We start from the raw sequence: 55,792 nt of genomic DNA on the forward strand, positions 1-55,792 counted from the left end.
CATCCAGGGCTCCGGCTGGTCCATCCTCGCCTGGGACTCCATCGGCCAGCGACTGATCATCGTCCAGCTCTACGACCAGCAGGGCAACATCTCCATCGGCCTCACCCCCCTACTCATGCTCGACATGTGGGAGCACGCCTTCTACCTCGACTACCAGAACGTCAAGGGCGACTACGTCAACGCCTTCTGGAACATCGTCAACTGGAACGACGTCGCCGCCCGCTTCGACCGCGCCCGCACCCAGACCGCAGGCCTCATCGTCTAAGCAGCTCCGCCGCCCGTGCGTGAGTCGTACCCCGATCGGGGTGCACATCACGCACAGCTCGACCCCCTCCGCCGCGCCCGACCTCCGGGCGCGGCGGAGTCGTTTCCGGCAAACGGTCGTATCGTTGAGGGATGGACACCCTCGTCGAGGGGCTGACCTTTCCCGATGGGGCACGCTGGCACGACCGGCACCTGTGGTTCTCGGACACGCACGCCGGTGAGGTGTTGGCGTACGACCCCGTGACGGGCGCGCTCAACACCATGGCCGAGGTTCCCGGCCGACCCGCAGGCCTGGGCTTTCTCCCCGACGGGCGGCTGCTGATCGCCTCCACCCGCGACCTGCTCGTGCTGCGCAGGGAATCGGACGGCACCCTGGTCGTGCACGCCGACCTCTCCGGCATCGCCACCTGGCACCTGAACGAGATGTGCGTCGACCGGTTCGGACGCGCGTACGTCGGCAACGTCGGTGACGGCAGCGATCCCCCGCGCCCGCCGCGGCCCGCCGACCTGGCGATGATCGAACCCGACGGCACCGTCCACGACGTCGCGACCGCGATGGTGCTGGCCGGCGGCATGGTCGTGACCTCCGACGGCACCACCCTCATCGTCGCCGAGAGCCGATCCACCCCCGGCCGGCTGACCGGCTTCACCATCGAACCCGACGGCGGCCTCGAACAGCGCCGGGTGATCGCCGAGTTCGACGCCACGGTGCAACCCGACGGCCTCGCGATCGACGCCGAGGACGGCGTCTGGGTCGCCTCCCCGTTCGGCGACGAGATCTTCCGCGTCGACGCCGACGGCGCCATCACGGACCGCCTGCCCGCGCCCCACCCCTACTCGCTCGCGCTGGGCGGGCCCGACGGTCGCGACCTGTTCGTCTGCACCGCCGAAACGTGGGTTCCCGAGGAGGCGGAACGAGACAGGGGCGGCGCCGTACGGCGGGTCCGGGTCCGGGTTCCCGCCCCGCAGGAGTAGGACGTGCCACGGTCGGGCTGGCACTCCATCCCGCTTGTCTGCCAGCCGAGTTCGGCGCATCCTGGAGGTGTCACGGGGCGCGCTCCCGGGGCACCGTCGCGCGGAAGGGGGACGGACGTGAACCAGCACGGACACATCGGCGTCTCGCCGTTCCATGCCGCCGGGGCGCTTCGCGGGTTCATCATCTCCGGCCGGTGGCCGGACACCACCAAGGAGTGGGCTCAGCTCCTGGTGTTCGCCGTCCGGGTCGCCTGCGTACCCGGATTACTCTCCACCTCAACGGTTTTCGGCGCTCACGAAGACGTTCCCGAGGACCCGGAACCGGGCACCGTCGGTCTCGTGGTCGCGGAGGGCCCGGTGATCGGCGAATCTGCCCTCACGCCAGGATGTTTCGCGGATCATCAACCGCCCGCCCTCCTGGTGCTACACCCGCCGTCGGAGACCATGCCATCCCTGCCCGAGTGCGTGGGCGCGGCCTCGGGCTGCCTGTTGCTGCCGGGCGTGCCGCACCTCGGGCTGGACCACAGGGCGGCCTGGGTGGAGGCGGACGCCGACGGCACCGTCACGTCCCTGGTCAGCCGGATGAGCCTCGATCCCAACACCGACCCCGACACCGCTGTTTTGGCCATGCTGCTCGCCTCCTGACGCGGACCGGAAGAACAAAGTTCGGTCTCCCAAACTTGTTGTGCGCTTTGCGATCTCGTTGATCTGGGGTAGGCTTACGCCTAGCGAAGGGGAGTAGCCCCCAATCGAGCAGTCGACATACTGGTCAGCATCGCGAAATCCGATGCGCCCGGCTGCCCGAACCGGCGCCGTCGTTTCACGCGACAGGCACGGTGGGCGAGACCTTCGGCTGTCGACGTCCACACGTCGGCGGCCGGAGGAACAGTTCCCAACATCCTCCGAACCAGATAACGGAGGAGGTCCGCATGCTTGCCGCGCTGCTGCTCAGCTTCGGCGTCATCTTCGTCGCCGAACTCGGCGACAAATCCCAGCTCATGGCGATGACGTTCGCGCTGCGCTACAAGTGGTGGGTCGTGATCGGCGGCATCACCGTCGCCACCACCGTCGTGCACCTGGTCTCCGTCGGCGTCGGCCACTACCTCGGCGTGGCCATCCCCACGAACCTGATCAGCACCCTCGGCGGCATCGCCTTCGTGATCTTCGCCCTGTGGACCCTGCGCGGCGACAGCCTCAGCGACGACGAGCAGAACAAGGCCTCCCGGGTCGGCGCCTCGGCGTTCCTCGCGGTCGCCTCGGCCTTCTTCCTGGCCGAGCTCGGCGACAAGACCATGCTCGCCACCATCACCCTGGCCGCGGACAACGACTGGGTCGGCGTGTGGATCGGCTCGACGGTCGGCATGGTCGCGGCCGACGCCCTCGCGATCGTCGTCGGCGCCGTGCTCGGCAAGCACCTGCCCGAGCGGTTCATCCAGCTCGCCGCCGCGACCCTGTTCTTCGTCTTCGGCGTGATGCTGCTGCTCCAGGGCCTGTTCCCGGGCAGCGCGGCCGGCCCGATCGCCGGCGGCGCGATCCTCGCGGTCGCGATCACCGCAAGTGTCGTGCACTACGTGCGGTCGCGGCGGGCCGCCGCCCTACCTGCCGAGGAAAGCCCCACCTCCCTCGACCGCCGGGCGGGATAACGGCAGCGAACCCACCGCCACGTCACCGCGTGGGTGACGTGGCGGTTGGGCTATCGCTAGGGAGAGCTGCTGCCGAGATCCATGAGGGTCGCGCGCGGGGTCACGAACCGGAACTTCCGCTGGTCCCGAGGCCCCAGGACGCGGGGAGGACGCGGGTGTTCCCGGTCGCCACCCATCCCTGCGACGCCGGCACGCCGGTTCCGGTGAAGGTGAATCCGCAGGCGCCGTCGAGGGCCTCGTCGGGTGCCGTGTATTCGAAGGCGAGTGTCACCGTGCCGGTGGCGAACCTGCCGCCGTTCCAGCCCGGCCGGATCGGCCAGCCGCCCTCGGGCGCGGTGACCGTGACGTCACCGGTGGCGGGATCCACCACCGTGGTCGCGTCGAAGGTCACGATGGGCCAGGGTGAGATCGGCTGGGGCGTCTGGCCGAGGACCTTGACCCCGACAAAGGTGAAGCCCTTCGGCGCGTGGTGGGTGACACTCCTAACGTCCACGTTCGCCTCCGGATCGGCAACCTGGAATGCGGCCTCCGTCGCACCGACCACAGCGCGGAACGTCGCCTTGGCACCCGCATCGACTTCCTTGACGCCGCCGTACCAGCCGGGGTAGTTGCCGAGCGTCCCCGAGTCCGAGAAGGAGTTGCGGTAGCAGGGTCGTTGATCCGGGAACTGCGGGCTGTAGTCCTCGCAGACCGGCAGCAGGTTCTGCAGGATCTCGTCCGGCAACCACGACTGTCCGTCCGCGCTTCCCGTCGACGAGGCGCTCGCGCCTCCCGCACCCGCCAGCGCACCACCGGTGAGAATGGCGAGCGCCGCGAGCGCCGCCCCGCCCCGGCGCACAAGTTTTCCGTCCATTGAGAGTCTTCCCTTCGAAATTGCCGAGCCCACGGCTCTGATCGGTCCGCGGCGAAAGCACACGGACGCCAGGGTGGGCATCGGGAAACAAATTGGCGGCGTCGGTCCCGCCGGTTGACGGATCCCCGCGCGGCGACGGATCGCACGGCGGCGAGGATCGCGCGATCAGCTACCCGAGCTGCCGAACCCCCCGAGACCCTGCGGGCCCGCGTCGACCCGCGTGGTCCCCGTCGTGACCCAGCCGTCCGAGGCCGGGACATCGGTACCTGTGAAGGTGAGGTTGCTGACGCCGTCGCTCACCGACTTGGTCGCTCTGTACCGCAATTTCGCGATCACGCTGCCCGTTCGTGTGGTGCCGGGTTCGTCGGCGTCCGCGATTCCAGGGATTGCCCAACCCCCGGCCGGCGCGGTGAGCGTGAGGTATCCCGTGACCGGGTCGACGGTGACAGACGCGTCCAACGGGGTCATCGGGTACTTGCCGGGAGTCCAGTCGTAGGCGGTCACCTCCGCCCCCACGAACTCGAATCCCTCCGGTGCCCGGTGCGTGACCGTGGCGACCTTCACGTCCGGCATCGGGCCCGGGCCGAAGTGCCGAGCCACGAACTCGGCGGTGAACGCGGCCTCCTGACCCACGGCGACCGAGCCGGGCCCCCGGTAGTCCACCAGAATGTCGCCGCGGTACTGGTAGTCGCGGAAGCTATTGTCAAAACAGGTCTCACACGCTGACCCAGAACCTCCCATCCCCGCCGCGCCCGCACTTCCCACACCCGTCACCACACCACCCGTGACGATGGCCAGCGCCGCGAGCAACGACCCGCCGGCACGCACCAGACGACCAACCATTGACATTGTCTCCTTCTGTACGGGAAGGACCGGCCCGTCACCCGCCCCCGAGAACTCGCCAAGAGTAAGGGGTGGAACGGCGGGCCGCGGCGGAATCACCTACATACCTTTGCCCAGGTCAAAGCGTTAAACACTGGCGCGAACGGTCCCCCGTCCGCGCCAGAGCTCCTGAGCCGAACCCGCTCCCTGCACACCCACGATTCGACGGATACTGGAAGGGTCTCGCAGGCACCCACAGGAGGGGTGACATGACCGACCAGATTCCCCCGAAACCGATCGCGGACGCCAAGGTGGTGTTGCTGCAGACCCGCAAGCGGGACGGCAGCTGGGTCGACACCCCCGTGAACATCGCGGTCGATGGGACCCACGCGTATTTCCGGACACCCGGCAGGGCCTCGAAGAACAAGCGGCTGCGGAACTTCCCCGATGTGCGGATCTGGCCCTGCACCTGGTCCGGCAAGCCGACCGGCGAGGAGGCGGATGCGACCGCGCGGCTGCTCACCGGTGCCGAGGCCGACGCCGCCGCCCGGGCCATCGACCACCGCTTCCCCATCCTGCAGCGCGTCATGGTGCGGGCCGCACACAAGGTCATGCGCACCCCCACCCTCCACTACGAGCTGACGAGCTTCCACGCGCCATGACCAAGCCCGGGTCGGGCCGACGGAAGCATCCGCTGCGCTGCGGCGTTGTACCGGACATGACCGAGTCCGCTGCCGCCACCGCCCGCGACCGGATCGCGGCGGAGCACACCGCGACCGTGCATCGGATCGAGTCGCTGACCGCGCGGCTGGCCGACATCCTGGACGGGTCGGAACTCACCACCAATGACGACGAGCACGATCCCGAGGGCTCCACGATCGCGTTCGAACGCGCCCAGGTCGCCTCGCTGCTCGACGACGCTCGGCAGGAACTGGAGGATCTCGACGCCGCCCGGCGCCGGGTCGAGGACGGCAGCTACGGGGTGTGCGTGAAGTGCGGGCGGCCGATCGGCGTCGAACGGCTCGACGTGCTGCCCGCGGTGTTGCGCTGCATCGACTGTTCCTGACCCGGCGAGAAGATCGAGGTGGTGGTCGCGGCTGGTCCGGCCGCGACCACCACCGGTCGTCAGGAGCCGTAGCCGATGATGGCGCCTCCGATCGGTGCCACCGTCGTCCTTCCCGTCGCCAGCCAGTCCGGGGTTTCCGGGACACCGGTCGCCTCGAACGTGACCCCGCTGGTGCCAACGCCGATGATCTGCCTGACCTCGTAGGTGAAGGACAATGACAATCCGTCCAGAATGTCCAGGGGTCGTCCAGACGGGTCCCTCAGGGTGACAGCCCCGGTGGCCGGATCGACCTCCGAGGTGAGCCCGACGGGCTCAAAGTAGTAGCGGTTCTCCGCAGGCACATGCCGGATCCGGCTGCTGCTCACGCTCTTCAGCACGAAACCCGCCGGTGGATGATGAACCGCCTTCGTGATTCCGCGGCTTGGATCTCCGGTGTTGCTGATGGTGCTGTAGAACGTCACCTCCTCCCCCGTGTCGGCTCCCTTCGGGCCACTGTGGGCGACGGTGAAGCCCGCAGCCGTCGCCCCCGACGACCAGTGGGTGTAGTTCAGGCAACCGGCAATCGACCTCGGCCTGAGCTGTGTCAGGTCACCACTCGCTTGGCAATCGGAACCACTCGCTGTTCCCATACCGACAGCGAGGCACCCGGCGGTCACCGCGGCTGCAGCAATGATCGACGCACCGCGGCGGAACATATTGTTGGACAATGCGTTTCTCCATCTCGATGTGAGTGATTCGGTGGTCGCCACCGAACATCCGGCAGCGACCACCGCAAGGTCCATCAGGACCCGGAACTGCCGAAGCCGGGTAGCTTCTGAGGCGCCGTCCATCCCTTCGCCACCCAGTCGCGCGTTTCGGGAAGATCAGTGGCCTCGAACGTGACACCGCTGGCGCCGACGATGAAGTCCTCGACCTGGTATTTCGCATCCACATACAGTCTGTCCGCAACACTCAGCGGCTGCCCGGGCGGGGCCTTCAGGGTGACGGCCCCGGTAGCAGGATCGACCTCGGACGTGAGGGCGACAGGAACCGTCTCGTAGCGGTTCTCAGCCGCTATCAACCTGAGCGTGTAGCTGTTTACGCTCTTCAGCACGAAGCCCTCGGGTGGATGGTGGACCACCTTCGTAACGCCGCGAGCCGGATCGCCCGAGTTATTGATTCCGATGAAGAACCACACCTCGTCCCCCGGGGCGGCCGAGATCGGAACATCGTGGCCGACACGGAAGCCCGCCACGGTTTCCTCCACGTACCGGTTCCTCGCGTTCTGGCAGGTGGGTTGAGAAATCGACTTGAGCTGCGCCAGGCCACCGCTCTGGATGCAGAACGCACTCGCGGTACCTGCACCGACCGTGAGCCCGCCGGCGACCACCGCGGCGGCGGCAAGGATCGATGCGCCGCGGCGCATCATGTTGTTGGACAAGGCATTTCTCCATTTCGACGTGCGAGGACCGGGCGCCACAGTCATCGGACGCCCCCCGACCGCGCCAGCATAGGGCGGATCAGCCGGGCCGGCGGCAGTATGGGACCTCGAGTTTCCGCAGGTCATAGCGTTAAACGAGCTCCGTCGGATTCGAATCCGCCCGGCGAACCGTCGTCAGTTCGGCCGGGACTTCAGAGTCGGTCATTCACCACGCCACCGGTGGTGGTCACGCGGGTCCGGCCGCGACCACCACCGGTCGGTCAGGAGCCGGAACTACCGAAGCCGGGGAGTTCCCGAGGCGCCGACCATCCTTCCCAGTCTCAGCTGAGTGGGCCTCGCAGGTCGCCGCCTGTCACCGTGCCCACAGGGGGCGAAACAACCGGAGTGAAGCCGGGCCCCTCGAGGGTGAAACTGCTGACGCCGGCGCCTTCTTCCAACCGCGGCGAGTAGGCCGCCATGTAGGTGAGATCGAACTGGAGTCCGTCGCCGACAGACACCGGGTCTCCGGAAGGATCGGTGAAGGTAACGGTGCGAGCCTCCGGATCGTGCACGTGATCGAGCACGATCGGGTCGAGACCGTCCTGATTGCCAGCAGTCACATGACTGATCTGTTTGGTGGTGACACCGGTCAGCGCAGAATTGAGTGGCTTGTTGTGAACCAGCTTGGTGATTCCTCGGTCGAGATCGCCCATATTCTTGATGGTGATTCGGAAGGCACGACCGCAGGGACTCGACGATCAACACATGACACCGCCCGCCCAGGAACCTGAGCGGGCGGCGACACGTCGAGAGTAGCGGCTACAGCGTGTGGGGATCGCGACCCTGCAACAGGGCGAGCAAGATCTCGGACGGGGTGGGGAAGTCGCAGTCCGCACCCTGTTTGGGGTTACACCCAAAGGTGAGGTCGCCGATCGAACCACCCGCCTGCCCCACGGCGAGCACTCCCACCGCCGCCCAATCGAGGGGGCTGCCAAACGTCTCAACGGAGCCGCTCATACTGCCGGAGCCAAACGGGAGTGGGAAGTCGCAGTCCGCACCCTGTTTGGGGTTACACCCAGTCGTTTCAACGGAGCCGTTCATGCTGCCGGAGGCTTCCTCGGCCGACGCAGCGCCCGCACCGAGGGCCAGACCGCCACCGAGCAGGGCCCCGGCGACAAGGACAGACGCGGCGCGGCGCGCCAGATTTCGAAACATGCAGATTCCTTCGTTCGAGTGTGATGGTCGGGGGGCCACGCCCAACAAAACGCCCCCTCCGACCGGCCAGAGTAGGGCGAATCAATAAGACCGGTAACCGATTTGAGCCTCGACCCTCCGCAGGCCAAAGCGTTAAACATGGCGACAACTCACCTCGCGTAGCGACGAGTACGACCGCGAGGCGTGACACTCAGTGCGCGACACCGCCCGAACGGGAATCCTGGGCAGGCGGCTTCGCGGTCGACTGGATACGGCTCTTCCACGCCGTGACAAGCAGGAACCGATTGCGCGCCCGTGCAACCATGAGAGAAGCGCCTTGCCTAGTTCGGAATCGGGCCGCAAACCGGGTCCTGGTCAGTTGTGCACCCGTACCACCCGACGCTGTCGGAGTCTGACGAGCCGATGGCCAACTTCATCCCCTCGTTGAACAGCCCGAAGGGGATGTTGACGAACGCGTTTCCGAAATCGACTGAGCCGTTGACGAGATCGTTCACGCCGCCTGGTGCTTCCTCGGCCGACGCCGTGCCCCCACCGAGGGCCAGGCCGCCACCGAGCAGAGCCGAGGCGACAAGGACGGACGCGCCGCGGCGCGCCAGATTTCGAGACATGCAGATTCCTTCGTTCGAAGTGTGATGACCGGGGCGACCACACCCAACAGAACGCCCCCCGACCGAGCCCAGAATACGGCGAATTAAGAAGGCCGGGAACCGAATTGAGCCTCGATTTCCAATGGTCAAAGCGCTGAACACGGCGACAATTCAACGCGCGTAGCGAGGAGCATGACCGTAAAGGCTCGGCGATCAACCACAACGCCGCCCGCTCCGGAACCCAGGGCGGGCGGCGCCGCGGCAACTACGCGAGAAGCGCCTCGCCTAGAAAGACGGGCACCCCGTCGCGTCCTGGTCGGTGTTACACCCACTGGTGACGCTGTCGGAGTCTGACGAGCCGCCGACCAACCTCCCCACCTCCAACAACATCACCACGGGGGCGCTGGTGACTGCGTTCACGATGTCGACGGAGCCGCTGACGAGATCGTTCACGCCGCCTGGTGCTTCCTCGGCCGACGCCGTGCCCCCACCGAGGGCCAGGCCGCCACCGAGCAGAGCCGAGGCGACAAGGACGGACGCGCCGCGGCGCGCGAGAGTTCGCAACATTCAAATTCCTTCGTTCGAAGCAGGATAACGGGACGGCCACACCCATCAGGGGCGCTCGGCCGCACCGGAATAGGAGGACCTGTGCTGGGCCGGCGGCGCCGGCTCGGTTGTTTCGACTGTTCGACCTCCGGGCCGAACGACTCGACGCGCTACGGGCGAGTTGCGCTGTGTCGCGGCGCCTCACTCGGCGGCCGCCGCTAGCTGGACCGTGCTAGATGGGAGCGGGAACTATGGAGGTCCCGGGCGGGTTGCCCATCAACCAGTCGAACAAAGACAGGATTCCGACGGGTGTTCCGGGCGGAGGGCAGCTCTTCGCACATCCCCTCCACATGTATGCGCGATCGGCGGAGCCGCCCTCAACCAACACACCCAGCGTCAGCATCGAAATGACGTCGGCGGGGCCCAGCTCCTCAGAGCCGACCGAGCCGCTCACGCTCCCGGGGGCGGCTTCCACGGCCGAGGCCGTGCCCCCGCCGAGGGCCAGACCGCCGCCGAGCAGAGCCCCGGCGACAAGGACGGACGCGCCGCGGCGCCCCAGATTTCGCAACATGCAGATTCCTTCGTTCGAAGTGTGATGACCGGGGCAGCACACCTATCGAACGCCCCCCAACGGGCCAGACTAGAGCCGTCCGCCCGCCCCGGCTGCCGAATCCGAGAATCGACGTCTGCACAGGTCAAGGCGTTAAACACGACCGCGCGACAGCTCACCAACGATGAGACGACCACGACCGCAGGGGCTCGACGATCGAGACCGAAACCGCCCGCCCAGGAACCTGAGCGGGCGGCAAGCGCGGCGGGTGGTCGCGGCTACAGAGCGTGGGGATCGCGACCCTGCAACAGCGCGAGCAATATCTCCGAGGGGCTGGGGATGTTGCAGGGCTTGCCCTGTTGCAGTGAACACCCGTAGAAGGTGAGGTCGCCCGGGTCGACCGAGCCACCCACGGCCCCGGCAGCCAGCACCGCAGCCGCTGCCCAGTCGACCGGGCTGCCGAGCAATTCGGCGGAGCCGTTCGAGCCGGGAGGGATTTCCACGGCCGACGCCGTGCCCCCGCCGAGGGCCAGACCGCCGCCGAGCAGAACCCCGGCGACAAGGACGGACGCGCCACGACGGGCCAGATTTCGAGACATGCGGATTCCTTCGTTCGAAGTGTGATGACCGGGCGACCACCCAACGGAATGCCCCCCGACCGAGCCAGAATAGGGCGAATCGAGAAGGCCGCTAACCGAATTGAGCCTCGCCTTCCACAAGTCAAGGCGTTGAACACGATGGGATCGAAACTGGACCCCGGGTGGCCGGCCGACTGGACTCAGGTGACGGACCGACTACTGGTTTCCAGTGGGTGGCCGGCATATGGCGGGCCCCTCGACGATTTCGAAAGCGGCCCCATCCATCGCCGGCCAGTCCTGTGGTACGAGACCGGCGGCGGTGAAGCCGACGCCGCTTTCCTGGACCGATCCGATCTTCGCCGTCAACGGAACGTCGTACTGGAAGTCGAAATACGTGTTGCCCGGACGAGATGCGTCCCCCCTGACTGCCCAGTTCCCCGTGATCGTCACCGCTCCGGTCTGCTTGTCGATGGACGTCGGGGGCTCGGTCTCCGTCCTGAGTTCATCTGTCTCCAGATCCCGCCACTGGATCCGGATAGACCTGAGCTTGTACGCGGCCGAGGGCGGGTAGTCGGTGAGACGCTGAACATACTTGGTTTCATTGCCCGCGACCTCAAACCAGTCATGGCTCCAGAACCAGGATCCGGGAACTGCCGGGGTGGTTACGGTCCTCCGCGCCGTGACATCCCCCGCCTGCTTCGGCACGGCGTACCTGTTGAATCCGCCCGGACAAACGGGTAGATCAACCGAGCCGGACACGAGCGGCAGGAAATACCCGAGGTCGGCGGACCCGGACGCCGTTGCCGTCCCGACGCCCGCCGTCAGCCCGCCGGCAACGACCGCGATCGCGGCGAGCATTGATGCACCACGGTGGACAGGACTGTTCGACCGCATCGAGCCTTTTCGCACAGGAGAACTCCATTCGACAAACGACGGGCAGACGTTCGACCGCCCCGACCGAGCCAGACTAGGGCCGCCCGCCCGACGCGGCGGCCAAATCCGAGAATCGGCATCGTCGCAGGTCAACCGTTATACGCAACAACTACCGCCGACCGGAGCAGCACAGCTGGCACACTGTTCGGTGAACCGTCGTTAACCAGACTCACGACCGGGGCGCTATCGTTCAGGTCACTACCGGTCGGCCAACGGTGGCCGCCAGAAAAGAGGATCGAACAGTGGAACTCCAGGGAACCGCGGCACTGGTCACCGGTGCGGCCTCCGGTCTCGGCGCCGCCACCGCCAAGCGCTTCGCCGACGCAGGCGCCACCGTCTTCGGGCTGGACCTGGCCCAGTCCATCGAGCGCGCGGGCGACAGCGTCCCGGCCGGCGTCACCCTCATCCCCACCGACGTCACCAGCGGCGACGAGGTCCAGGCCGCCGTCGACCAGATCGTCGCCTCCGGCGTGCCGCTGCGCACCGTCGTCAACTGCGCGGGCGTCGGCTGGGCCGGTCGCATCCTGTCCAAGAACGGACCGCACGACCTGGAGCTGTTCCGCACGGTCATCACCGTCAACCTGCTCGGCACGTTCAACGTGATGCGCCTGGCCGCCGACGCGATCGCCAAGACGGACACCGTCGACGAGTCCGGCCAGCGCGGCGTCGTCATCAACACCGCCTCGGTCGCCGCGTTCGAGGGCCAGATCGGCCAGATCGCCTACTCCGCCTCCAAGGGCGGCGTGCACGGCATGACCGTCCCGGCCGCTCGTGACCTGGCGCAGTTCGGCATCCGCGTCAACACGATCGCCCCCGGCATCATCGACACCCCGATGCTCGCGGGCGTCACCGACGAGTACCGCAAGGGCCTCGAGGCCGGCGTGCCGTTCCCGTCCCGCCTGGGCAACCCCTCCGAGTACGCGCAGCTCGCGCAGATGATCGTCGAGCACGACTACCTCAACGGCGAGACGATCCGCATGGACGGCGCGCTGCGGATGGCGCCGCGCTAGGCAGCTCTGCTGCCCGTGCGTGGTCGGCGGGTCCCCGGACTCGTCAACCGCGCACGGGCACCGCAGGCGCCTACAGCTCCGAGGCCAGCGGGGTCTCCGCCGCCGCGCGCTCGGTCATCCACTCCCGCAGCACCCGCGTCGCCTGCACGTCGTCCTCGTTGTAGACGAACAACCGCTCCCGCTGTTCGAGATCCGGCTCGTGGTCGTAGCCGACGGCATCCCGGTACCAGCTCATCGACGCCTCGCCGCCTGCGTCCGCGTCCCGCCAGTTGAACCCGGCGACGGGCGCAATCTTCTTGAGCCCCTTGCCGTTCGGGCAGACGAACTGGTCACTCACCGCCTGGTAGACGTCCACCCAGTCCGGGCTGTCGATGAAGGCGCGGATCTGCGCGACCGTCGGGATACCCGGCATCCCGGCGAACCGGGTCGCCGAGTCGAGCAGCCACTTGTCCTCCGCCGCACGGGAATAGCAGTAGGCCGCGAAGGTCTTGCCCGCGGCGAGAGTCTGCTCCCGCATCCCCATCAGCCACCCCCAGAACTCCGCGAAGGACCTGCCCTCGTCCCGGGTCGGCAACGGGTCCCAGGTGACGAACGGCCGGTACGGCTGGGTGACACCGTCCGCGGTCAGCAGCGTGCCCCACAGGTAGGCGCCGTGCTCCTGGTAGCTCTCCATGTCCACGTCGACCTCGACGTCGGCCCGGCGCACCGTGACCTCGGGCTGCCGCCGCACCAGCGGGACCCCGCCCAGCCAGGCCTTCGCGATCACCACCGTGTCCTCGAACCCGTTGCCCTGCCACTCCTCCGGCGCCGGTCCGTCCCAGGCGGCGAGGTCGTCGATGGTGTAGACCCCGGCCGCGCGCAGCGTCTCGGCCCGCGAGCCCGTCGCCACCAGGCTGACGTCCCGGGCGGCCGTCAGGTTCTCCTTGCACCGCGACCACCAGGGGCAGGACCGGCACTCGCCGATCTGCGATGGGGAGGTGAAGCGGTCGCCGCGCGCGACGGCGAGCCGGTCGGCGAACCGCTCGTCGTAGACGTCCATCACCGCGGCCAGGTCGTGCACCAGGAAACGCTCGCCGCCGTACCCGATGACACCGCCGAGCATCGACGGGCTCGCGACGTCATGCGCCTGGAGCATGCGCTGCAGGTGGGCCAGGCGGAGCTGATCGCGGAGCTGGGCGCGCACCTTCCGGTCCGGGTCCACGCTCGGCGCCCAGTTGTCCAGCCCGGAGGTGACCGCGCCGCTGCCCGGGTCGGTGACCTTGTGGTTCACCACGATGGCCGGGATGTATCCCCCACGGTCGGCGTCCCGGATCAACAGCTCCGCCCGCCCGCGCCTGCCGGTGTCGAACTCGAGCGGCAACACCGCGCCCCAGATCCGGTCCGCACCCTCGGCGCACGCCCGCAGGGTCGCCGCGGCCCGCTCGCGCGTCGGGCCGGACTGATCGATGAGCACCCAGCTGTGACCGCCCGGCGCCATCAACCGCCGGAGCATGTCCTCCCGGTATGCCTGGGCCGATTCCCGGCGCTGCTGGACACCGATGTCCTCCGGCGCCGACGCGATCAGCTCGGGATACGCCGAATCGAGGTGGACCCGGTGCCGGCACGTGGTGAGCGTCCTGGGGTCGATGAGCACCGACCGAGTGCCGTTACGGCCCGGCTCGGCGTCCTGGTGCGGATCCCGGGGGTCCTGCGAAGAATTCACGATGACGAGATTATGGTCCGTCGCACCGACAACCCGCACCGCGCCTACCGGGACAGGAGCCCGCGGAGCGACCGGACCGCGCCGGAGCGGGCCCTGCCGGACTCGACGCCGTGGCCCGGGGCGGTCGCGGATAGGCTGTCGGGGACGAGGTGTGCCGAAGCTCGAGCGCCAAGAATGAGGGGCCTTACGCATGGGTTTGTTCAGGAAACGTAAGACACGCGCGACCCGGCGTGCCGAGGCGAAGGCCCTCAAGCACAAGGCGAAGGTCGAGGCGAAGCTCGGCGCCCGCAACGACCGCAAGAAGATGCGCACCGAGGCCAAGTCCGCGAAGAAGGTCGAGAAGGCTCAGATCGCGACGCTGAAGGCGCAGGAGAAGGCCGCCACCCGCGGCAAGCTCAGCGTCGGCCAGGTCCGCAAGTACCTCGGCATCGCCAGGCTGCTGACGCCGGTGCTCGCCCCCCTCGTCTACCGCGGCGCCACCGTGCTGCGCGCCCAGCTCGACCAGCAGCGCGCCAACAAGATGGGTATCGCCGCCGAGGAGCTGGGCACCTATACCGGGCACGGCGCCCACCTCAGCGCCCGGATCGCAGGCGCCGAGCGGTCCGCGAACGCCATCGCCGCCCAGTACCCCGACGCCGAGACCACCCGGTTCACCGGCGCCGTCCTCGGTCGCCTGGCCGAGCTCAACACGGCCGTCCGCGCCGCCGAGCAGATGCCTGTCCAGCGCCGCAGGGCCGCCCACCACGCGATCTCGGCCGAGCTCGACGGCGTCGAGGCCGACCTGCTCGCCCGCCTCGGCGTCCGCTGACCCCAGGCTCGACCACTCCGAAGATGCCGACCCCTCGCCCCGATCACCCCGCCCGCCTGCGCGGCGCGGCGGTCGGGGCGCTCACCGCGGCACTCTCCGTGGCCGGTCACGGGGTTGCGGGCGGCGGGTACCCGGACTCCTCGACCCTGACGCTGCTGGTGCTGTGCTGCGCCGCCGTCGGCGCGCTCACCGGCAGCCTGCGCGGCGGGCGGGTCGCGCTGCTCGGGGCGCTGTCCGCCGGGCAACTCGTCGGACACCTCGCGCTCTCGACCGCCCTCACCGCGCACCAGTTCCACGGCCCGGAACTCTCCCCCCGCGGGCTGACGATGCTCGCCGCCCACACCGTCGCGACGGCGCTGTGTGCCGCGCTGATCCTGGCCGCGGAGGCCGTATACGGCCCGATCACCCGGGTGCTGCGGTCCGTCCTGCGTCGCTGGAATCCGCTGCCGCGCACCAACTTCTCGCTCCGCACCGCGCCGACGAACCCGATCGCGACGGTGACGCTGCTGCACTTCTGCATCTCGAGACGGGGACCGCCCGCGGCGGTGCCCGCATAGCGGACTCGGCGACCCGAGCCCGCCCTCCCCTCTCGAGAGAAAGAACCCCATGACCACCCTCATTTCCCGCGCCCTCCTCACGGTCGGCGCCACCGGCGGCGTCCTGCTACTCGGCACCGGCATCGCCTCCGCTCACGTCTCGGTCAGCGCCCCTGGCGCCGAGCAGGGCGGCTACACCGTCCTGACCTTCAAGGTGCCCACCGAGTCGGAGACCGCGGGCACCACCAAGCTGACGGTGGCGCTGCCCAACCTGGCATCCGCCCGCACCGAGCCGATGCCCGGCTGGACGTCGCAGGTCACCAAGGACGCCGCCTCCGGCGAGGCCACCTCGGTCACCTGGACCGCCGATCCCGGCGTCAGTGTCGGACCCGGCCAGTTCCAGCAGTTCCTGCTGTCCACGGGACCGCTGCCGGAGCAGGACGAGGTGTCCTTCGCCGCGACGCAGACCTACAGCGACGGCCAGGTCGTGAACTGGGATCAGCAGCCCGGCCCCGACGGCAGCGAGCCCGACAAGCCGGCGCCCGCCCTCGCGCTGGCCCCCGCCTCGGAGTCCGAGGACGGCCACCACGGCGCCGCGACCGCCTCGGCCACCACCACCGATGACGACGGCGTCGACACCACGGCCCGTTGGCTCGGCGGCATCGGCCTGGTGCTCGGCGCACTCGGCGCCGCGCTCGGCGTCGGCGCGACCGTCCGCGGGCGACGCTCATGAGCGCCCGGGTCCGCGTCCTGGTCGTGACGATGTTCGCGGCGGTGGCCGCGCTGCTCGGCGCGGGCGTCGCCGGGGCCCACGCGGTGGTGACCGCTTCCACCCCCGCGGACGGCTCGTCCGTCGCGGTTGGCCCGGAGCAGGCCGTCATCACGTTCAACGAACCGATGCAGCCCAGCTTCGCCACCCTCACCGTGGTCGGCCCCGACGGCAACCTGTGGTCGAAGGGCGAGCCCACCGTGCAGGGCCCCTCGGTCAGCGTCCCGGTCGGCGAGCTCGGCCCCACCGGGGTCTACACGATCGCCTACCGGGTGACCTCCGCCGACGGCCACCCCGTCAGCGGGACCCGCACCTTCACCCTCACCGAGCAGGGCTCGGGCACCCCAGGCGCGAAGCCGGGCGGCGACAAGGCCGACGCCGAGGGCGGCGACTCGGACGGGCTGCCGATGTGGCCGTTCATCGTCGCGGGTGTGCTGGTGTTCGGTGGCGGCCTGGCGTTCGCGCTGCGCCGACCCAGCGGCAAGAACTGACCCCGGTGGCCTCGGCGGGCGCGCGGCGGCGGTGGCGGTGGCAGATCTCGCCACGATGGCTGCTGTTCGCCGCGCCCGCCGGCCTGGCCGGGGTCGGGATGGCCTGGCTGCTGGCCCACCCGGCCGGCCCCGACCCGTCGAGCCTGATCCGGGTGCTCGCCGTCCTCCTGGGGGCGACGGTGCTCGGCCTGACGACACTGGAGTGGCTGCAGCGGTCCGAGTCGCGGCCGGTGATCACGCGCGGCGAGTTGTGGCGGCCGATCGCGGCGCTGGCCGGGGCCTGGACCCTGGCCGAGGTCGCCCTGGTGGTCGCCGCGGCGGCGGAGACCACCGAGACCGGGGCGGGCGCGCTCTCCTCGACCACGTTCGGCCGGTTCCTCGGCGACGTCAACGCCGGCCAGATCGGCGGCGCCACCGTGGCCTGCACCGCCGTGATCGCGGTGATCGCGGCGCTGGCGTTCCGGCGCGGCGCGAACTGGCCGATCACCTCCGTCGCGGTGCTCGCCGCGGTCGCGCTCGCGGCCCGTCCCGTCACCGGGCACATGTCGGCGCAGACCCTCGGTTCGCTGCTCGGCGCCGCGCACGCGCTCGCCGCCGCGCTGTGGCTGGGACCGCTCGTCGCGATGGCGTTGCTGCTGCGGGCCAGGGGCGCATGGGCCACGCTGCTGCCGCACTACTCGGAGCTGGCCTGGCGGTGCGTCGCGGTGCTGACGGTGACCGGCGTGATCGACGCCGCGGTCAAACTCGGTGGCGTCGGCGCGCTGTTCGACACCGGCTACGGGCGGATCGTGCTGGCCAAGTCCGCGGCGCTGCTCGCGCTCGGCGCGCTCGGGTGGTGGTGGCGACGGACCTGGGTGCCCGCGGCGGGAGCGCACCGGATGCAGGCGGACGACTCGCTGCGGCGCGCGGTGCTGGAGGTGCTGGCGATGGCCGTCGCCTTGGGCCTGGCGGCCGCGCTCGCCACGACCGCCTGAGCCGTGCGGGTGTCGGCGGGCGAGGTTATAACTGCGTCATGCCCTCCGAGCAGGATGTACGCGCACTGATGCTGGCCCTCCCCGAGGCGGAGGAGATCGTGGTCGACAACTGGGGCAACCAGCCGACATTCCGGGTGCGCAAGAAGATGTTCGCGATGGTCGGATACGGCGCGCCGACCGCGTGCCTCAAGGCCACCCGCGACGATCAGGCCGCGCTGCTCGCGCAGGACCCCGAGACCTTCCTGGTTGCCCCGTTCTTCGGGCGCTGGGGCTGGATCGACGTCGTCCTCGACCGCGTCGATCCGCAGGAGCTGGCCGAGCTGGTCGAGGAGGCGTGGCGGCTGACCGCCCCGAAGCGGGTGGTCGCCGCCTACGACCGCGACCGGGCGGCCGGCTAGGGCGCGTCTCTCAAATCCCTCCGGATGCACCTGGTGAAACGATCGTCGTCCGGCAAGGCGGAGGAGGAGCCGATACCGGGTTTGTATCGGCGACGACGACAACGCAGCAGGACGGCGATCGGGCGCCAGGGGCGCCGAATGTGGATTTGGGAGACGTGCCCTAGGTGTACCCGGCCAAGACGTTGGTAGCGGGCGTGTCGGCTTGATGTGAAGAGAACCTCCGGTTGGGGTGTGGCTTGTCGAAGGCCCACTTCCCACCGGAGGTTCTCGTGTCCCACGGTAATGCCCGCACCACGTATCTCGGGAGAATGCTCATCGTCGAACGCCACCGGGATGGCTGGCCCAAGGCCCATATCGCCAGTGCGATGGGGGTTTCCCGTAAATGCGTGTCCACTTGGGTGGACCGCTTCGCGGCCGAGGGTGAGGCGGGATTGCACGATCGGTCCTCTCGTCCGCACATGATGCCGACTCGAACCGCGCCCGCCATCGAGACACAGATCGTTGAGCTGCGCCGGCGTGAACGACGTGGACCGGACTGGCTCGCAGCGGAACTCGGGGTGCCGGCCCGCACCGTCTCCCGTGTCCTGCGACGACACCAGATGCCGTACCTGGCTGACTGCGACCCGTTGACCGGTGAGGTGATCCGGGCGTCGAAGACCACCGCGGTGCGCTACGAACGCCAACGACCCGGCGAGCTGGTGCACATGGACGTCAAGAAGCTCGGCCGGATCCCCGACGGCGGCGGATGGCGTGCCCGCGGCCGCGAGCACCGGGAGCGGGACTACTCGACGAAGGTTGGATTCGACTACGTTCACTCGCTCGTCGATGACCACTCCCGGCTCGCCTACTCGGAGGTCCTGCCGGACGAGAAGGGCGCCACCTGTGCGGGTTTCCTGATCCGTGCGATCGACTACTTCGCCGGCAACGGGATCACCAGGATCGAACGGCTGATGACCGACAACGCCTGGGCCTACCGGTGGTCATTGCGTGCGGTCTGCGCCGAGCACGGCATCCGTCAGAAGTTCATCAAACCGCACTGCCCATGGCAGAACGGCAAGGTCGAACGACTGAACCGCACCCTGCAGGCCGAGTGGGCCTACCGGCAGGTGTTCACCAGCAACGCCGAGCGCACCGCCGCGCTTGCGCCCTGGATCGAGTACTACAACACTCGACGACGTCACAGCGCACTCGGAGGCCTGCCGCCGATCAGCCGGCTGTCACCAAGCTGATGGCCGGGTACACCTAGGTCTCCTTGCGGGAGCGCGCGTTCAGCGCGGTCGCGCTGACCAGGCCGAGCGCCAGGAACCCGGACGCCACGAACAGCGCGGTGCGGGTCGAGTCGCCGAATCCCTCCGACAGCGCCGTGGTCACCTCGGGACCGGACGGGCCGAGCTTGCCCTCCTCGCCCTGCTCGCGGAGCCCGGAGATGGTGCCGCCCGCGGAGTCCCTCGTCGCGGTGACGAGCTGTTCCTGCACCGGCGGCGGCACCGCGGTGACCGGCTCGAGGCTGTCGCTGAGGTTCTGCGCCAACGAGACCGAGAGCACCGCACCCAGCACCGCGGACCCGAGCGCGGCGCCGAGCTGGCGCACGGTGCTCTGCGTCGCCGAGCCCTGGCCCGACTTCTCCGCAGGGATGTCGGCGAGCACGGTCCCGGTCAGCTGCGCCGACGCGAGACCCAGGCCCGCGCCGTACACCGCCAGCAGCACGGCAAGCAGCCACGGGGACACCGTGGACGAGATGAACAGCGCCACCACGACCACGCCGACCGCCTCGAGCGCGAGGCCGAGGATCACCGTCTTCGGCGCGCCGATCGCGCCCGCGACGTGCCGGGCCGCGGCGCCGGAGGCGAAGGCGCCAAGCGCCATCGCGGCCAGGACCAGACCTGCGCCCATCGTGGTCAGGCCGAGCGCGTTCACGAGGAACAGCGGGAGTACCAACAGCAGGCCGAACTCGCCGATCGCCACGGTCAGCGCGGTCAGGTTGCCCCAGCTGAACGTCGGGACCGAGAACAGGCTCAGGTCGAGGATCGCGGACCGGTGGCTGCCGCGGGCCCGGTGCCGCTCCCAGACCACGAACAGCACGAGGCTGGCCAGGCCGATCGCGCCGACGACCGGGACCACCGACACCGGCGCGTCCGCGGGCCATTCGAGCCCGAACACGCTGAACGGAGCGATCGGCTTCCACCAGCCGAGGCTCTGCCCCTCGATCAGGGCGAAGATGACACCGCCGAAGCCGATCGCGCTGAGCAGCAGCCCGTCCACGTCGAGGCCGGGCTCGGTGATGGTGGCCTTGGTCTCGCGGACCGCGTACAGGGCACCGATGATCACCGCGATGCCGATCGGGATGTTCACGATGAAGATCCACGGCCAGGTGAAGTAGGTGGTGAGCCAGCCGCCGAGCAGGGGGCCGACCGCCGCCATGCCCGAGATCACCGCTCCCCACACGGCGAACGCGACGATACGGTCCTTGCCGCGGAAGGTCGCGTTCACGCTGGAGAGGGTCGTCGGGAGCACGAATGCTCCACCGACACCCTGGATGACACGGGCGATGATGAGCGAGGTCGCGTTGGTGGCGAGCGCGGCGAGCACGCTGCCCGTCAGGAACACCAGCACACCGAGGATGAACATGTTGCGGCGGCCGAGCCGGTCGCCGAGCCGTCCGGCGGTGAGCAGCAGCGCCGCGAACACCACCGAGTAGACGCTGTTGACCCACTGGGCGTCGGTCAGGTCGAGATCGAGGTCGGTGATGATCACCGGCAGCGCGACGCCGACGATGGTGCCGTCCACCACGATCATGGACAGTCCCGCGGCGAGCACCCCGAGCCCGATCCAGGCGCGCCGGTCGGCCCTCGGTTCGAAGTCGGTCGACTCGGTGGTCATGGGGGTGCCCCTTCCACGTGAACAGCGGGCGCTGAACGGCGCCGCCACGATTCCATCATCGCCGCCACCCCCCGTCGCCGCGAAAGGCCGGGGGCGCGCCGAGTTTCATACTTTCGATGGATTCACCGCGGCGCCGAGCGGGATCCGGGCACCCGCCCTACACCTCCAGGAACACCTTCATCCGCTCCAGCGTGGTCTCCATGCCCGCCCGCATCAGCGTGTCCCGGTCCCGACCGAGCACCTTCGAGCGCTGCACGATCCGCACCCACAGCGCAGGCGTCCCGTAGATCTCCCTGGTCTCGGTGAGCCGGGTGCCTGCGCCGTTCGGCTCGATCAGGAAGCTCCAGCGCGCCTTCGGCTCGTCCGCCTCGAACGAGAACCGCTCGCCGGGAACCACATCGACCACCGTGCAGTGCGTGGTCCACCGCACCGGACCGTGCCGGTTGCTGCCGGTGAAGGTCGCACCGGCGGTCACCGGTTCGCCGCCGGTCCACCGGCCGCCGGTGTTCTCCGGGCTGAACCGGCCCATGCCCGCGATGTCGGTGACCACATCCCACACCGCCGACGGCGTGGCCTCGATGAGAACGCTCGCGCGATCCATCCGGTCAGCGTCCGGGGACGTACTGCAGCACCTTGATGAACGGCGCCAGCACCTTCGCCCACACCTTCGGCGGAAGTCCTCGCGGCCCACCGAGATTCAGCACCCGCGTGGTCGCGATGGTCTGCGACTCGGTGTACTTGAGCAGACCCTCGGGACCGTGCCTGCGGCCGACGCCGGACACACCCATGCCGCCCATCGGCGCCGCGGTGCTGCCCCAGGCCGGTGCGTACCCCTCGTCGACGTTGACGGTGCCCGCGCGGACCCGGGCCGCGATGGCCTCGCCCTCGGCCTTGCTCCCCGCCCAGACGCTGGCGTTGAGGCCGTACTCGGTGTCGTTGGCCAGCCGGATCGCCTCGTTCACGTCGGCGACCGGGTAGATCGACACCAGCGGACCGAAGGTCTCGTTGCGGGCGCACTCCATCTCGTCGGTGACGCCGGTGAGCACCGTCGGCTCGTAGAACAGCGGGCCCAGGTCGGGGCGCGCCTTGCCGCCCGCGACCACGGTGGCGCCCTTGACCACGGCGTCGTCGACGTGGCCGGACACGGTCTTGACCTGCGCCTCGGAGACGAGGCTGCCCATCTCGATGCCGAACTCGTAGCCGGGGGCCAGGGTCATGTTCCTGACCCGCTCGCCGAAGAGCTTGGTGAACTCGTCGGCGACCGGCTGCTCGACGTAGATCCGCTCGATGGAGATGCACAACTGGCCGGAGTTCGAGTAGCAGGCGCGGACCGCGGCATCGGCCACCTCGCGCAGGTTCGCGCCCTTGGTGACGATCATCGGGTTCTTGCCACCGAGTTCGGCGGAGAAGCCGATCAGCCGGCGGCCGGCCTGCTCGGCGAGCAGCTGCCCGGTTGCGGTGGATCCCGTGAACATCAGGTACTCGGTGTTCTCGACGATCGCGGTGCCGACCACGGATCCGGGGCCGGGGACCACCGCGAACACCTCGCGCGGCAGCCCGGCCTGGTACATCAGGTCGACGCAGGCGAGCGCGCAGTACGGGGTCTGGCTGTCCGGCTTGATGACCACCGCGTTGCCTGCCATCAGGGCGGCGATGGCGTCGGACACCGCGAGGGTCATCGGGTAGTTCCACGGCGAGATGACGCCGACGACACCCTTCGGGTGGTGGTGCACCACGGTCTTGGTGAGGCCGGGCAGCATGCCCTGGACCCGCTTCGGCTTGAGCGCCTTCGGCGCCAGCCGGGCGTAGTACCGGGCGGTCATCGCGATGTCGAGGACCTCTTCCAGCGCGGCGGCCCTGGACTTGCCGGTCTCCGCCTGCGCCATGTCCATCAGCGCGTCGCGGTTCTCCAGCACCAGCTCGCGGTAGCGGTGGAAGACGCGGGCGCGGTCGTCGGCGGAACGCTTGGCCCACTCCCGCTGCGCCACCCTGGCGCGCTCGATCGCGGCCACCGCGTCCTCCGCGGTGCCGACCGGGACGGTCGTCAGTTCGCGACCGGTGAAGGCCTCGACGACGGGGCGGGTCGGGCGGCTCGCCGCATCCGGGATGGCGATGAGGTCGGCGAGCCGCGCGAAGGTCGCGGCGGACGGAGCAGGCATTTCATACCCCTACTGGTGAGTAGTTCTTGCGGTTACACACAACCTACCTGGTCCGTGGCCGGCGTCACAGGGGAGTGCGCCTCAGCCCCGCGCGACCGTCTCCTTGGCCCAGCGGTAGTCCGCCTTGCCGCTCGGCGACCGCACGATCGACGGCACCACCACGATCGACCGCGGGATCTTGTACCCCGCGACGTGCTCGCGGCAGTACTCGGCGATCTCGGCGGGGTCGGCGCCGTGATCGCCCTCGCGCAGCTGCACCACCGCGGCGACCCGCTCGCCGAACCGGGCGTCGGGCACCCCGGCGACGAGGGCGTCGACCACCGCCGGGTGCGTCTTGAGGGCCTGCTCCACCTCCTCAGGGAACACCTTCTCGCCGCCGGAGTTGATGCACATCGAGCCGCGGCCGAGCAGCACGATGGTGCCGTCCGCCTCCATCCGCCCCATGTCGCCGAGGATGGCCATCCGCACCCCCTCGACCACCGGGAACGTCGCGGCCGTCTTCTCCTCGTCGCCGAAGTACGCGACCGGCACGTGACCGCGGCGGGCGATGTAGCCCATCTCGTCTGAGCCCGGCGCGATGGCCTGGCCCCGCTCGTCGACGAGCAGCATGTTCGGGTTGGCCCTGATCCGCTTGTTGCCGTCGTCACCGAACTCGACGACCCCGTCGTTGCCGGACTCTGAGGCGCCGAAGGCGTCCTTGATGACCAGCCCCGGCACCAGCTCCCGCAGCCGGTCCTTGAGCTGCGGTGAGAACAGCGCACCGCCGGAGCCGATCAGCTTGAGCGAGGACAGGTCGTACTCCCCCGCGTGCGCCGTCATGGCGTCCGCGATCGGCCCGGCGATGGCGTCGCCGACGACGGTGATGCCCGCGATCTTCTCGGCCTCGATCAGCCGCAGCACCTCGACGGGGTCGAAGCTGCGCGCGATCACCCGCGGCGCCCCCATGAGGAAGGCGGTCAGCAGCGAGTAGACCGCCGCCCCGTGCATCAGCGGCGGAATGAGCATCAGCACGGCCGGATTCGTGTTCGCCACCGCGGCCTCGACCACCTCCGCCACGCTGGTGCGTGGTGGGCCGCTCAGGTTCGCGCCGGACAGCGCGGCGTAGAAGAAGTCCTCGTGCCGCCAGACCACGCCCTTGGGCATGCCCGTGGTGCCGCCGGTGTAGATGATGAAGTGGTCGTCCTGGCTGCGCGGCGGGAAGTCCCGATCCGGGGACTGCGCCGCCAGCGCCGCCTCGTAGTCGGCGCCGACCGTCAACACGTGCCCCACGCCAGGGCAGCGCGACAGGGCGGCGGTCGCGGTCGACAGGTACTCCTCCTCGACGATGAGGGCGACGATCTCGGAGTTGTTGTAGAGATAGACCAGCTCCGCGTCGGTGTACCGGAAGTTGACGTTGATCGGCACCGCCCGGATCTTCAGGCAGGCGAGCAGGCCCTCGACGTACTCGATGCTGTTGCGCATGTGGATGCCGACGTGCTGGCCCGGCCGCACCCCGACCGACTGCAGATGGTGGGCGAGCCGATTCGCCCGCTGCTCGAGCTCCGCGTAGGTGCGCCGCTGTGACGTGGCCGGACCGGTACCCGCGGGGTCCGGCGATCCGAAGATCAACGGCACGCGGTCGGGGATCGCGTCCGCGACCGCTTCGTACAGATCGGCAATATTGAGCGACACGACCGAGATCCTTGCTTCAGGTGAGAGGGTTCGCGACCAGCTAACACGAATGATGTGCTCCCCGATACGATTTCGCCGGCCGCGTCTCGCCTCCCGGGAACTCAGGGTCGACGGGCCGCCCATCCGGTCCGGCTACCCCGGAGCCTCAGGTCGCTGCGCCGCTGCAGCGAGCCGGGTCCGTCACCCGCCAGGAGCTGGTCGAGGGTGTCGAGGTCAGCGGCGTCCAGACTGTCGCCGAGGGAGGCGCGCACGCGAGTCAGGAATGTCTGCGCGTACCGCGCCATGCTCGCCTGCGCGGGACTCACGTCGAAGGCGAAGGTGCGCTGCTCGGCGATCTCGAACCCGGCCGCCTCCAGGTGCGGCCGCCAGTCCGGGTGCGCATTCCAGTTCGCCCGGGCGATGGCCTCGTGGCACCGTGATTCCAGTCCGGGCCTGCCCACACCCACGTCGTCGGGCAGGAAGCGCGGCAACGCGTCCATCTCGATGACCGCGAGCAAGCCGCCCGGGTTCAGTGCCTCGTAGATGTCGCGTAGCACCCGGTCCGGGTCTGCGACGTGATGCAACGACAACGCGGCCCAGGCGACGTCGACCGCGCCGACCGCGGGCCACCCTGCGTCGAGGTCGGCCTGCACGACGCGCAGCCGGTCGACCGGACCGCCCCCGCGTGCCGACGCCAGCAGGCGCTCGAGCATCGCCTCCGACGAGTCGATCGCGATCAACTCGGCCTCGGGGAACCGACGGGCCAGCGCCAGTGTGCCGGTGCCTGTCCCGGCACCGATGTCGGCAACCGCACGCGGGGCGTCGGGGGCGAATCGCCCCACCCAGTCCGTCACCTCACCGAGACGAGCGCCGTGCACCTCCGCGTCCAGGTCCAGCATGTCCGCCAGGCCCGCCTCGTCGTGGTGTCCGTGTTCGTGGTGATGGCCGTGTGCGTGTCCGTGGGTATGTCCATGCTGGTGGGAGTGCTGCGTCATGGCTCCACCCTAGGCGCGTCATGCGCAATAGGCATACCATCTTGCCTATGACGCAAGAAGTCACCATGGACGCCATGATCCGGCAGCGCATCCGCGGCCTTCGCCTGGCCAGGGGCTGGTCACTGGACGCCCTCGCGGCACGCTGCTTCCTGAGTCCCTCCACCCTCAGCCGCATCGAGACCGGGCACCGCAGGATCGCCCTCGATCAGCTGGTCCCCATCGCCCGGGCCCTCGGCACCACCCTCGATCAACTGGTCGAGTCGGCCGACGACGATGACGTGGTGATCCGTCCGCAGCCCGAACACACGCCGGGCGTGACGACCTGGCTCCTCTCGCGCGACCGGGCCCTGCCAGGTGTGACCGTGGCGAAGATGCGCATCACCCCCGACCGTCCGACCACGGCGGAGCAGCTGGGGGTGCACCCGGGACGCGACTGGTTCACCGTGCTGTCCGGCACCGCCCGGCTGCACCTGGGCGAGCGAACACTGCTGGTCCAGGCCGGTGAGGCGGCCGAGTTCTCGACCATGGTCCCGCATGCCATCGGGGCGCACGGTGGCCCCGTGGAGATCCTCACCATCTTCGACCGGGACGGGGAACGAGCCCACCTGCACGGTCCGGACAGCGGTCCGCACCCGCACCCGTAACGGACCACACGCCCCGAAACCGTCGCGCTGCCCTCCCGACAGGGTTGGTCCGGCGACTAGCCTGGAATCATGGACCCACCGGGTACCAGGTACGTCGAGCGCGACGGTCACGCGCTTGCCTACCAGGTCGTGGGCGAGAGCGGCGCCGACGTTGTCCTGTTCCTCGAGATCGGCCTGCACCCCGATCTCATGTGGACCGATCCGCACATCCACTACGTCTTCGAGCGTGCCGCGACCTTCTGCCGGATGGTGTATTTCCAGCGCCGCGGGTTCGGACTGTCGGACCCCGTCGACCACGTCCCCACCCTCGAACAGCAGGCCGACGACGTGCTCGCGGTGATGGACGCGATCGGCATGCAACGCGCCACCCTCGTCGGCATCGGCAGCACCTGCGGCGCGCTCGCGTTGATCGCGGCCCGCACCCCGGACCGGGTGGCCGGGTTGGTGTTCCAGCAGCCGTTCGTCGAGGGCGCGCTCCGCGAGGGCGTGGACCTGCCCAGGGGTTGGACCGTCGAGGCGCGGGACCGCTTCGTCGACGGCTGGCGGGCCGTCTACGACAACTGGGGTTCAGGCCGGGTCATCGCGATGTGGGACCCCAGCCAGGACTCGCCGTTCAATCGGCGGCTGATGGCGCTGCTCGAACGCTGCTCCGCGACCCCCGCCACGGCCCGCGCACACCTCGAATGGTTGTTCCGGATCGACTATTTCGATGTGCTCGCCTCCATCCAGTGCGGGACGCGCGTGCTCCACTCCGCACGCAGCGCGGTCCCGTTGGCGGCCTCGCAGCACATCGCCGCAGCGATTCCGCACGGCACACTGCACGTACTGCCGCCGCTTCCGCCAGGAACCTCGATGGGTCAGGCCTGGATCGAGGTCCTCGATCACATAGAGGAGGTCGCGACCGGGGTCCATCGGCCCGTCGACGCCGAGCGCTATCTCGCCTCGGTGCTGTTCACCGACATCGCCGGATCCACCGAGACGCTGGCCCGGATCGGCGACGCCCCCTACCGGGACCTGCGCGCCACGCACGAACGGCAGGTCCGTAACGAGGTCGAACTGGCCGGTGGCCGGCTCGTAAACGTCGCGGGCGACGGCACGCTCAGCGTGTTCGACGGCCCGGCGGCGGCGATCGGCTGTGCGCGAATCGTCTGCAGCCAGGCCGAGGACCTGGGACTGGCGGTGCGCGCGGGCGTACACACCGGCGAGATCGAGGGCATCGGGACGGAGCTGACCGGAATCACCGTGCACATCGGCGCCCGGATCGGAGCCGCGGCCGGGCCAGGCGAGGTGCTGGTCTCGCGCGCGGTGCGGGACCAGGTGGTCGGCTCCGGCCTCTCCTTCATCGACCACGGAACGCACGTACTCAAGGGCGTCCCCGGCCGGTGGCAGCTGTACTCCCTCGCCACCACCGACGCGGCGGCCGCGGGCGAGCCCTCGACCGTATCGCGAAAAGCACTGAGCCTCAACATGATCGATCGAGCGGTGCTCCGAATGGCCCGCCGCGCCCCGCACGTCCTGCGCGCCGCGGCCGGGATGGCCAACGCGCGGCAGCGCCGACTGTCCCGTCGATCCGACTGACCCGACTAGCCTGGAATCATGGACCCACCGGGTACCAGGTACGTCGAGCGCGACGGGCACGCGCTGGCCTATCAGGTCGTGGGTGAGGGCGGCGCGGACGTTGTCCTGTTCCTCGAGATCGGCCTGCACCCGGACCTGATGTGGACCGACCCGCACATCCACTACCTCTTCGAGCGGACGGCGACCTTCTCGCGCACCGTCTACTTCCAGCGTCACGGCCTCGGCCTGTCCGACCCCGTCGACCACATCCCCACCCTCGAGCAGCAGGCCGACGACGTACTCGCGGTGATGGACGCGGTCGGCATGCAACGCGCCACCATGGTGGGCATCGGCAGCACCTGCGGGCCCCTGGTGCTGCTGGCCGCCCGCGCGCCCGAACGGGTGAACGGCCTGCTGCTACAGCAACCCTTCATCGAGGGCATGCTCCGCGACGGCCCGGACATCCCGCACGGCTGGGACCCCGACGCCCTGGCCCGCTACGTCGAGGGCTGGCGGAAGGTCTACGACAACTGGGGTTCCGGCCAGATCATGTCGATGTGGGACCCCAGCCAGGACTCACCGTTCAATCGAAGGCTGCTGGCGCTGCTCGAACGCTGCTCCGCGCCGCCGGCGACCGCCCGCGCACACCTCGAATGGCTGCTCCGGATCGACTGCTCCGACGCCCTCCCCCTCGTCCAGTGCACGACGCGGGTGCTCCACCCGGCGGCCAGCTCGATGCCAGAGGCGGTCTCCCGCTACGTCACCGACTCGATCCCGCACGCCACGCTGCACACCCTGGAGGCCGCGGCACCCGGTTCGTCACTCGGCGAGGCCTGGATACCGATCATCGACCACATCGAGGAGGTCGCCACCGGGGTCCATCGGCCCGTCGACGCCGAGCGCTATCTCGCCTCGGTGCTGTTCACCGACATCGCCGGGTCCACCGAGATGTTGGCCCGGATCGGCGACGGCCCCTATCGCGACCTGCGGGCCACCCACGAACGGCAGGTCCGCAACGAGGTCGAACTGGCCGGCGGCCGGCTCGTCAACGTCGCGGGCGACGGCACCCTCAGCGTGTTCGACGGTCCGGCGGCCGCGGTCCGATGCGCCCGGATCGTGTGCCGGCAGGCCGAGGACCTGGGGTTGGCCGTGCGCGCGGGCGTGCACACCGGTGAGGTCGAGGGCATCGGAGCCGAACTGACCGGGATGACCGTGCACGTCGGCGCCCGGATCGGGGCCGCGGCCGGGCCTGGCGAGGTGCTGGTCTCGAGGACCGTCCGGGACCTGGTCGTCGGCTCCGGCCTCTCCTTCGTCGACCGCGGAACGCACATACTCAAGGGCGTACCCGGCCGGTGGCACCTGTACGCCCTCGCGGCCACCGACACCCCGGCCGAGGGCGAGCCGTCATCCGTATCGCGAAAGTCTCTGAGCCTGAACGTGATCGATCGAGCGGTGCTGCAAACCGCCCGCCGTGCCCCGCACGTCCTGCGCGCCGCGGTCGGCATGGCCAACGCGCGGCAGCGGCGCCGCTCCCGGCAGTGAGCGGATGCGGATCACATACCGAGCGAAATACGCTCGGTCAGTTCCCGATTCGCCTGCCTGAGCCTGCGGACCTCACCCTCGAGGTCCCGGACCCGCTGCGGGAGGTCCTCCTCCGACACGACTCGCGGCCGACCCAGCTCGTCGTTGACCCAGCGCACCACGGTGTTCGCGTGCGCGCCCACGTCCGCGGCAATGGCGGCGCAGCATTCCAGCCGCGACCGGTACTGGTCGCGGGTCTGCCGGTAGGTGTGAATCGCCCAGGTGCGGGTCGAATCCGTGTAGCCGCGGCTCATGTCGGGTCACTTCCCCTCTCGAAGCGTGATGGACGTGATGGCGGCCCCGGTCGGCGACCCTGGGTCCGCTGCGGTGGTGAACGTATGGCGGTAGTGATTGGCACTGTTGTCGGGCCGTCGGTCGAACACGTCTACCGCGTACCTACCCTCACCGATTCGCTTCACGAGTAGGCAATGCGTTGTGCCGGTAGGGATCTGGGAAATCCCCTGCCCGATCTGCTCCGCCGAGGCGACGAGCGCATTGGGCGCGACGTAGGTGCGGGCCCTGACCCCGTCGCGGGCCACGTAGTAGGCGTCCTCGAATCCCGCGATCGTCGCGGCGCCGCGGTCCGACGAGTCGGGCGAGACCAGCTCACCGTCGGCGAATCCGGCGCACCATGTCGCCTCGTCGGACGCGTCGGACGCGTCGGACGCGGCCGGGGAGGTGGCCGGAGAGACCGTGCCGTCGGACGCCCCCCGGTCGGCCAACAGCAGCGCGGTCGCCGCACCGCCCGCGACGACCACCGCCACGACGGCGCCCAGCGCCACGTCGACCCGGTGCCGCCGCAGCCACCCCGGCTGGGACTGCGGCGGCACCCAGCCGGTGTCGATGACCGGCGGCACACCGTCCTGCGGTTTCTCGAACCAGGCACCGGCTGCGCCCGGGTCGGAGGTGCCCGGCTTCGGGCCGGCTATCGGGACCCATGGGGGTGGGCGACGCTGATCTGACGATGATTCGCCGAATCGACCGCCGGGCGGCGGTTGTCGCGTACCCACGATGTCGGACCTCCTTTGCCGGTGCGCTGGCGGCCCTAGACGGCCAGGCCGTCCCGGCCCGCCGCCAATGCCTCGCCGACCATGCCCGCGACGGGACCGAACGCGTGATTCAGCTCCACCGCGGCGGCGTCGAGTCCGGCGATGACCTGCTCGCCACCCGGCTGGGCGAGGGTCGCCTCGCGGGCAACGACCGCCTGGCCGGTGACCTGCTCCGCGAGCTGCGGGGCCGCAACGACCGCATCGATCACGGCGGTGGCCGCGGCCGGCTGCTCGATGGCGAGCCGGGCGTACTCCTCGCCTGCCTGCAGCTTCAGCGCCGCGGCGTCGGGCTCGGCGACGTTCGGCAGGACGAGCTCGGTCGGGGTGCCGAGGCTGTCGCCCGCACCGAAGGCGGTGCCCGCGGCGCCGCCCGCCACGCCACCCACGACCGCGCCAACCGCAGCCGCGGGGATTCCGGCCGCGGCGGCGCCGATCGCGGCGCCGGCGGCGGTACCCACCGGGCCTGCCGCGACCCAGCCGAATCCTGGAATGAACGCGTTGCCGACGGCCAGACCCGCGTTACCGCCGATGGTGCCTCCGATGAGCGCCCCGCCGACCGCGAACGGGACACCGGCGGTGACCGCGCCCGTGACGGCGCCTGCCGCCGCGCCGCCGACCGTCGCCGCGGCAATGCGGTCCGAGCGGCTGGCATCCACGCCGATGGACTTCCAGAACGTGTTGACCTGCGCCTCGATCACGGCGGAGGTGTTGTTCGTCCGGTTGAGGTACTCGTCGGAGAGCCAGTTCGGCTGGTCGGAGACGTAGTCACCGATCCGCAGCCGCTCCTTCGGCGCCTCGATGGGGGCCACCACCTCGACCGCGACGGGCAGGTGCAGTTCCTGGAACTCCACCGGCGCGACGGGCTCGGTGTAGTCGTAGGTGGGCACGGGCCGGGTCGGCACCTCCGCGTACTCGACCGGCGGCGCGATCCAGTAGGTCTTCGGCTCCTCGACGGGCTCGACCTCGGGCGCAGGCTCGGGGGCTGGGGCGGACTCCGCCACGACGCCGGGCTGCTCGGCCTCCGGCACCATCACGCCGGGCTGGGCGAATGCCGGGCCCGCGCAGGTGATCGCGATCGCCAGCGGGATCACACCCACCACCGTCGCGCGCTCGGTGCGCGCGCGATGACGGGCGCCACTGTGGTGGTTCATTGGTTCTCCTTCGAAGTTTCGTGGTGGTGGCACCACCACGTGAGGTCGCGATGGTGCCGACGCGATCCGAGGCCGCAGTGGGCCGCGCGGTGCCGCCGATCGGCGTGACCGCGAATGGATGACGTGGTTGCTGGGTCAGCGAAGAAGAGAAGAACCGTGTCGGCCGAGAGCACGACGGGCCAGCGCCGCAAGGCGCGGGACGCGATAGATGACCTGGTCCGGCGCAAAGCGCGGGACGATTCCCCCGAAATACATATTCCCCCCGGAATACATTGCCTGCCCCGAATCGGAGCCGGTCTCGCTGCGGTGTTGCCTCCGGGGCCGCACAACAGGCCTCCGGTACCCCCGGAAGGGAGCAAACCAGAAATTTAGGACACGTACCGCTCGGTCTGCAAATTGGGTACCGCTCGCTCTCGCCGCGAGCGGGCGGTTTCGGTGACGCCGCCGCCGCGTCGATCCGTCACCCGGCGGGCGTTGGGCCAAACTCGGGTGCCCTACCCTATGACCATGCCCGACCAGCGCAAACCCTCCCTCACGCAGTACCTCGGCTACCTGTTCGGCCGCACCCTGCCCGACTCCATGCAGGACTGGGTACGCAACGACCTGGTGGGCCCCGGCGCCTCGGTGCGCTACGTGCTGCGTTTCACACTGCCGCTGATCCCGCTGTTCCTGGCGTTCTACCTGCTCATCCCCGGCGAGCGGTGGATCCCGCTGGCGATGATGGCGCTGCTGCTGTTCCCCGTGCTGTATTTCGCGATCGCGCTGATGAACATCTACCGCAGGCACCGGCTGCTGGCCCACGGCCTGGACCCGGAACTGCTCAACGAGAAGGCGCAGCGTCGGGCGGACAGCACCCGCGACGACTATGAGCAGCGCCACGGCCGCGGCGGGCCCGCGGCGAACTAGGGTGGATGCGTTCATCAGACGAAGGGAAGAACAGATGACTGAGCAGGTAGCGACCGCAGATCTGGCCGACGAGATCGGCCCCGACATCCGCAGCTGTGACACTCAGTTCATCCAGTTCGGCGGCCGCGCAGTCTTTTCCGGCCGCATCACCACCATCAAGTGCTTCCAGGACAACCTGCTGGTGAAGCAGACCCTCGGCGAGCCCGGCAACGGCGGCGTGCTGGTGGTGGACGGCGACGCGAGCGTGCACACCGCGCTGGTCGGCGACATCATCGGCGGCAAGGGCGTCGCCAACGGCTGGGCGGGCGTGATCGTCAACGGCGCGGTCCGCGACTCGGCGATCCTGCGCACCCTCGAGATCGGCATCAAGGCCCTCGGCACCAACCCGCGCAAGAGCACCCAGACCGGCTCCGGCGAGAAGAACGTGCCGGTCTCCTTCGGCGGCGTCACCTTCAACCCCGGCGAGATGGTCTACAGCGACGACGACGGCGTCGTCGTCCGCGCGGAGGCATAACCCCGGCCCGCCGAGTGTGCAGTCGCCGGCGCATCCGCCGAGCGCGGTAGGCGGTAGGTGCACACTCGGCGGGTGCGCGGAGGCTGTCGGTTCAACCGATCACGGTGACCAGGTCGCCGATCTGCACGTTCTCGTAGAACCACTGCGCGTTCGCGGGGCTCAGGTTGATGCAGCCGTGGCTGACGTTCTCGATCCCCTGCGATTCGACCGACCACGGCGCGGCGTGCACGAAGATGCCACCCCAGGTGATGCGGACCGCGTACTCGACATACAGCCGATATCCCTCGGGCGAGTCGATGGGCACGCCGTAGGTCGACGAGTCCATCACCATGTCGCGGAACTTCTCCAGCACCCGGAAGGTCCCCAGCGGGGTCTCGTGGCCGGGCTTGCCCATCGAGGCCGGCATGGTCCGCACCGGTTGCCCGTCGATGCTGACCGTGAACTGGTGTGTCGAGACGTTCGCGACCGCGGATACCGTGCCGCCCTGCGTCCGCCCGATCTGGACGGCCGATGCGGTGACGCCGCCGAATCCCATGTGCAGCACCATCATCACGATCATGGTGACGATCACCCGAACGTCCCGAGACGCCCTGCGCTGTGGTGTTGTCCTCATCGCCGTGCCGCCCTTCGAGAAGACGTGACTGGCCCATCCAGTGTGGCACCGCGAGACGCCTGAGAACAGTGCCCCGCAGCTGACGCCCTCACCGCAGCCGAGTGTGCACCTGGCGACGCGACCACCCGCGATATCCGCCGACAGGTGCACACTCGCCGCTACGAGCCGAAGACCGAACCCCCCGCCGCGCGCCGCCACGGCCCGGTGATCGCAAGGACCAGACCGGGCGTCTGAATGTTCGCGTACAGGGTCTTCCCGTCGGCGCTGAACGCCGGGCCGCAGAACTCACTGTCGTTCAGCTCGTTACGGGCGATCGGGAACGGCTGCCCGTCCTCCGTCACGCCGATCAGGTGGCTGATGCCCTCGCCGTCCTCGGCGAGGATCATGCCGCCGTGCGGGGAAACGGTGATGTTGTCGGGGCCGTCGTAGTTCCCGGTGTCGACGGACGGGTCCGGGTTCACACCGAAGAGGGTCTTGAGCTCGACCGTCTCGGTGGCGGGGTTGTAGAACCAGACCTGGCCGTCGTGCTCGGCGACGCTGCCGTCACTGGTGCGGGCGAAGCTGGCGACGAAGTAGACACCGCCGTCGCCCCACCACTGACCCTCGAGCTTGCGGCTGCGCGTGACCTGGTCGTTCGTGAACTGCTTGCGCACCGACGTGGACCTCGCGTCCCGGTCGGGAACGTCGACCCACTGCACCGTGTAGCGGACGCCCGGTTCGGTGGCCCGCGACAGGTCCGGCACGTGGGTACCGCCGGAGAGGCACTTCATCGCCTGCAGGCTGCCCGCGGTGTCCCCGCCTGCCGACTGGGCGAGCGCATGGAGCGCGCCGGGGCCGCCGACGAAACCCCGCGGCGGTGTCCACCGGTAGTACAGGCCGTTCGGGTTGGATGCGTCCTCGGTGAGGTAGATGGCGCTCGTCGCCGGGTCGACGGCGACCGCCTCGTGCGCGTACCGGCCCAGGAACTTCAGCGGAATCGGGCTCTTGCCGACGTTCGCCGCCTGGCTGGCCGGGGTGACCTCGAAGACGTAGCCGTGGTCGCGGGTGAAGCCGTTCGATCCGGCGCGGGCCTCGGTTTCCTCGCAGGTGAGCCAGGTGCCCCACGGGGTGATCCCACCCGCACAGTTATTCACGGTTCCTGCCACGCTGACGTACTGGCCCTGACGCGCCCCGTTCGGCCCGACCGTGGCGGTGGTGGTGCCGCCGCGGGCACCCGGGTCGTAGGTGAGACCGTCGACCACCGGGACACCGAAGGGCTCGTTGCTGCCGACCTCGTGATTCGTCACGATGGTGGCACCGTTTCCGTTCGCGAACACGCCGTTCGCGTCGGGGTCGCTCGGGACCGGCGAGCCGTCGTCGAGCAAGGTTTCTCCCGAGCGGGAGACGACCGTGTAGGAGAACCCCGCGGGCAGCGACAGGATCTTGTTGGGGTCGGGAAGGAGCGGGCCGTACCCGGGCGCCTTCCCCGGCACCGCGGCCGCGACCTGGGGTCGGAACAGGGTGTCGACGCTTCCCGCGAGTGCGACGCCGAGCCCGGTGAGCGCGGTGCGTCCGAGGAACGCCCTGCGGTTGAGTGGTGAGGTGGTCACGTCCGATCCCTTCATCGATGAACAACGATGACCGGACGCTATTCAGCGCACTGACGCACTTCGTGCATGCTTCGTGTCCTCCCCGTGAACCGGGAGGGAATTACTGACGCCGGGGGTTCACGTCCACGTCACGCGACGCGAAAGCCCAAGGATTCGTGGACAATTCGGACACCCCGCGCGGAATTGCGCGCCCGCCACCCATCCGGTGCCCTGCGAGCCCCGGGCGCGGTGTCCCGCCGACTGTGCAGTTGTCGGGGCATCGGCCGAGTGGGGCGAACGGCAGGTGCACTCTCGACGAGGTCAGCGCTGCCGCAGGGAGCCCAGCAGACGGTCGAGCGTCGCCAGCGCCGATTCCCGGTCCCGATCGGGGGCCTCCGACTGTGCCACCCAGAGCACCGCCTCGTTCATCGCACCGGACAGCAGGTGCGCGGCCGGTGCGGCGAGTCCTGGAGCGATCGTGCCCTCCGCCTGTAACTCGTCGAGCACCTCCTGCAGCAGGCGACCCGAGTTAGCCGCGTCGAGCTCCCGCCAGCGCTGCCAGCCGAGCACGGCAGGCGCGTCGATCAGCATGATCCGATGCACCCCGCGGTCCGACCCGGCGCGGACGAACTCGTGGCAGCCCACGACGAGGGCGTCCCACAGATTCCCCGCCTCGGCCGCGGCGTGACTCACCCGCTCGGCGACCTCGCGCTGCACCTGTTCCACGACGGCGTCGAACAGTCCCGCCTTGCTGCCGAAGTGGTGGTAGACCGCACCCCGCGTGAGACCGGATTGCCTTGCGACGTCGTCGAGTCCGACCCCGCCGTATCCGCGGTCGGCGAACATCTCGACGGCCACCGCGAGCAGGGCTCGCGTCGTCGTCGCGGTCTGCTCCTTCTTCGACGGACTCAATCCGACCCCTTCGCTGACCCATTGATACGTACGCAGTGTATGCGTATGGTGCAGACACATACATTGTGTACGTATCTATCGTGAACGGAGAGCTTCATGGCAAAGACGAGCTTCTATCCGGTGATCTGCACCGACACCGTCGCCGAGTCGGCGGACTTCTTCCGCCACTGGTTCGACTTCGAGACGACATTCGAATCCGATTGGTACGTAAGCCTTCGATGCGAACCCGACCTCGAACTCGCGATCCTCGATCACACCCACGAGACCATCCCCGACGGGTACCGCTCGCGCGCACAGGGCCTCATCCTCAATTTCGAGGTCGAGGACGTGGACGCCGAGTACGAGCGCCTCGTGACACTCGGACACCACCCCGCGGTGCTCGACATCCGCACGGAGGACTTCGGGCAACGGCACTTCATCATCGCCGGTCCAGCGGGCGTTCTGATCGACGTCATCACCCCGACCCCGCCCACCGCGGAGTTCGAGCAGCAGTACGTCCAATAGGGCGGGCCCGCGTTCAATTTTGTCGATCGACGCCGAGCGGGGGGCACCGTCGATTCGTGCGCCCCGCCTCGTCTTTGCGGCCAAACCGGGCCATTGCCAGGGTCTGTCGCCAGCGCACCGATCGCGCGATTGCGCCGCGGGCAGCATCGAGACGTGGTAGAACGTGTTCCAGTTTGAGCGTCGCCGATCCGGCGTCGCCGCCGGAACGTGGCCGAGCAGGCCGCTCGCACGATGAAGGATCTCGATGCACTGGTACACCGGGAACACGGTCTACGACACCGTCCTGACGATCGCCTTCGCCTTCGCGGCATTCGTCATCATCGGCGGCTTCTTCGCCCAGAGTTCGTACGGCCGATTCAGCTCGACCAACCTCGGGTTCAACCTCAACCCGAAGCTGGGCTGGTGGCTGATGGAGATCCCCGCGACGGTGGTCTTCGCCATCTTCTTCCTGACCGGCCCGAACCGGTTCGAGCCCACCTCGCTGGTCCTCGCCGGGATCTGGCTGCTGCACTACGCGAACCGCGGCTGGTTCTTCCCGCTGTCGATCCGGCAGGTCCCGGGCAAGCGCAGCACCTTCAACGTCTCCGTCATCGGCATGGGCATGCTGGTGACCTGCATGCACGGCTACCTCAACGGCGCCTTCTTCAGCCACGACTACCTGAACCAGTACGGAACAGCGTGGCTGACCGACCCCCGATTCCTCATCGGCGTGGTGATCTACCTGGGCGGGTTCGCCCTGCTGGTGTCGTCCGAGTCGATCGTGCGCAATCTCCGGGACAAGAAGAACCCCGGCGCGACCGAGTACAAGATCCCGTACGGCGGCGGGTTCCGGTTCGTCACCAGCCCGGCCTACCTCGGCGAGCTCATCGCCTGGGCCGGGTTCGCCCTGCTGACCTGGTCGCTGGCGGGCGTCGTCATCTTTCTGATCACCGCGGGCAACCTGATCCCCCGGGCCATCGCGACCCACAAGTGGTACCGCGAGAAGTTCGAGGACTACCCCACCGATCGCAAGGCCCTCGTCCCGCTCGTGGTCTGATCGCCGAGCGTGCAGTTGTCGGGACATCGCCCGAGTGGGATGCCGACAGCTGCACTCTCGGCGCTACGGGGCTGCCGGGAGCGCTAGCGCGACACCCGCACGCTGATCCCACCGATCTCCACCACGTCGCCCTCGTGCAGCTGGCGGCCGCGGCGGACCTCTTCCTCGCCGTTCACGCTGACCAGACCGTCGGCGATGACGGCCTTCGCATCGGCGCCCGATTCGATCAGGTTCGCCAGTTTGAGGAACTGGCCGAGGCGGATCGACTCGTCACGGATCGGTACATCTTGGGGCGCAGGCACTCGTTCATCATCCCCCACACGAACGGAGAACCCTTCACACTGGGTAGATGACGCCGACCACCACGACCGAAACGTCGCTCGAGTCCGCTCATCCGGCACCCAAGCGACTGGGCAGACCGACCACCGGGCACCTCAGGGAGGTGCCGCACATCGCCGGTGTGGTGATCGGCGTCTACGCGACCCTGGTCTTCCTGTGGAGCATCTCCCCTGTGCTCCGGTACCTCTTCCGGGCCCCGCGCGAGTACATCGACACCTACTACTTCGACGCACCGGACACCAGCATCTCCTGGGCCCTGGTGCTGGCGCTGCTCGCGGCGGCCTTGGCCAGCCGCAAGCGCATCGCGTGGTGGTTGCTCACCATCTACCTGGTGCTCATCGCCGTCGCGAATCTCGTCCAGGCGATCGCCGACAAGGACATGAACGCGGCGCTGGCCCTCGTCGTCCACCTCGCGGTGATCGGCGTACTCATCGCCGCGCGCAAGGAGTTCTACACGCGGGTCCGGCGCGGCGCGGGCTGGAAGGCGCTCGGGGTGCTGCTCCTCGGCCTCGCCATCGGCACCCTGGTCGGCTGGGCCCTGGTCGAGGTGTTCCCGGGAACCCTGCCGTCGGATCAGCGGCTCCTCTGGTCGCTCAACCGCGTCGCAGGCGTCGTGGTCTTGGACAACGAGCAGTTCGACGGGCGCACACACGGTTTCGTGAACACCCTGCTCGGGTTGTTCGGTGCCCTCGCGCTGCTGGCCGCGGTGATCACCCTGTTCCGGTCACAGCGCTCGAACAACGCACTGACCGGGGACGACGAGTCGGCGCTGCGCGGACTGCTCGCCCGCTCGGGCACCGACGATTCGCTCGGCTACTTCGCAACCCGCCGCGACAAGGCCGTGGTCTTCGCGCCGAGCGGCAAGGCGGCGGTCACCTACAGAGTCGAGCTCGGCGTCTGCCTGGCCAGCGGCGACCCGATCGGCGACGAGGAGGCCTGGCCGCACGCGGTGGACGCGTGGCTGGACCTGGCCTCCAAATACGGGTGGACCCCGGCGGTGATGGGGGCCAGCGAGCTCGGCGCCACCGCCTACGCGCGCGCCGGGCTGACCGTCCTCCAACTCGGTGACGAGGCGATCCTGCACACCCGCGAGTTCAACCTCAACGGCCGCGAGATGCGTCAGGTCCGGCAGGCGGTCAATCGGGTACGCAAGCAGGGCGTCACCGTTCGGATGCGACGCCATCGCGACATCCCGCCCGAGGAGATGGCGCAGGTGATCGCGAGGGCGGATGCCTGGCGCGACACCGAGACCGAGCGCGGCTTCTCGATGGCCCTCGGCAGGCTCGGCGACGCCGCCGACGGCGACTGCCTGCTGGTCGAGGCCATCGGCGAGACGGACCCGGACGCGGAGGACTCGGCCGACGGCGAGGTGCTCGGCATGCTCTCGCTGGTGCCGTGGGGTCCGACCGGGGTGTCGCTCGACCTGATGCGCCGGAACCCGAAGGCGCCCAACGGTGTCGTGGAGCTGATGGTGACCGAGCTCGCCACCGGCGCGGACCGGTTCGGCGTCAACAAGGTGTCGCTGAACTTCGCCGTGTTCCGGTCGGTCTTCGAGGAGGGCGCTCGGATCGGCGCCGGACCGGTGCTGCGGGTGTGGCGATCGATCCTGGTGTTCTTCTCCAAGTGGTGGCAGCTCGAGGCGCTGTACCGCTCCAACGTGAAATACCAACCGGACTGGGCCCCGCGCTACCTGTGCTTCTCCGACAGTCGGGTGCTGCCGAAGGTCGGCATGGCGTCCGCGGTGGCGGAGGGCTTCGTCACGCTGCCGCGCTTCGGGCGCCGCGACATCAGCAAGCACACCGGCACCCACGTCGCGGTGCCGCAGGCGGTGGCGGCGTCGGGGCTGCTGCACTCGGATGGCAGCGCGCCCGACGACGTCGCCACGCTCGCCACCGAGACCGTCGGCCCCCGTCGCCCGGAACAGGTCCGGGTGCGAATGGACAAGCTGGACCGGATGGCCGCCCACGGCATCGACCCGTATCCGGTGGCCTACCCGCCCACCCACACCGTCGCCGCGGCCGCCTCGTCGCCGGAGGGCACCCGGGTCCGGATCGCCGGGCGGCTCATGCGGATCCGCGCCTACGGCGGCGTCGCGTTCGCCGAGGTCCGCGACTGGTCCGGCGACCTGCAGGTGCTGTTCGACCGAACCACCGTCGGCGACCGGCTCGACGAGTTCACCGCCGACTTCGACCTCGGCGACCTCATCGAGGTGAGCGGCACCATCGGACGCAGCCGCAAGGGCGAACTGTCCGTGCTCGCCGCCGAGTGGCGGATGAACGGCAAGTGCCTGCACCCGCTGCCGGACAAGTGGAAGGGCCTGTCCGACCCGGAGACCCGGGTGCGTCAGCGCTACCTGGACCTCGCCATCAACTCCGAGGCCAGGGACCTGCTCACCGCCCGCAGCGCGGTGGTGAAGTCGCTGCGGGACTCGCTCACCTCCCGCGCCTTCTTGGAGGTCGAGACCCCGATCCTGCAGCAGGTGCACGGCGGCGCGAACGCGGCCCCGTTCCTCACCCACATCAACGCCTACAACCTGGACCTGTACCTGCGCATCGCGCCGGAGCTCTACCTCAAGCGGCTGTGCGTGGCCGGTATGGAGCGGGTCTTCGAGATCGGCCGGGTGTTCCGCAACGAGGGGGTCGACTTCAAGCACAACCCCGAGTTCACGATCCTGGAGGCCTACGAGGCGCACAGCGACTACGAGCGGATGATGGTGATGTGCCGGGAGCTGATCCAGGCTGCGGCGGTGGCCGCACACGGCCGGGAGATCATCCTGCGCCCCGGACCGGACGGTGTGCCGGTCGAGGTCGACATCTCCGGCGACTGGCCGGTCAAGACCATGCACGGCGCGGTCGCCGAGAAGCTGGGCGTCGAGGTGACCCCCGAGACCCCCGTCGAGGAACTGCGGCGGCTGTGCGACGAGAACGGGATCCCGCACCAGTCCGACTGGGACGCCGGCGCGGTGGCACAGGAGATGTACGAGCACCTGGTGGAGGACCAGACCGAGTTCCCCACCTTCTACACCAACTTCCCCACCTCGATGTCGCCGCTGACCCGGCCGCACCCCACCATCCCCGGCGTCGCCGCGAAGTGGGACCTGGTGGCCTGGGGCGTCGAACTCGGCACCGCCTACAGCGAGCTCACCGATCCGGTCGACCAGCGTCGGCGGCTCACCGAGCAGTCGCTGCTGGCGGCGGGCGGCGACGAGGAGGCGATGGAGCTGGACGAGGACTTCCTGCAGGCCCTCGAGCACGCGATGCCGCCGACCGGCGGGATCGGGATGGGCGTGGACCGGATCGTCATGCTCATCACCGGCGGCAGCATCCGGGAATCGCTGGCGTTCCCCCTGGCCAAGCCGCGCCAGTGACCGACACCGACACCGCGCCCGACACCCAGCGGTGGGTCCGCCGGATCCTGATCGGCCTGCTGGCGCTGGGAGCGGTGCTGTACTCGTCCTGGATGTTGGAGTGGGTGCTGCCGACCGGCCTCGACCCGAGCCGGGCCTACGTCAGCGAACTCGCCGCGCTGGATCAGCCGTACGGCTTCCTCTTCCGCACCGGGGACCTGCTCACCGGCATCGTGCTCGCCACCGCGGCGGGGTTCGGCCTGGCGCTGCGGCCACGCCGGTTGCTGACCACGATCGGCTGGGTCGGCCTCGCGGTGTTCGCGGTCAGCACGTTTCTCGACTCCCGGATGCCGCTGGCCTGCTCCGCCCACGGCAGCAGCGAGTGCGCGGGCCGCGAGGAGGCCGGCCTGCTGCACGCCGTCCGGTCGCTCCACGCCATCACCAGCTCGGCAGCCGCGACCGCCGCGGCCGTGTCGGTGTTCGCCTTCATCCTCGCCGCCTACCGCTACGGATGGCCGCGGCCGCTGCGTTGGTACGGGCTGGGCGTAGTCGGCCTCTACTTGGTTGGCACCGTGTGGACGCTCTTCGCCGTCGACATGGACGGGCGGGGCGACGAGGTCTGGCTCCTGGGCTACGCACAGCGACTGCAGCTGATCGCGATCACCGGCTGGATCGTGTTCGCCGCACTGATCGCCGCGCAGGAAGGCCGACGGGGTTCCACGTGAAACCACCGGGAACCTTCGTCGAGGTCGGCGGCCGATCCCTGCACGTGCTGGTGGAGGGGTCCGGCCCGCCGGTGGTGCTCGTCGGCGGCCTCGCGGGCAACTGGTTCGACTGGGACGCAGTCACGGCCCTGCTCGCCCGGGCCTGCACGGTGGTGCGGTTCGACCGGCCCGGGTTCGGGCTCAGCCCCGCCTCCGACGAGCCGCCGACGGTCCGTGGGGAAGCCGACCGGATCGGTGCGGTGCTCGACGCGGTCGGGGTGCCCGCGCCCGCGACGGTGGTGGGCCACTCGATGGGCGGCTGGTACGCCGAGGGATTCGCACGGACACACCCCGGCCGGGCCGCGGCCCTGGTGCTGCTGGACACCAGCATTCCCCCGCGCCTCCCCGTCGCCCTCCCCCGCCGGTGGCGGCTCGGCGTCTCGACCGGCCTTGCTCGAGGCGCCTCCGCGTGCGGGCTCCAGCGGCTGGCCGGTCCGTGGGTGCGCCTGGCCACCCACGGCGCTCCCGACGAGGCGGCGGTCGACTGGATCCGGCAGACCTTTGCCGACCCCGACTACCTGCGATCGGCCCTGATCGAGAACGCTGTGTACCCGGACCTCGGCGCGGAACTCGAGCGGCTCCGCCCCCTCGGCCCCCTGCCCCCGACCCTCGTCGTGGCGGCCGACTCCGGCCGGTCGCACCGCTGGGTCCGCGCGCAGCGGCGGCTCGCCGACCGGCTCGGCGCCGGGTTCGAATCGATGCGGCCCGCCCGGCACAACATGATGGCGGACCGTCCGGCCTCGGTCGCGGCCCTGATCGCGAGCATGACAGTCTGACCGGGTGCAACTGCTGCTGATCCGTCACGCGCTGCCCGAACGAATCCTCGCGGCCGAGTCCGCCGATGGCGCGGATCCGGGCCTCACCGCGGAGGGTCACGCGCAGGCCGGACGGCTCCCCGGCGCCCTCGACCCCTACCCGATCTCCGCGATCGTCAGCAGCCCGCAGCGGCGCGCCCTGGAGACGGCGGCCCCGGTCGCGGCGGCCCGCGGACTGACCGTGGCCGCCGATGCCGGGCTCGCCGAGTACGACCACCGCCGAGCGCATTACGTGCCCATCCACGAGGCCAAGACGATCGCCCCGGAGGCCTACGCCCGCATCCTGGCCGGGCACCTCCCCGAGTTCGTCGACGAGCGGGAGTTCCGGTCCCGGGTCCACGAGGGCATGGACCGGGTGATCGCTGTGGCCGACCACGACGACACCGTGGCCGTGTTCGCGCACGGCGGCGTCATCAACGTGTACCTACAGGGCCTGCTCGGCCTCGACCGCCCGCTCACCTTCCCGATCGACTATGCGTCGATCACCCGGGTCCTGGTGTCCCGCAACGGCAATGCGCGGGTGGCCTCGGTGAACGAGACCGGCCACGTGCGGGACCTGCTGATCCGGCACCGCCCGTAGCGAACCGGATCCCGGACTCAGACCTCGATCGGGGTCAGCGGGTGGATCTGCGGCGCACCCGCCAAGTGGGAACCGAATGTTCCCAGCGCGGCCTGCAGGTGCGGCGTCGCCATGTGCGCCTGCAGCGCCTCCTGACCGGTCCACACCTCAACCGTGACGAAAGTGCCGGGGGCCGCCGACGATTCGTACAGCTCGTAGCCGAGGCAGCCGTCCTCACCACGACTGGCGGCGGCGAGGGTGGACAGGCCGTCCCGCACGATCTGCTCCGAACCGGGCTTTGCGGCGATGGTGGCCACCACCTTCAGATCCGACATCGACTCCCTTTCCCTCACGGCCACCCCGTGCGGCCCTTTCCGGTCACGCTACTTGCCCTCGGGCGCCCTCCGCGGGGTTATCCGAACCCCTAACTGGACGCTTGTGCGTAAAAACTGGACGCTCAGTACAGAAGCCGTCGGATTTCTCGTACGGTGCGCCCGGTGGCAGGGCGGGCGATCCGCCCTAATGTCCTTGAAATGTCAGTGACCGCCATCACATTTTGACCGCGCAGGCGGCGTCAACGCCGCGCGCACCGATGACGATCGCGTTCCCTGCGAAGCCCCAAGGATGTCAACGTGACCAGCAGTGAAGTTGTGGAATTTGCCAGTGTCGGCGACCGCGAGTTCGGTCCGGTGCAGGCCCGGTTCGTCGACGGCGCCGTCGCGCCGCAGCCGGGACACCTCCCGACCACGGTTGATCGCCAGGAGATCCACGGCACCAGCATGCAGTCGCGCATGCTGGCCCACGCGCTGCGAATGACGGTCCGCCCGGTCATCTCGATGTGGGCAAAGGCATCGTCGCTGCCCTGGCCGATGAAGTTCCTCGACGACATCAGCGCCGTGATGCATCCCCCGATCGAGGGCACCCGCAGCCACACCATCCTGCTCGACAACTGCAGCGCCCAGTGGGTCAAGGCGGACGGCGCCGAGAGCGATCGCGTCGTCCTCTACCTGCACGGCGGCGGATTCATGTTCTGCGGGATCGGCACCCACCAGCGCCTGGTCTCGCGGATCTCGGCCGCTGCACAGGCGCCGGTCCTGATGGTCGACTACCGGATGCTCCCGACGCACAGCATCGGCGAGGCGGTCGACGACGGGGTCAACGGCTACCGCTGGCTGCTGGCCAAGGGCTACCGGCCCGATCAGATCGTCATCGCGGGCGACTCGGCGGGCGGCTACCTGTCCTTCATGATCCCGCTGGCCCTCCGCGAGCAGGGCCTGCCCGGTCCGGCCGGCATCGTGGCGCTCTCGCCCCTCACCGAGATGGATCCGGCCCGCAAGACCGAGCACCGCAACGCAGGCCGCGACGCCATGCTCCCGAGCCATGCGCTCGACGAGCTCGCCCGGATCTCGGATCGCACCGACAGCCGGTCGGGCTCGGTCCGCGACCTGCTGCGGATGTGCCCGGTCGACAGCGACCTGCGGGGCCTGCCGCCGGTGCTGATCCAGGTCGGGTCGCACGAGCTGCTGCTGCCGGATTCGGAGCTGATGGCCGACCGGCTCGCCGATGCGGGCGTGCCGTGCGAGCTCCAGGTGTGGCGCAAGCAGGTGCACGTGTTCCAGGCGGCCGCCGACGTGGTGCCGGAGGCACAGCGCGCGATCGACGAGATCGCCTACTTCATCCGGTCGGCGACGCGGGAACCGCTGAGCCTGGTCCGCTAGCCGCCGGTGCTCGGGGCGGCCGAATCCGGTGCCGCCTCGAGCACGGCCGCGCCGAGCCAGTGACACAGCGCCAGCGCGATCTCCAGGTCGAGACGGCCGTCCCTGAGCTTGTGCCCGAGCTGATCCTCTGCCTTGCGGAGCCGGTACACCACCGAGTTCTTGTGCATGTTCAGCTGTTCCGCGGTCGCGGTGTAGCTGGCACCGTTGGCCAGGAACACGCGGATCGTCTCGCGCAGCCGCTCGCTCGCGGCATCGTCGACGGCCAACGATCCGAGGATGTCGCGCACCCACCTCACAGTGGCAGGCATGTCCGCGCACATCAGCGCGATCGCGCCGACCTCCGCGCTCGAAACGACGAGCGGGCCGCGACGTGCCGAGTTCCGTGCCACCAGCTGCGCCGACATCGCCTGCTCGTGGGTGCGCCGGAACCCGGCCACCCCCTCGGCCGGCACCCCGACCGCGAGCGTGACCGGGCGCTCCCAGCCGGCCACGATCGGCCCGATCGCCGAGAGGTCGACCGACGCCCCGACGGACAACCAGGCCCACGCCTCGTTGTCGGCGCGCGGCACCACCAGCGGCGGCCCTGCGCAGCCGAGCCGTTCCGCGAGGGCGCCGACCGACCGCTCGAGGAAACCCGTCTCGTCTTCCCGGGATTCGGCCCGCTCGGTCCACAGCACCATGGCCAGATGCCGCTGGGACAGCCGGTATCCGAGGGTCAGTTCGGCGGCAGGCAGGTCCGTGGCGCGGCCCGTCAGGAGAGCTCCGATGCAGGCTTCCCGGGAGACGCTGCTGCGACGCAGCCACAGCACACGCTCGGTCTCGTAGGCGGCCGCCAGCTGGTGCGCCACCCGGTCGCCGTAACCGGCGGTGTCGGTCATGATGAGCAGCGCGGCCTGCGCGACCACCGCGGCGTCGTCGCTGAGCAGCTCCATCTGCTCGAGGCACCACCGCATCACGGTGTCCGTGGACAGGCGGTTGGCCCGCTCCATCGCGGCGGGCGAGACCCCGCGTTGCGCGAGTTGCCGGGCATACTCGAGCGCCGTCGCCGGTGCATCGGTGCGCCCCGCCTCGATCCGGTGCTGCAGGATCTGGCGGATCGACGCCAGCGACTCCACCGTGGTGGCGGCCTGCATGGTGGCGATCAGCGGATCCCGGGCCTCCTCTATCTCGGAGGTCAGCCGGTCGATCACCCGCGCCGCGAGTTCCTCGCTCCGCGTCTCCATTGCCGAGGCGAGCGCGACAACGAGCTCCCGCGCACCCAAAGCTGCTTCACCTGACGATCGCATGCCGCTCCTCACGCCCGACGCCGTGGCCGGGCTGTCCGCCGGTCGCAGGCATTGTGCCGGACCCTGCTACCCCTTGACCAGAGAAATCGGTGAGGTCGAGTGCTGGGACCGGCCGATCACGCGATGAAGCGGGTTCATCGCGTGATCGCGCAGGCGGTGAGGAGTGGGGCAAGAACCCCGGGGATCAGGCGCGGTCCCGCAGCCAGCCGGCCAGCCAGGAGGTCGGGGTGTTGCCGGCGGCGTCGACCGCGTAGCCCTGGTAATCCTGGTGGGCGCCCGACCCGTAGAACCGCTCGAGCTGCTTCCGGCGGCCCTTGTTCGCCTCGTCGGTGAGCTGGTTCTGCAGGGTCGGGATGCCGCCCGCGCCGAGGAGGTCGTTCCAGATCATCGTCGCCTCGTCGCCGTAGCGCGGGGAATCCGAGGAGCCGGGATCCGAGTTCTGCGCGAGGAATCCGGCCAACCTGGTGACGAAGTCGGTGCGCTCGGTCGCGCAGTACAGGTCCCCTGGTGCGCAGAAGGTCACCGTGCGATCGCTGAGCCAGCCGAAACCGCCGATTCGCGGGCCGCCCGAGCCGATGCCCGGCACCGGCGGGCCGATCAGGACATCGCTGTCCGCGCGGCGCGGGTCGGAGAGCAGCCCGACGGCCGCCACCCTCTCGGGCCGGATGGTGCTGGTGCCGGTGCCGATCTCCGCGGCCAGATCGCCTGCCGCGTCCGCACCCTGGCTGTAGCCGATGATGCCGAAACGTGTGTTGGCGCAGTCCCGTTGCATCGCTTCGAGCATGCCCCGCGCGTTGTCGGTGGCCTGCTTCTTCGACGCCCCGTAGACCTCGGCCTCCCACGGGAACGCGGTCGCCGCATAGGTGACGTAGTCGGCCCGGATCTTCGACGCGGGAAGCGCATTCGTCACAGCGGCGAGCATGCCGGGGCCGGGACGCTTGTCCGGCTGCGTTGACGTCTCCCAGGTACCTGGGACGGCCACCACGTACATACTCGGGCAATTGCCTGCCGCCGGAGCGGCCTGGGCGGCGGTACCGGACAGCACCGTCCCCACGGTGGCAGCAGCGAACGCGGACAGCACTGCGATGGACTTCTTCAGGCGCATTGTGCGAGCCCCCTCTTTCCTTCCGATTCCCGGTCCGGCCAGCACATGCTGCCATCGGGAGGTATCAAAAAGATGCACAGACGATTAACGAGACGCTACCGCAATCACCGGTGATCTCGCGCACCGATCCCACCCTCTGCGACGCCTCCGGGGCGGCCGCAGACGAGACCCCGCCGGCGGGCAGAATCGAACCATGGTCGACACCCCCGTGATCCTGACGATCGTCTCCGTCTGCGTCGGGTTCATCCTGTTCGTGACCGCCGCCAGCGGTGCCCGCGGAGGCTGGCACCGCGGCGTGGTGATCGCCCTCTTCGCGGCCGCGATCTGCTGCCTGACGGTCGTTCCGCTGACCGTCGCGCTCACCGCAGGGGTGTAGCGAGCGGCGGGTGCGCCGCCGGCCGTGAGCCGACGACGCACCCGGGCACTCGGCCTCGATCAGGAGCCGAAGATGCTCTCCAGGCTGCCGAGGCCGCCGCCGTTCCCCGGACCGGTTGCGCCGGGCACCGTCAGCGTCTGCGGAGCCGAGGCGGAACTGGTGAACCCGGCGTCACCGGTGAACTCCGCCGTGACGTTATAGGTGCCGGAGTTGTGGAACGTGGTGGGCAGCGTCGCCACCCCGTCGACCACGTCGACCGGACCACCGATCAGCGAGGTGCCGATCTTGAACTGCACCTTGCCCTTGGCGTTGGCCGGGTCCACCGTCGCCCGCAGCGTCACCGGGACGTTCTTCTCCACGGTGCCGGGTGCCGCGAGAGTGGTGGTGGTCTCCACGTCCGCGGGCGCGGGCGTGGTGACGCTCACCGGGAAGGCGAGCGAGGTCGACGGCGCGAAACCCTGTGCACCACTGAACTTTGCGACCACCCGGTGGGTACCGGTGGTGGTGAAGGTGTACGGGGCGACGGCGATGCCGTCGGTGCCGACCATGCCGGTCACCGGGGCCCCACCGTCGACGATGAAGTTCACCGTTCCGCCGGTGCCGGCGGGGGTGACCCGCGCCGTGAGGTTCACGTCCTGGCCGACCTTGGCGTCGGCCGGGGCCTCGACCGTGGTGGTGGTCACCGTGTCCGGCGGCGCGTCGGTGGTGACCTTGACGATCTTGGCCGCGGAGGTGGATCCCACGAATCCGGGTGCGCCGGAGTAGACCGCGGTGATCGAGTGGTCGCCGTCGGTGGTGAACGTCGTCGTGAGGGCCGCGTTGCCGCCTGCCACCGCGATCGGGTCGCCGAGCGGGGCGTCACCGTCCTTGAACTGCACCGTGCCCCCGTTCGCCGCAGGAGCGACGTTGGCGGTCAGGGTGACCGGGGTGCCGTTCTTGGCAGTGCCGGGGCCGGCGAGGGTGGTGGTGGTGGCCTTGTCCGCCTCGGTGATGGTGGTCGTCGCCAGCGGGCCCGCACCGCCGTTGAGGGGCGCGGTCTCGCTGTCACGCGGGGTGCACTGGGTCGGGGCCCATGCGGTGATGATCAGCGTCGCCTTCGGCAGGAACGTCAGGAAGTTCTTGTCGTTGGCCCACTTCCCCGCGTCGCCGCCGGTGCGCAGCTTGATCTGGACGTTGCCAGCGGCACCGGCCCGCAGCCGAGCCTTGACCTTGGGCAGCTGGAAGGTCGTGTTCGCGCCGCTCGCCGCGGGTGCGACGATGCCGCCCTCGGAGTTCTTGCTGGAGTTGGGACCGTTTCCGATGACGGCGTTGTTGCCCGAGAGACGAATGATCGTCCCGTTGGGGTCGACAGTGCCGTTCTCGTTGACCCGCAACACATTAGGTGCGACACCACTGAGTCCGGAGCTGGTTCCCGGCACGATGTCCGCACCGAGGAACTCCGCGTTCTGCGGCACGTCGACGTCGATCTTGATCCGCGAGACGTTCTGCACGCTCGCCCCCGACACCGAGTTGGGGTAGGTGATCGGCGGGGGCGCGATGGTGACCTCGTACTCCTGGCCGGCATCGACCGTCGCGGGGGCATCGATCGTCACCGACGACGGCTGCGCCTGCACGGTCGGTCCTGCCACGGCCGACGGGGTCGCGAGGCAGGCGGCGGTGAAGTTGGTGGTGATCGGGGCGGCCTGGGCGGGCATGCCACCGAACACGGTGATCCCGACGACGGCCGCCGCGGTGATCGGAGTCGCTATCCGCCGAATTCTTCTGTTCTGCATGAATTCTCCTGAGATAGGGAAAGTCTGGATCCCACCCGGGCCCTGGACGTGCACGCGTCACGCCCAGGGCCGGTGGTGGGGATGGGTCGGCTAGCTACCGAAGAGGCTGGACAGTGACCCCGTGTCGAGGCTGCCCGTGCCACCGGGGGTGCCTGCGGCCGCGACGTTCACCACGGACGGCCCGGACACCGAGTCCTTGAACCCGGAGCCCCCGATGAAGGTGGCGGTGACGCCGTAGGTGCCCTCCTCCGCGAAGGTGTGCGACATCGTGGCCACGCCGTTGACGACGGCCACCGGGCCACCGATCGGGGTGGTGCCGACCTTGAACTGCACGGTGCCGTTGGCACCCGCGGGCGCGACCGTCGCCTTGAACTGCATGGCCTGTCCGACGGCGGCGTTGCCGGTGACCGCGAGGGCCGTGGTGGTGGCCTCACGGGTGTCCGGCTCGTTCACGGTGACGGTGAAGCCACTCGAGGTGGATCCGGTGAATCCGGTGGTCCCCGTGAACTCGGCGACCACGTTGGCGGTGCCCGCGGCGCCGAAGGTGTGCGGCAGGATCGCTACGCCGTCACCGGTCCCCACCGGTGCCGTGCCCACCTCCGTGCCGTTGACCAGGAACTTGACGGTGCCGCCGGTCGGGATCGGGTGCACGGTGGCCGACAGGTTCACCGAAGTACCGACGACCGCGGTGACCGGCTCGAGCACGGTGGTGGTGGTGCCCCAGTCAGCGTCCTTGACGGTCAGCTCGGCAGGCGGGGACACCGAGTCGGTGTAGCCGGCGGTGCCGGTGAAGACGCCGACGAAGCTGTGGGTGCCCGCCTCGTCGAACTTGCGGGTGATCGAGGCCGTGCCGCCCACCACGGGGACCGGTTCTCCGACGTTGGTCTCACCGTCCTTGAACTGCACGGTGCCTGCCGCGGTCGCGGGGGTGACCGTCGCGGTGACCTGGACGTCGTCGCCGACCAGCGCGGTGGCCTGGACCTGGATCGCGGTGGTGGTGTCGGCGGTGACGTCGACGGTCTTCACCCCGGAGGTCGAGTCGTGGAAGCCGGCACCGCCGGTGAACACGGCGGAGATGTTGTGCGCGCCAACCGAGTCGAAGGTGTGCGACAGCGTCGCGTTGCCGTTGGTCACGCCGACGGGGCCGCCGATGTTCGCGGCGCCGTCCTTGAACTGCACGGTGCCGACCGCGTTGGCGGGCCCGACGTTCGCGGTGAGGTCGACCGGGGTGCCGGTCTTGGCGGTGGCGGGGACCTGCAGGTCCGTGGTGGTGTTCACGGCGGGGTCGACGACGCGTACCCACGCGCCTGCCGGGTTGGCGCCCGACTGCGTGGAGAACGCGTAGACGTCGAACACGAAGCCGGCGTTGTAGTCGCCGAAGGCCTGGGTCGGCGGGATCTTGTAGGTGACGTCGAAGTTCACGTTGTCCAGGTAGCCCTTGGTGCCCAGGATCGGCACCGAGTTGCAGCCGCCGCCGGTGCACGTCGCCTTGACGCCCGCGGCGCCCTCGTTGGTGACGTTCGACTGCTTGCTGATCGTGTGCGAGAGGTACTCGAAGCCGGCGGGCTGGATCTGCCGGATCGCCGTCATGTACCGGCCGATGCCTGCGGTCTTCCAGATCTTGGCGGTGTAGGTCACCGTGTCCCCCGGATGAACCACGTTGACACCCGGCGTCGCGGGGTTGACCGCGGCCCCGTTCACGGCGGTCAGGCTGAGGTTCCAGCGCAGGTTGTCGGCCGTCTTGTCGCCCGACGACGCGGGCGGCGGGGGTGTCTCCTGAGCGGCGGCGGTGGCCGCGCCGCCGAGCATCAGTGTCATCGCGGCACCAGCCGCTATGAGGGGTGTCGCAAGGCGACGGGTCATGGACAAGAGCACGGTTACCTCCTGAACGGCCCACCGGAGTGGGTTTGCAGTGGCGTGACTCACATCACAGAATCGCCGAAGCCTAACCGTCACAAAACGGATACGTCCCCACTTTGTTGAACATTCGTCCATATGACCGACAGACCGGAAATCCCCCCATTACGCAGCAAACCCGCCGCCCCGAGTGATCGGGACGGCGGGTTGCCGTTCGGTAACAGGCCGTTATCGGCCCGTGATCATCGCTGCGGTGCCGCCGTGGGAACGATCGGCGAGGGCAGCGAGGTCTCGCCCTCGAGGAACTTGTCGACGGCGGCCGCGCAGGCGCGACCCTCCGCGATGGCCCACACGATGAGCGACTGGCCGCGGCCCATGTCACCGGCCACGAACACGCCGTCGACGTTGGTCGCCCACTCGCCGGAACGGGTCACGTTGCCGCGCTCGTTCAGGTCGACGCCCAGGTCGGTCAGCAGGCCCGGCTTCTCCGGTCCGACGAAGCCCATCGCCAGCAGCACCAGGTCGGCCTCGAGCTCGAAGTCGGTGCCCTCCTGCTTCTCGAAGCGACCGCCGACCATCTTGACCTCGTGGGCCTTGAGCCCGGTGACCTTGCCGTCCGCCCCGGTGAACTGCTCGGTGTTCACCGCGAACACCCGCTCGCCACCCTCCTCGTGCGCCGAGGAGACCCGGTACATGAGCGGGTACGTCGGCCACGGGGTGGAGTCCGCGCGGGCCTCCGGCGGACGCGGCATGATCTCGAACTGGTGCACGAGCTCCGCGCCCTGGCGCAGCGAGGTGCCGAGGCAGTCCGCGCCGGTGTCACCGCCGCCGATGATGACGACCTTCTTGCCCTCGGCGGTGATCGACGGTGCATCCGCATCGCCGAGCTGCACGCGGTTGGCGATCGGCAGGAACTCCATCGCCTGATGGATGCCGTCCAGCTCGCGGCCGGGGATCGGGAGGTCACGCGCCTCGGTGGCGCCACCGGCCAGCACGACGGCGTCGAAGTCCGCACGCAGCTGCTCGGCCGAGATGTCCACGCCGACATTGACTCCCGGGCGGAAGATGGTGCCCTCGGACTCCATCTGGACCAGGCGCCGGTCGATGTGGCGCTTCTCCATCTTGAACTCGGGGATGCCGTAGCGCAGCAGGCCACCGATGCGGTCGGCACGCTCGAACACGGTCACGGTGTGACCGGCCCGGGTCAGCTGCTGCGCGGCGGCCAGGCCGGCAGGCCCGGAGCCGACGATCGCGATCTTCTTGCCGGTCAAGCTGGACGGCCGAACCGGCTTGACCCAGCCCTCGTCGAAGGCGCGGTCGATGATCTCGACCTCGACCTGCTTGATGGTGACCGCATCCTGGTTGATGCCGAGCACGCAGGACGCCTCACAGGGCGCCGGGCACAACCGACCGGTGAACTCCGGGAAGTTGTTGGTCGCGTGCAGACGGTCGATGCTGTCGCGCCAGCGATCCTTGTGCACCAGGTCGTTCCACTCGGGGATCAGATTCCCGAGCGGGCAACCGTTGTGGCAGAACGGGATACCGCAGTCCATGCATCGGCTGGCCTGGGTGCGGAGGGTCTTCGAATCGAAGTCCTCGTACACCTCCTTCCAGTCCATCAGCCGCAGCGGCACCGGCCGCCGGACCGGCAGTTCGCGCGAGGTGTGCTTGAGGAAGCCTGTTGGATCACCCACGAGCTGCCTCCATGATTGCCTCGTCCACGTCAGTTCCGTTCTTCTTCGCGGTGTCGATCGCCACGAGCACCTTCTTGTAGTCGCGCGGCATCACCTTCACGAAGTGATTCACCTGCTGAGACCAGTCGGAGAGGATGCGCGCGGCAACCTCGGAGCCGGTCTCGTCCCGGTGCCGTTCGATGGCACCCTTCAGCCAGCCGAAGTCCTCGTGCTCGAGGTCCTCGAGATCGACCAGTTCCGTGTTGAGGTCCTTCTCGAAGGACTTGTCCGGGTTGTAGACGAACGCAACGCCACCAGACATGCCGGCACCGAAGTTGCGTCCGGTCGCGCCGAGCACGACCACCCGTCCGCCGGTCATGTACTCGCAGCCGTGGTCGCCCACGCCCTCGACCACTGCCGTCGCGCCGGAGTTCCTGACCGCGAAACGCTCACCCGCGATGCCGCGGATCAGGGCCTCGCCGCCGGTGGCGCCGAACAGGATCACGTTGCCCGCGATGATGTTCTCCTCGGCGACGAACCCGTCGGCGGCCTGCAGCGGCGGGCGCACCACGATGCGTCCACCCGACAGTCCCTTGCCGACGAAGTCGTTGGCGTCGCCGTACAGCCGCAGCGTCATGCCCTTCGGGACGAAGGCGCCGAAGCTGTTGCCCGCCGATCCGGTGAAGGTGATGTCGATGGTGTCCTCGGGCAGGCCCGCACCGCCGTACACCTTGGTCACCTCGTGGCCGAGCATGGTGCCGACCGTCCGGTTGACGTTGGTGATCTTCGACTCGAACTTCACCGGCTGACCGCTGTCGATGGCCGCACGACTCTGTGCGATCAACTGCTGGTCGAGGGCCTTCTCGAGACCGTGATCCTGCGAACCGGTGCAGTACAGATCCTGGTCCATGAAGCCCGACTCGGTCTTCGCCAGGATCGGCGACAGGTCCAGCTTGGACGCCTTCCAGTGCTCGAGCGCCTTGGTGGTGTCCAGCGCGTCGACCTGGCCGACCGCCTCGTTGATGGTGCGGAAGCCGAGCTCGGCGAGGAGCTCACGCACCTCCTCCGCGATGAACATGAAGAAGTTCTCCACGAACTCGGGCTTGCCCGCGAAACGCTTGCGCAGCACCGGGTTCTGGGTCGCGACGCCAACGGGGCAGGTGTCGAGGTGGCACACGCGCATCATGATGCAGCCGGAGACCACCAGCGGCGCGGTGGCGAACCCGAACTCCTCGCCGCCGAGCAGCGCGGCGATGACCACGTCGCGGCCGGTCTTGAGCTGACCGTCGACCTGCACCACGATCCGGTCGCGAAGACCGTTGAGCAGCAGCGTCTGCTGGGTCTCGGCGAGGCCGAGCTCCCACGGCGCGCCCGCGTGCTTGACCGAGGTCAGCGGGGTGGCGCCGGTGCCACCGTCGTGACCGGAGATCAGCACCACGTCGGCGTGCGCCTTCGAGACACCCGCCGCGACCGTGCCGACACCGACCTCGGAGACCAGCTTGACGTGGATGCGAGCCGCGGGATTCGCGTTCTTCAGGTCGTGGATCAGCTGCGCGAGATCCTCGATCGAGTAGATGTCGTGGTGCGGCGGCGGCGAGATGAGGCCGACGCCAGGGGTGGACCCGCGCACCTCGGCGACCCACGGGTACACCTTGTGCGGCGGCAGCTGGCCGCCCTCGCCGGGCTTGGCACCCTGCGCCATCTTGATCTGGATATCGGTGCAGTTGCTCAGGTAGTGCGCGGTCACGCCGAACCGACCGGACGCGACCTGCTTGATCGCGGACCGGCGCCAGTCGCCGTTCGCCTCGACCTCGAAGCGCGAGGGGTGCTCTCCGCCCTCGCCCGAGTTGGAGCGACCGCCGAGACGGTTCATCGCGATGGCCAGCGTCTCGTGCGCCTCGGCGGAGATGGAGCCGTAGCTCATCGCACCGGTCGAGAAGCGCTTGACGATCTCGGAGGCGGGCTCCACCTCGTCGATCGAGATCGGCTGGCGCACACCGCTCTTGAACTTGAACAGGCCACGCAGGGAGGCCAGGCGCTCCGACTGGTCGTCGACGAGCTTGGTGTACTCCTTGAAGATCTCGTACTGGCCGGTGCGGGTGGCGTGCTGGAGCTTGAACACCGTGTCCGGGTTGAACAGGTGGTATTCGCCCTCACGGCGCCACTGGTACTCGCCGCCCACCTCGAGCTCGCGGTGCGCGCGCTCCTCGGGACGGTTCAGGTACGCGGACGCGTGCCGGATCGAGATGTCCGCGGCGAGCTCGTCCAGGCCGATGCCGCCCAGCTGCGAGTTCAGTCCGGTGAAGTACTCGTCCACCAGCTCCTGCGACAGGCCGATCACCTG

General features: G+C 69.4%; 56 protein-coding genes and 1 pseudogene (1 of these 57 cut by a window edge). 27 read left to right on the forward strand and 30 right to left on the reverse strand.

Features of this window, described 5'->3' with window-relative positions:
- The 4 genes from BR31_RS0121070 to BR31_RS0121085 all read left to right on the forward strand — a co-directional run.
- Positions 1–265: superoxide dismutase (locus BR31_RS0121070; protein WP_027502706.1), on the forward strand; the 265-nt coding region annotated here is incomplete at its 5' end.
- A gap of 131 nt (positions 266–396) precedes the next feature.
- Positions 397–1,239 (forward strand): SMP-30/gluconolactonase/LRE family protein, encoded by an 843-nt coding sequence (locus tag BR31_RS0121075; RefSeq protein WP_027502707.1) that lies wholly within the window; start codon positions 397–399, stop codon positions 1,237–1,239.
- Between the two features lie 117 nt (positions 1,240–1,356).
- Positions 1,357–1,884, forward strand: coding sequence for a hypothetical protein (locus tag BR31_RS0121080; protein ID WP_027502708.1), 528 nt, complete (start codon positions 1,357–1,359; stop codon positions 1,882–1,884).
- 284 nt (positions 1,885–2,168) lie between these two features.
- On the forward strand, positions 2,169–2,882 hold the full coding sequence (locus BR31_RS0121085) for a TMEM165/GDT1 family protein (RefSeq protein WP_027502709.1): 714 nt from the start codon (positions 2,169–2,171) through the stop codon (positions 2,880–2,882).
- Positions 2,883–2,982: 100 nt separating this feature from the next.
- Here BR31_RS0121085 and BR31_RS0121090 read toward each other — a convergent pair whose 3' ends face one another.
- Both BR31_RS0121090 and BR31_RS0121095 read right to left on the reverse strand, forming a co-directional pair.
- Positions 2,983–3,735: a hypothetical protein gene (locus BR31_RS0121090; RefSeq protein WP_027502710.1), complete on the reverse strand. Its 753-nt coding sequence runs from the start codon at positions 3,733–3,735 to the stop codon at positions 2,983–2,985.
- A 165-nt stretch (positions 3,736–3,900) separates the two neighbouring features.
- Positions 3,901–4,578: a hypothetical protein gene (locus BR31_RS0121095; protein ID WP_156042570.1), complete on the reverse strand. Its 678-nt coding sequence runs from the start codon at positions 4,576–4,578 to the stop codon at positions 3,901–3,903.
- A gap of 248 nt (positions 4,579–4,826) precedes the next feature.
- On the opposite strand from BR31_RS0121095, the gene BR31_RS0121100 reads away from it, so the two are divergent.
- Positions 4,827–5,219, forward strand: a complete 393-nt coding sequence (locus BR31_RS0121100; protein WP_027502712.1) for a PPOX class F420-dependent oxidoreductase — start codon at positions 4,827–4,829, stop codon at positions 5,217–5,219.
- 56 nt (positions 5,220–5,275) lie between these two features.
- Positions 5,276–5,623, forward strand: coding sequence for a TraR/DksA family transcriptional regulator (locus tag BR31_RS0121105; protein WP_081830620.1), 348 nt, complete (start codon positions 5,276–5,278; stop codon positions 5,621–5,623).
- A 59-nt stretch (positions 5,624–5,682) separates the two neighbouring features.
- Here BR31_RS0121105 and BR31_RS31645 read toward each other — a convergent pair whose 3' ends face one another.
- The 8 genes from BR31_RS31645 to BR31_RS0121150 all read right to left on the reverse strand — a co-directional run bounded on the left by BR31_RS31645 (position 5,683) and on the right by BR31_RS0121150 (position 11,356).
- Positions 5,683–6,330: a hypothetical protein gene (locus tag BR31_RS31645; protein ID WP_156042571.1), complete on the reverse strand. Its 648-nt coding sequence runs from the start codon at positions 6,328–6,330 to the stop codon at positions 5,683–5,685.
- 74 nt (positions 6,331–6,404) lie between these two features.
- The gene (locus BR31_RS0121115; protein WP_156042572.1) at positions 6,405–7,043 is read right to left on the reverse strand and encodes a hypothetical protein; all 639 of its coding nucleotides are present in this window, start codon (positions 7,041–7,043) and stop codon (positions 6,405–6,407) included.
- Positions 7,044–7,363: 320 nt separating this feature from the next.
- A complete protein-coding gene (locus BR31_RS0121120; RefSeq protein WP_027502716.1) occupies positions 7,364–7,735 on the reverse strand; it encodes a hypothetical protein in 372 nt (123 codons plus the stop codon).
- 106 nt (positions 7,736–7,841) lie between these two features.
- Entirely contained in the window at positions 7,842–8,237 is a 396-nt protein-coding gene (locus BR31_RS0121125) for a hypothetical protein (RefSeq protein ID WP_027502717.1), read from the reverse strand.
- 320 nt (positions 8,238–8,557) lie between these two features.
- On the reverse strand, positions 8,558–8,845 hold the full coding sequence (locus tag BR31_RS0121130; RefSeq protein ID WP_027502718.1) for a hypothetical protein: 288 nt from the start codon (positions 8,843–8,845) through the stop codon (positions 8,558–8,560).
- Between the two features lie 264 nt (positions 8,846–9,109).
- On the reverse strand, positions 9,110–9,391 hold the full coding sequence (locus BR31_RS0121135; RefSeq protein WP_027502719.1) for a hypothetical protein: 282 nt from the start codon (positions 9,389–9,391) through the stop codon (positions 9,110–9,112).
- A gap of 807 nt (positions 9,392–10,198) precedes the next feature.
- Positions 10,199–10,519, reverse strand: coding sequence for a hypothetical protein (locus tag BR31_RS0121145; protein ID WP_027502721.1), 321 nt, complete (start codon positions 10,517–10,519; stop codon positions 10,199–10,201).
- 195 nt (positions 10,520–10,714) lie between these two features.
- The gene (locus BR31_RS0121150) at positions 10,715–11,356 is read right to left on the reverse strand and encodes a hypothetical protein (RefSeq protein ID WP_027502722.1); all 642 of its coding nucleotides are present in this window, start codon (positions 11,354–11,356) and stop codon (positions 10,715–10,717) included.
- A gap of 317 nt (positions 11,357–11,673) precedes the next feature.
- Between BR31_RS0121150 and BR31_RS0121155 the strand changes: the two genes are divergently transcribed.
- Entirely contained in the window at positions 11,674–12,441 is a 768-nt protein-coding gene (locus BR31_RS0121155) for an SDR family NAD(P)-dependent oxidoreductase (protein ID WP_027502723.1), read from the forward strand.
- Positions 12,442–12,511: 70 nt separating this feature from the next.
- On the opposite strand, the gene BR31_RS0121160 is transcribed toward BR31_RS0121155, so the two are convergent.
- The gene (locus BR31_RS0121160) at positions 12,512–14,074 is read right to left on the reverse strand and encodes a TM0106 family RecB-like putative nuclease (protein WP_027502724.1); all 1,563 of its coding nucleotides are present in this window, start codon (positions 14,072–14,074) and stop codon (positions 12,512–12,514) included.
- A gap of 259 nt (positions 14,075–14,333) precedes the next feature.
- Between BR31_RS0121160 and BR31_RS0121165 the strand changes: the two genes are divergently transcribed.
- The 7 genes from BR31_RS0121165 (at position 14,334) to BR31_RS0121195 (ending at position 19,348) form a co-directional block, all read left to right on the forward strand.
- The gene (locus BR31_RS0121165; RefSeq protein ID WP_027502725.1) at positions 14,334–14,951 is read left to right on the forward strand and encodes a DUF6474 family protein; all 618 of its coding nucleotides are present in this window, start codon (positions 14,334–14,336) and stop codon (positions 14,949–14,951) included.
- Between the two features lie 23 nt (positions 14,952–14,974).
- Positions 14,975–15,508, forward strand: coding sequence for a hypothetical protein (locus BR31_RS0121170; RefSeq protein ID WP_027502726.1), 534 nt, complete (start codon positions 14,975–14,977; stop codon positions 15,506–15,508).
- 49 nt (positions 15,509–15,557) lie between these two features.
- Entirely contained in the window at positions 15,558–16,220 is a 663-nt protein-coding gene (locus BR31_RS0121175) for a YcnI family copper-binding membrane protein (RefSeq protein WP_027502727.1), read from the forward strand.
- Positions 16,217–16,747, forward strand: a complete 531-nt coding sequence (locus BR31_RS0121180; RefSeq protein WP_027502728.1) for a copper resistance CopC family protein — start codon at positions 16,217–16,219, stop codon at positions 16,745–16,747. The genes BR31_RS0121175 and BR31_RS0121180 overlap by 4 nt, the downstream gene beginning before the upstream one ends.
- A 98-nt stretch (positions 16,748–16,845) precedes the next feature.
- Positions 16,846–17,721, forward strand: a complete 876-nt coding sequence (locus BR31_RS0121185) for a CopD family protein (protein WP_081830627.1) — start codon at positions 16,846–16,848, stop codon at positions 17,719–17,721.
- Between the two features lie 38 nt (positions 17,722–17,759).
- Positions 17,760–18,119: an MmcQ/YjbR family DNA-binding protein gene (locus BR31_RS0121190; RefSeq protein WP_027502730.1), complete on the forward strand. Its 360-nt coding sequence runs from the start codon at positions 17,760–17,762 to the stop codon at positions 18,117–18,119.
- 269 nt (positions 18,120–18,388) lie between these two features.
- Positions 18,389–19,348 (forward strand): IS481 family transposase, encoded by a 960-nt coding sequence (locus BR31_RS0121195; RefSeq protein ID WP_081830622.1) that lies wholly within the window; start codon positions 18,389–18,391, stop codon positions 19,346–19,348.
- Positions 19,349–19,361: 13 nt separating this feature from the next.
- Here the strand turns inward: BR31_RS0121195 and BR31_RS0121200 are convergent, their stop codons facing one another.
- From BR31_RS0121200 to BR31_RS0121220, 5 genes are all read right to left on the reverse strand, one after another.
- Positions 19,362–20,999, reverse strand: a complete 1,638-nt coding sequence (locus tag BR31_RS0121200; RefSeq protein ID WP_027502732.1) for a DHA2 family efflux MFS transporter permease subunit — start codon at positions 20,997–20,999, stop codon at positions 19,362–19,364.
- A 157-nt stretch (positions 21,000–21,156) separates the two neighbouring features.
- Positions 21,157–21,600, reverse strand: coding sequence for an SRPBCC family protein (locus tag BR31_RS0121205; RefSeq protein WP_027502733.1), 444 nt, complete (start codon positions 21,598–21,600; stop codon positions 21,157–21,159).
- 4 nt (positions 21,601–21,604) lie between these two features.
- The gene (locus tag BR31_RS0121210) at positions 21,605–23,158 is read right to left on the reverse strand and encodes a succinic semialdehyde dehydrogenase (protein ID WP_027502734.1); all 1,554 of its coding nucleotides are present in this window, start codon (positions 23,156–23,158) and stop codon (positions 21,605–21,607) included.
- Between the two features lie 81 nt (positions 23,159–23,239).
- Complete coding sequence (locus tag BR31_RS0121215; RefSeq protein WP_027502735.1) at positions 23,240–24,829, reverse strand: acyl-CoA synthetase; 1,590 nt, start codon at positions 24,827–24,829, stop codon at positions 23,240–23,242.
- 101 nt (positions 24,830–24,930) lie between these two features.
- The gene (locus tag BR31_RS0121220) at positions 24,931–25,803 is read right to left on the reverse strand and encodes a class I SAM-dependent methyltransferase (RefSeq protein ID WP_027502736.1); all 873 of its coding nucleotides are present in this window, start codon (positions 25,801–25,803) and stop codon (positions 24,931–24,933) included.
- Between the two features lie 47 nt (positions 25,804–25,850).
- On the opposite strand from BR31_RS0121220, the gene BR31_RS0121225 reads away from it, so the two are divergent.
- From BR31_RS0121225 to BR31_RS0121235, 3 genes are all read left to right on the forward strand, one after another.
- Entirely contained in the window at positions 25,851–26,447 is a 597-nt protein-coding gene (locus tag BR31_RS0121225) for a helix-turn-helix transcriptional regulator (RefSeq protein ID WP_027502737.1), read from the forward strand.
- 69 nt (positions 26,448–26,516) lie between these two features.
- Positions 26,517–28,025: an adenylate/guanylate cyclase domain-containing protein gene (locus BR31_RS0121230; RefSeq protein ID WP_027502738.1), complete on the forward strand. Its 1,509-nt coding sequence runs from the start codon at positions 26,517–26,519 to the stop codon at positions 28,023–28,025.
- 18 nt (positions 28,026–28,043) lie between these two features.
- Positions 28,044–29,546: an adenylate/guanylate cyclase domain-containing protein gene (locus BR31_RS0121235; protein ID WP_027502739.1), complete on the forward strand. Its 1,503-nt coding sequence runs from the start codon at positions 28,044–28,046 to the stop codon at positions 29,544–29,546.
- Positions 29,547–29,557: 11 nt separating this feature from the next.
- Here the strand turns inward: BR31_RS0121235 and BR31_RS0121240 are convergent, their stop codons facing one another.
- The 3 genes from BR31_RS0121240 to BR31_RS29625 are packed head-to-tail and all read right to left on the reverse strand — an operon-like array spanning position 29,558 to position 31,785.
- Positions 29,558–29,839, reverse strand: coding sequence for a hypothetical protein (locus BR31_RS0121240; protein ID WP_027502740.1), 282 nt, complete (start codon positions 29,837–29,839; stop codon positions 29,558–29,560).
- 6 nt (positions 29,840–29,845) lie between these two features.
- Positions 29,846–30,595 (reverse strand): DUF8176 domain-containing protein, encoded by a 750-nt coding sequence (locus BR31_RS30745; protein ID WP_156042573.1) that lies wholly within the window; start codon positions 30,593–30,595, stop codon positions 29,846–29,848.
- 35 nt (positions 30,596–30,630) lie between these two features.
- Positions 30,631–31,785, reverse strand: coding sequence for a hypothetical protein (locus BR31_RS29625; protein WP_051637627.1), 1,155 nt, complete (start codon positions 31,783–31,785; stop codon positions 30,631–30,633).
- Positions 31,786–32,292: 507 nt separating this feature from the next.
- Between BR31_RS29625 and BR31_RS0121255 the strand changes: the two genes are divergently transcribed.
- Positions 32,293–32,691 (forward strand): DUF5313 family protein, encoded by a 399-nt coding sequence (locus BR31_RS0121255; RefSeq protein ID WP_027502741.1) that lies wholly within the window; start codon positions 32,293–32,295, stop codon positions 32,689–32,691.
- A gap of 34 nt (positions 32,692–32,725) precedes the next feature.
- Positions 32,726–33,205, forward strand: a complete 480-nt coding sequence (rraA, locus tag BR31_RS0121260; RefSeq protein WP_027502742.1) for a ribonuclease E activity regulator RraA — start codon at positions 32,726–32,728, stop codon at positions 33,203–33,205.
- 91 nt (positions 33,206–33,296) lie between these two features.
- On the opposite strand, the pseudogene BR31_RS29630 reads toward rraA, so the two are convergent.
- From BR31_RS29630 to BR31_RS0121275, 3 genes and pseudogenes are all read right to left on the reverse strand, one after another.
- Positions 33,297–33,689, reverse strand: a pseudogene (locus BR31_RS29630) (L,D-transpeptidase); the annotation flags it as partial.
- A 287-nt stretch (positions 33,690–33,976) separates the two neighbouring features.
- The gene (locus tag BR31_RS0121270) at positions 33,977–35,407 is read right to left on the reverse strand and encodes an alkaline phosphatase PhoX (RefSeq protein WP_027502743.1); all 1,431 of its coding nucleotides are present in this window, start codon (positions 35,405–35,407) and stop codon (positions 33,977–33,979) included.
- A gap of 300 nt (positions 35,408–35,707) precedes the next feature.
- Positions 35,708–36,298: a TetR/AcrR family transcriptional regulator gene (locus tag BR31_RS0121275; RefSeq protein ID WP_027502744.1), complete on the reverse strand. Its 591-nt coding sequence runs from the start codon at positions 36,296–36,298 to the stop codon at positions 35,708–35,710.
- A gap of 96 nt (positions 36,299–36,394) precedes the next feature.
- Between BR31_RS0121275 and BR31_RS0121280 the strand changes: the two genes are divergently transcribed.
- On the forward strand, positions 36,395–36,802 hold the full coding sequence (locus tag BR31_RS0121280; protein ID WP_027502745.1) for a VOC family protein: 408 nt from the start codon (positions 36,395–36,397) through the stop codon (positions 36,800–36,802).
- Between the two features lie 244 nt (positions 36,803–37,046).
- A complete protein-coding gene (locus BR31_RS0121285) occupies positions 37,047–37,838 on the forward strand; it encodes a phosphatidylethanolamine N-methyltransferase family domain-containing protein (protein ID WP_027502746.1) in 792 nt (263 codons plus the stop codon).
- An 83-nt stretch (positions 37,839–37,921) separates the two neighbouring features.
- Here BR31_RS0121285 and BR31_RS0121290 read toward each other — a convergent pair whose 3' ends face one another.
- Positions 37,922–38,140 (reverse strand): RNA-binding S4 domain-containing protein, encoded by a 219-nt coding sequence (locus tag BR31_RS0121290; protein WP_027502747.1) that lies wholly within the window; start codon positions 38,138–38,140, stop codon positions 37,922–37,924.
- A gap of 47 nt (positions 38,141–38,187) precedes the next feature.
- Here BR31_RS0121290 and lysX point away from each other — a divergent pair, with 47 nt between their 5' ends.
- The 4 genes from lysX to BR31_RS0121310 are packed head-to-tail and all read left to right on the forward strand — an operon-like array spanning position 38,188 to position 43,682.
- Positions 38,188–41,544, forward strand: a complete 3,357-nt coding sequence (gene lysX / locus BR31_RS0121295; RefSeq protein WP_027502748.1) for a bifunctional lysylphosphatidylglycerol synthetase/lysine--tRNA ligase LysX — start codon at positions 38,188–38,190, stop codon at positions 41,542–41,544.
- On the forward strand, positions 41,541–42,248 hold the full coding sequence (locus BR31_RS31650) for a DUF998 domain-containing protein (RefSeq protein ID WP_231496642.1): 708 nt from the start codon (positions 41,541–41,543) through the stop codon (positions 42,246–42,248). Before lysX ends, BR31_RS31650 begins: the two co-directional genes overlap by 4 nt.
- Complete coding sequence (locus BR31_RS0121305) at positions 42,245–43,063, forward strand: alpha/beta fold hydrolase (RefSeq protein ID WP_027502750.1); 819 nt, start codon at positions 42,245–42,247, stop codon at positions 43,061–43,063. The genes BR31_RS31650 and BR31_RS0121305 overlap by 4 nt, the downstream gene beginning before the upstream one ends.
- Positions 43,064–43,067: 4 nt before the next feature.
- Entirely contained in the window at positions 43,068–43,682 is a 615-nt protein-coding gene (locus BR31_RS0121310) for a histidine phosphatase family protein (protein WP_027502751.1), read from the forward strand.
- A gap of 17 nt (positions 43,683–43,699) precedes the next feature.
- On the opposite strand, the gene BR31_RS0121315 is transcribed toward BR31_RS0121310, so the two are convergent.
- On the reverse strand, positions 43,700–43,996 hold the full coding sequence (locus tag BR31_RS0121315) for a putative quinol monooxygenase (RefSeq protein WP_027502752.1): 297 nt from the start codon (positions 43,994–43,996) through the stop codon (positions 43,700–43,702).
- Between the two features lie 297 nt (positions 43,997–44,293).
- Between BR31_RS0121315 and BR31_RS0121320 the strand changes: the two genes are divergently transcribed.
- Complete coding sequence (locus BR31_RS0121320) at positions 44,294–45,379, forward strand: alpha/beta hydrolase (protein ID WP_331281145.1); 1,086 nt, start codon at positions 44,294–44,296, stop codon at positions 45,377–45,379.
- Here BR31_RS0121320 and BR31_RS29635 read toward each other — a convergent pair.
- Together BR31_RS29635 and BR31_RS0121330 are read right to left on the reverse strand one after the other, a co-directional pair.
- Positions 45,376–46,665, reverse strand: a complete 1,290-nt coding sequence (locus tag BR31_RS29635) for a PucR family transcriptional regulator (protein ID WP_156042574.1) — start codon at positions 46,663–46,665, stop codon at positions 45,376–45,378. The genes BR31_RS0121320 and BR31_RS29635 overlap by 4 nt on opposite strands.
- Before the next feature lie 184 nt (positions 46,666–46,849).
- Positions 46,850–47,770 carry a cutinase family protein gene (locus tag BR31_RS0121330; protein ID WP_081830626.1) on the reverse strand — a complete coding sequence of 307 codons (921 nt, stop codon included), beginning with the start codon at positions 47,768–47,770 and terminating at the stop codon, positions 46,850–46,852.
- Between the two features lie 193 nt (positions 47,771–47,963).
- Here BR31_RS0121330 and BR31_RS0121335 point away from each other — a divergent pair, with 193 nt between their 5' ends.
- Positions 47,964–48,146, forward strand: a complete 183-nt coding sequence (locus BR31_RS0121335; RefSeq protein ID WP_027502755.1) for a hypothetical protein — start codon at positions 47,964–47,966, stop codon at positions 48,144–48,146.
- Between the two features lie 59 nt (positions 48,147–48,205).
- Here BR31_RS0121335 and BR31_RS0121340 read toward each other — a convergent pair whose 3' ends face one another.
- From BR31_RS0121340 to gltB, 4 genes are all read right to left on the reverse strand, one after another.
- Positions 48,206–49,918, reverse strand: coding sequence for an Ig-like domain-containing protein (locus BR31_RS0121340; RefSeq protein ID WP_027502756.1), 1,713 nt, complete (start codon positions 49,916–49,918; stop codon positions 48,206–48,208).
- A 90-nt stretch (positions 49,919–50,008) separates the two neighbouring features.
- Positions 50,009–51,736 (reverse strand): Ig-like domain-containing protein, encoded by a 1,728-nt coding sequence (locus BR31_RS0121345; RefSeq protein ID WP_197023683.1) that lies wholly within the window; start codon positions 51,734–51,736, stop codon positions 50,009–50,011.
- Positions 51,737–52,017: 281 nt separating this feature from the next.
- Positions 52,018–53,469 carry a glutamate synthase subunit beta gene (locus BR31_RS0121350; protein ID WP_027502758.1) on the reverse strand — a complete coding sequence of 484 codons (1,452 nt, stop codon included), beginning with the start codon at positions 53,467–53,469 and terminating at the stop codon, positions 52,018–52,020.
- Positions 53,462–55,792: the 3' portion of a glutamate synthase large subunit gene (gltB, locus tag BR31_RS0121355; protein ID WP_027502759.1), read on the reverse strand. The gene runs 2,271 nt beyond the window's last position; 2,331 of the gene's 4,602 nt are visible here — the last part of the coding sequence; its start codon lies off the right edge, out of view; its stop codon occupies positions 53,462–53,464. Before gltB ends, BR31_RS0121350 begins: the two co-directional genes overlap by 8 nt.

It is taken from the genome of Rhodococcus sp. UNC363MFTsu5.1 (genome assembly GCF_000686785.1).
Classification (GTDB): Bacteria; Actinomycetota; Actinomycetes; order Mycobacteriales; family Mycobacteriaceae; genus Rhodococcus_G; species Rhodococcus_G maanshanensis.

What these genes read in the sequence shown, in the direction of transcription:
- BR31_RS0121235 (WP_027502739.1), top strand. Translation starts at nt 28,044, where the DNA reads ATGGACCCACCGGGTACCAGGTACGTCGAGCGCGACGGGCACGCGCTG.
- BR31_RS0121130 (WP_027502718.1), bottom strand. Translation starts at nt 8,845, where the DNA reads ATGTCTCGAAATCTGGCGCGCCGCGGCGCGTCCGTCCTTGTCGCCTCG.
- BR31_RS0121220 (WP_027502736.1), bottom strand. Translation starts at nt 25,803, where the DNA reads ATGACGCAGCACTCCCACCAGCATGGACATACCCACGGACACGCACAC.
- BR31_RS29635 (WP_156042574.1), bottom strand. Translation starts at nt 46,665, where the DNA reads ATGCGATCGTCAGGTGAAGCAGCTTTGGGTGCGCGGGAGCTCGTTGTC.
- BR31_RS0121210 (WP_027502734.1), bottom strand. Translation starts at nt 23,158, where the DNA reads ATGCCTGCTCCGTCCGCCGCGACCTTCGCGCGGCTCGCCGACCTCATC.
- BR31_RS0121135 (WP_027502719.1), bottom strand. Translation starts at nt 9,391, where the DNA reads ATGTTGCGAACTCTCGCGCGCCGCGGCGCGTCCGTCCTTGTCGCCTCG.
- BR31_RS0121225 (WP_027502737.1), top strand. Translation starts at nt 25,851, where the DNA reads ATGACGCAAGAAGTCACCATGGACGCCATGATCCGGCAGCGCATCCGC.
- BR31_RS0121170 (WP_027502726.1), top strand. Translation starts at nt 14,975, where the DNA reads ATGCCGACCCCTCGCCCCGATCACCCCGCCCGCCTGCGCGGCGCGGCG.
- BR31_RS0121335 (WP_027502755.1), top strand. Translation starts at nt 47,964, where the DNA reads ATGGTCGACACCCCCGTGATCCTGACGATCGTCTCCGTCTGCGTCGGG.
- BR31_RS0121340 (WP_027502756.1), bottom strand. Translation starts at nt 49,918, where the DNA reads ATGCAGAACAGAAGAATTCGGCGGATAGCGACTCCGATCACCGCGGCG.
- BR31_RS0121150 (WP_027502722.1), bottom strand. Translation starts at nt 11,356, where the DNA reads ATGCTCGCCGCGATCGCGGTCGTTGCCGGCGGGCTGACGGCGGGCGTC.
- BR31_RS0121315 (WP_027502752.1), bottom strand. Translation starts at nt 43,996, where the DNA reads ATGTCGGATCTGAAGGTGGTGGCCACCATCGCCGCAAAGCCCGGTTCG.
- lysX (WP_027502748.1), top strand. Translation starts at nt 38,188, where the DNA reads ATGACGCCGACCACCACGACCGAAACGTCGCTCGAGTCCGCTCATCCG.
- BR31_RS0121175 (WP_027502727.1), top strand. Translation starts at nt 15,558, where the DNA reads ATGACCACCCTCATTTCCCGCGCCCTCCTCACGGTCGGCGCCACCGGC.
- BR31_RS0121145 (WP_027502721.1), bottom strand. Translation starts at nt 10,519, where the DNA reads ATGTCTCGAAATCTGGCCCGTCGTGGCGCGTCCGTCCTTGTCGCCGGG.
- BR31_RS0121125 (WP_027502717.1), bottom strand. Translation starts at nt 8,237, where the DNA reads ATGTTTCGAAATCTGGCGCGCCGCGCCGCGTCTGTCCTTGTCGCCGGG.
- rraA (WP_027502742.1), top strand. Translation starts at nt 32,726, where the DNA reads ATGACTGAGCAGGTAGCGACCGCAGATCTGGCCGACGAGATCGGCCCC.
- BR31_RS0121095 (WP_156042570.1), bottom strand. Translation starts at nt 4,578, where the DNA reads ATGGTTGGTCGTCTGGTGCGTGCCGGCGGGTCGTTGCTCGCGGCGCTG.
- BR31_RS0121075 (WP_027502707.1), top strand. Translation starts at nt 397, where the DNA reads ATGGACACCCTCGTCGAGGGGCTGACCTTTCCCGATGGGGCACGCTGG.
- BR31_RS0121240 (WP_027502740.1), bottom strand. Translation starts at nt 29,839, where the DNA reads ATGAGCCGCGGCTACACGGATTCGACCCGCACCTGGGCGATTCACACC.
- BR31_RS0121105 (WP_081830620.1), top strand. Translation starts at nt 5,276, where the DNA reads ATGACCGAGTCCGCTGCCGCCACCGCCCGCGACCGGATCGCGGCGGAG.
- BR31_RS0121085 (WP_027502709.1), top strand. Translation starts at nt 2,169, where the DNA reads ATGCTTGCCGCGCTGCTGCTCAGCTTCGGCGTCATCTTCGTCGCCGAA.
- BR31_RS0121330 (WP_081830626.1), bottom strand. Translation starts at nt 47,770, where the DNA reads ATGCGCCTGAAGAAGTCCATCGCAGTGCTGTCCGCGTTCGCTGCTGCC.
- BR31_RS0121345 (WP_197023683.1), bottom strand. Translation starts at nt 51,736, where the DNA reads ATGACACTGATGCTCGGCGGCGCGGCCACCGCCGCCGCTCAGGAGACA.
- BR31_RS29625 (WP_051637627.1), bottom strand. Translation starts at nt 31,785, where the DNA reads ATGAACCACCACAGTGGCGCCCGTCATCGCGCGCGCACCGAGCGCGCG.
- BR31_RS0121090 (WP_027502710.1), bottom strand. Translation starts at nt 3,735, where the DNA reads ATGGACGGAAAACTTGTGCGCCGGGGCGGGGCGGCGCTCGCGGCGCTC.
- BR31_RS0121165 (WP_027502725.1), top strand. Translation starts at nt 14,334, where the DNA reads ATGGGTTTGTTCAGGAAACGTAAGACACGCGCGACCCGGCGTGCCGAG.
- BR31_RS0121280 (WP_027502745.1), top strand. Translation starts at nt 36,395, where the DNA reads ATGGCAAAGACGAGCTTCTATCCGGTGATCTGCACCGACACCGTCGCC.
- BR31_RS0121285 (WP_027502746.1), top strand. Translation starts at nt 37,047, where the DNA reads ATGCACTGGTACACCGGGAACACGGTCTACGACACCGTCCTGACGATC.
- BR31_RS0121230 (WP_027502738.1), top strand. Translation starts at nt 26,517, where the DNA reads ATGGACCCACCGGGTACCAGGTACGTCGAGCGCGACGGTCACGCGCTT.
- BR31_RS0121185 (WP_081830627.1), top strand. Translation starts at nt 16,846, where the DNA reads ATGGCCTGGCTGCTGGCCCACCCGGCCGGCCCCGACCCGTCGAGCCTG.
- BR31_RS0121180 (WP_027502728.1), top strand. Translation starts at nt 16,217, where the DNA reads ATGAGCGCCCGGGTCCGCGTCCTGGTCGTGACGATGTTCGCGGCGGTG.
- BR31_RS0121190 (WP_027502730.1), top strand. Translation starts at nt 17,760, where the DNA reads ATGCCCTCCGAGCAGGATGTACGCGCACTGATGCTGGCCCTCCCCGAG.
- BR31_RS0121120 (WP_027502716.1), bottom strand. Translation starts at nt 7,735, where the DNA reads ATGGGCGATCTCGACCGAGGAATCACCAAGCTGGTTCACAACAAGCCA.
- BR31_RS0121100 (WP_027502712.1), top strand. Translation starts at nt 4,827, where the DNA reads ATGACCGACCAGATTCCCCCGAAACCGATCGCGGACGCCAAGGTGGTG.
- BR31_RS0121255 (WP_027502741.1), top strand. Translation starts at nt 32,293, where the DNA reads ATGCCCGACCAGCGCAAACCCTCCCTCACGCAGTACCTCGGCTACCTG.
- BR31_RS0121200 (WP_027502732.1), bottom strand. Translation starts at nt 20,999, where the DNA reads ATGACCACCGAGTCGACCGACTTCGAACCGAGGGCCGACCGGCGCGCC.
- BR31_RS0121205 (WP_027502733.1), bottom strand. Translation starts at nt 21,600, where the DNA reads ATGGATCGCGCGAGCGTTCTCATCGAGGCCACGCCGTCGGCGGTGTGG.